The organism is Pseudooceanicola aestuariicola, from assembly GCF_045763785.1.
Taxonomy (GTDB): domain Bacteria; phylum Pseudomonadota; class Alphaproteobacteria; order Rhodobacterales; family Rhodobacteraceae; genus Pseudooceanicola.
This window is the reverse complement of sequence record NZ_JBJGSF010000002.1, coordinates 340,549-395,493: the sequence shown is the minus strand read 5'-3', so window position 1 is coordinate 395,493 and position 54,945 is coordinate 340,549. Positions and strand designations below refer to the sequence as shown.

The window sequence follows — 54,945 nt, the reverse complement described above, 5'->3', positions numbered from 1 at the left end:
AGCGGCGCGTTTTTCTTTGGCCATGTTTCAACAGCACAAACAAAAAGACCGCGACACGGAAGGTCGCGGTCTTTTTGATACCTACGATTGTTTAATCAGCGCTTAGGCAGCAGCCTCGTTGCTGACGGGCAGGCCACGGAAAATCTGGTTGCCGACGCGCACTTCGATGCGGCCGTCTTCCATGGTGCGGACATACGTACCCTGCACAGACACGCAGGATCCAACTGTAATGGTCTTCAGCATTTCACACTCTCTCCCCACGAAAGGTTATGAGGGTAATACATCAATCCCGGTCGTCACGCTACTGCGCGTTGCACAAATATCCGTCAAGTACCTCCAAAAACCCGTTCAAATCTTGGGCATTCTGACAAGATGCGCATCCAAGACCTAGGATCACAGCCAATCGCGAAGGATCGGAATCAGCGGGATATCCGCAGGCGGCATGGGGTAATTCCGCAGTTCGTTCGGACGCGCCCAGGCAAGGGTCTGACCTTCTTTCGGTTGCGGCACGCCTTCCCACTTGCGGCAGGCGAACAACGGCATCAGCAGGTGGAAATCGTCATAGGCGTGCGACGCGAAGGTCAGCGGCGCCAGACAGGAATTCCACGTCTCGATCCCCAGCTCTTCGTGCAACTCGCGGACCAGCGCAGATTCAGGGCTTTCCCCGGCTTCGACCTTGCCGCCGGGAAACTCCCATAGCCCCGCCATGGACTTCCCCTCTGGCCGCTGCGCCAGAAGAACGCGGCCGTCGCGATCAATCAACGCGACGGCAGACACTAGGATGATCTTACTCACGACCGGTAATCAGCGTTAATCGAGATGTAGCCATGGGTCAGGTCACAGGTCCACACGGTCGCCGTGCCACCGCCCAGGCCCAGATCGACACGGATGTCGATGTTTTCGCCCTTCATATGGGCGGCGCCTTGCTCTTCCTTATAGCCCTCTGCGCGCCAGCCCTTGTCGGCCACCAGCACGTCGCCAAACCAGATCGACAGCAGATCACGATCCGCTGCTGCGCCGGATTTACCCACGGCCATGACAACACGACCCCAGTTCGGGTCTTCGCCCGCGATGGCCGTCTTGATCAGCGGCGAATTGGCGATCGACATCGCGTGCACCTTGGCATCTTCGTCCGACTGCGCGCCGGTCACATGGATCTGCACGAACTTGGTCGCGCCTTCGCCGTCCCGCACCACTTGATGCGCCAGATCCAGCATCACGCCATGCAGCGCGTCGATGAACCCGGTGTGCTGCGCCGTGACCTCAACGCCAGAGGCGCCCGTCGCCGCGCACAGCAACGTGTCAGAAGTCGAGGTATCGCTATCCACGGTGATGCAGTTAAAGGTCAGGTCCGCATTGGCGCTGACCATCGCCTGCAGCGCGCTGCGCTCGATCTTGGCATCGGTGAAGATATAGACCAGCATCGTCGCCATATCAGGCGCGATCATGCCCGAACCCTTGGCGATCCCGGCAATCTTGACGGTCTGCCCGTCGATCTGAACCTCGGCGCTGGCGCCTTTGGGATAGGTGTCGGTGGTCATGATCGCCTTGGCCGCAGAGGCGATGCCCCCGGCATCCAGCTTGCCAGACAGTTCGTCCAATTTGGCTGTGATCCGGTCGTGCGGCAGCGGCTCTCCAATCACCCCGGTGGAAGAAGAGAACACCCGGCTCTCCTCAATCCCCAGTGCCTTGGCCGTGGCGGCGGTAATCCGGCTGACCGACTCGCGCCCGTTCTTGCCGGTAAACGCGTTGGAGTTGCCAGAGTTCACGATGATCGCCGCCGCGCCATCGCCATGTCCACCGATCTTGTCCTGACAATCCAGAACCGGGGCAGACCGGGTGGCAGACCGGGTGAACACCCCGGCCACCGACGTGCCCGGCGCAAGGCGCGCCAGCATCACGTCGGTTCGGTTTTGGTACTTCACCCCGGCCTCGGCCGTGGCGAACTCTACCCCGCCGATTTCAGGAAGGTTGGGAAAGGCCGCGGGGGCCAGTGGCGAAAGCGGCGGGGTACCACCCATATGTTCACTCCAAGAGGTCGGTGTTGCTCAGCAGTGCGGGATCAACACCTTCGACCCCGCTCTTGTCGACATTCGCGTTTTCCACCAGCGCGTCAATATGTGCTTTGACGGCCTCTTGTTCGACCTGACCGCGCAGCTCTTCGCGGACCTCGTCCAGCGACGGCGCTTCTTTCATGCGGGTTTCGTCCAGTTTGATCACGTGCCAGCCGAACTGAGTCTGCACCGGGGCGGAAATCGCGCCCACTTCCATGTCTACGACCGCTTCTTCGAACGGGGCGACCATCATGCCTTTGCCGAACCAGCCCAGCTCACCCCCGTTGGGACCGGACGGGCCGGTGGACTTTTCCTTGGCGACGGCTGCGAAATCTGCACCGCCTTCAAGCTCTTCGACGATGGCCTGCGCTTCTTCCTCGGTTTCGACCAGAATGTGCGCGGCCTTGTACTCCATATCCGGCTCTGCATTGCCGTAGGTGTCTTGGTAGGCCTGCTCGATCGCCTCGTCGGTCACGGCGCTGGCCAGAACCTCACCAACGGCTTCGGCAGCCATCAGCGACCGGGTTTCGTTTTCGATCGCCATCTCGACCCGGCGCGGCGTACCTTCGACGCTGTCCTGCAGGGCGGTCTGCTGGATCAGCTGCTCCAGAATGCCTTCGAACAAAACTTCGTTCGGCAGCTGAGAGTACTGCTGCGGCAGCGACTGACGAACAAGGATCATATGACCCAGCGTAATCTCGGTCCCGTTGACGGTGGCGACGACGGTGTCTGCACCCATATCCGCGTGGTTTTCCGCCAGAACGGGCGTTGCGATGGCCATGCTCAGGGCAATGGCGGCGGCTTTTGCAAATCGTTGCGTCATCTTAGTACCTTTGATCTTCCGTGACGGTGCACGGCGTTGACAGTGTAGGGGGCGCCCCTTACATCGCCATATGGCTTAGCGGGCCCCCGCTTGGCACCTGTTCTATGGATGGATGCTGGGGGGTACAACCACACCCGCCAACACATCGACGTCAACAATCGGAACGGATTAATCATGCTGGGAATGGGCACACTTACCAAAAAGGTGTTCGGAACGCCGAACGACCGCAAGGTAAAGGCAACCCGCAAGATCATTCAGCAGATCAACGATCTCGAACCAGAATTCGAAAAGCTGACCGACGAAGGCCTGAAAGAAAAGACCGAGGCATTGGCCGCCCGTGCGATGGGCGGCGAAAGCCTTGACGACCTTCTGCCCGAAGCCTTTGCCAACTGCCGTGAGGCCGCAAAACGCGCCCTTGGCCTGCGCGCCTTCGACGTGCAGCTGATGGGCGGGGTCTTCCTGCATCAGGGCAATATCTCGGAAATGAAGACGGGCGAAGGCAAGACGCTGGTCGCCACCTTCCCCGCCTACCTGAACGCGCTGACCGGCAAGGGCGTGCATGTCGTCACCGTGAACGACTATCTGGCCAAGCGGGACGCTGAATGGATGTCCAAGGTCTTTGGCGCGCTTGGTCTGACGACCGGCGTGATCTACCCGCAGCAGCCTGCGGACGAAAAGAAACAGGCCTACAACTGCGACGTCACCTACGCGACGAACAACGAACTGGGCTTTGATTACCTGCGCGACAACATGAAATCGGACCTGTCCGAGATGTTCCAGCGCGGCCACAACTTCGCCATCGTGGACGAGGTCGACTCGATCCTCATCGACGAAGCGCGGACGCCCCTGATTATCTCGGGCCCTGCGCAGGACCGCAGCGATCTGTATGTCGCCATCGACAAGCTGATCCCCGATCTGACCGATGCGCATTACACCATCGAAGAAAAACAGAAACAGGTGACCTTTACCGACGAAGGTAACGAGTTTCTGGAAGAACAGCTTCTGGCACGCGGCCTGCTGCCCGAGGGTCAGTCGCTCTATGATCCGGAATCGACGACCATCGTTCACCACGTGAACCAAGCGCTGCGCGCCCACAAGATGTTCCAGAAGGACAAGGACTACATCGTCCGCGATGGTGACGTTGTCCTGATCGACGAATTCACCGGCCGCATGATGGCAGGCCGCCGCCTGTCTGAAGGTCTGCATCAGGCGATTGAGGCCAAGGAAGGCGTCGATATTCAGCCTGAAAACGTGACGCTGGCGCAGGTCACCTTCCAGAACTACTTCCGTCTTTATGACAAGCTGTCAGGCATGACCGGCACCGCGACGACCGAGGCCGAAGAATTCATGGAAATCTATGGCCTTGGCGTGGTCGAAGTGCCGACCAACCGCCCCATCGCACGGCAGGACGACGACGACGCCGTCTACCGCACCGCGCAGGAAAAATACGCCGCCATCGTGGAGACGATCAAGGAAGCTCAGGCCAAGGGTCAGCCGACCCTTGTGGGCACCACGTCCATCGAAAAGTCCGAATTCCTGTCCGAACTGCTGAAAAAGGCTGGCATCCCGCACAACGTCCTGAACGCCCGCCAGCACGAGCAAGAAGCGCAGATCGTCGCCGACGCCGGCAAGCTGGGCGCCGTCACCATCGCCACCAACATGGCGGGCCGCGGCACCGACATCAAACTGGGCGGCAACGTCGAGTTTAAGATCATGGAGGCCATCGCCGCCGATCCTGATGCCGACCCCGAGGTCATCCGCGAACGCATCGAACGCGAACACGAAACTGACGAACAGGCGGTCAAGGACGCGGGCGGCCTGTTCGTTCTGGCCACAGAACGTCACGAATCCCGCCGGATCGACAACCAGCTGCGTGGCCGTTCTGGCCGTCAGGGTGATCCGGGCCGCTCGTCCTTCTTCCTGTCGCTCGAAGACGACTTGATGCGCATCTTCGGATCCGAGCGTCTGGACAAGGTGCTGTCGTCGCTTGGCATGAAAGAAGGCGAGGCGATCGTGCACCCTTGGGTGAACAAGTCGCTCGAACGCGCTCAGGCCAAGGTCGAAGGTCGCAACTTCGACATGCGGAAGAACGTGCTGAAGTTCGACGACGTGATGAACGACCAGCGGAAGATCATCTTCAAACAGCGCATGGAGATCATGGAGTCGAAAGACCTGTCCGAGATCGCCGCCGACATGCGTAGCCAGGTGATCGACGATCTGGTCGACACCTATATTCCGCCGAAAACCTATGCGGATCAGTGGGATGGCGAAGGGCTGTATGCTGCCGTCATCGAACAGTTGAACCTTGATCTGCCGATCATCGACTGGGTCGCCGAAGAAGGCGTGGATGACGAAGTCATCGCAGAACGCATCGAAGACGCCGCCGACAAGGCAATGGCAGCCAAGGCCACGGCGTTTGGTCCGGAAAACATGCGCTCGATCGAAAAGCAGGTTCTTTTGCAGACCATCGACAGCAAGTGGCGGGAACATCTGCTGACGCTGGAACATCTGCGCTCCGTCGTGGGTTTCCGTGGCTACGCGCAGCGTGACCCGCTGAACGAATACAAGTCCGAAGCCTTCCAACTGTTCCAATCCATGCTGGACGGTCTGCGCGAAGAGGTCACCAAGACCCTGTCCCGCGTCCGCCCGCTGACCGAAGAAGAACAGCGCGAACAGATGGCCATGATCCAGGCGCAGCTACAGGGGCAGGCCGCGGCAGATGCCGACCAATCCCCCGCCCCCGATCAGCAGGCCGACGGGTCCAGCGCAGCGGCAGACTTTGACGAAAACGATCCCAGCAGCTGGGGCAACCCGGGCCGTAACAGCCCCTGCCCCTGCGGTTCGGGCAAGAAATTCAAACATTGCCACGGCGCGCTGGTCTGATCTGACCGTCTGATCTGCGCGTTGCGAAAATTAGGTAAATTTTAACGCCCGGGACCTCAAATCCCGGGCATTTGCCACAAACTTGCCCCTTTTTCCGGTCATCCTGACGCAAAGGCCAAACTATATGGCCAGGCTTGAGGATCGTCGGAGATTAACCATGATCAACATCAAATCGCTCGGCATTGCAGGCGGCACGATGGTGCTGGCAGCTTCGGCCGGGGTCTATATGCAGATGGGGTCGCAGCCTCAGGACACGATGCAGATGGCCGCAGCGCCGACGCTTAGCACGTCTGTGATCGACGCCTCCTTCGAAGACGTCACCGAATCTGACTCGGCCGATGCCACCGCAGACGCCACCACCGATATGACCGTCGACCTGACCGCCGAGGTCGCCGAGGATACCCCCGTTTCTTTCGATATGGCCGGCCTCCCGGACGAGGCAGAGACGCCCGCCCCCATGGCCGAACCCACCGTTGAAGTGGCCGCCCTGTCGATAACGGCGACCGATATGCCGCCGATAGCCGAAACGACGGCCACGATGACGGACCTGCCCAAAGCCTCCGACATGGACACCGTCCCCCTGCTGGTCGCTGCCAAGGATGACGACATCGACAACCCCGCATCTGCTGACCTGACCGAACCCATGGCCAGCGACGACTGCATCGTCGATCTGATCGGTGAAACCCGAGCCGCGGCGATGATCTCTCTTAACCTGTCGGCGCCGTGCCATTCCAATGCGCGTGTCTCGGTCCAGCATGGCAACCTGACCTTCACGATCGCCACGGATGACGCTGGCCTTGCCCAATTCGAAATGCCCGCCCTGTCTGAAAAATCGCTCGTCATCGCCACGATGGACGACGGCAACGCCGCCGCGGTCGAGGTTGAGGTCGACACCCTGTCCTTCTACGACCGCGCGGTTGTGCAGTGGCAGGGCGACGCTGGCATCGAACTGCACGCCCGTGAATTCGGCGCGGACTACGACAGCGACGGCCACGTCTGGTCTGGCGCGCCGCGCGACGCCTCTGTCGCCGCCCGTGGCATCGGTGGATTTGTCACCACGCTTGGCGATCCAGCGGTCGATAACGCGTCCCTGGCCGAGGTTTATACCTTCCCCACCGGCACCGCGACGGCACAGGGCGATATCGAACTGACGGTCGAAGTGGCCGTGACCGAAGGCAACTGTGGCCGCCCCGTCACCGCCCAGGTCATCGAAGTCTCGGAAGGGATTGTCGAGAAACTGTCGGAACTCGACGTCACCCTGCCCGATTGTGACGCGGTTGGTGATTTTCTTCTGTTGAAAAACCTTGTCGAAGACCTGAAAATCGCCGCCAAGTAATTGACGGCACCCGAGGTCTTACATGACTTTCCTACGTGCGGCGTTCTGCGCCGCACTTATGCTTTTCACTGGCCTCGCCCCGGCGCTGTCACAGGATGTCACGCTTACGTCGAATGACGGCAGCGTCACGATCCGTGGCATGCTGCTGGGCTTTGATGGCGAATTCTACCGTGTCGAAACCGACTTTGGGGAACTGACGCTCGACGGCTCTGGCGTGACCTGCGACGGCCCCGCCTGCCCCAACCTTTCTGCCTTCGTGGCCGAGATGTCGATTTCCGGCGCCGCCACCACCGGCACCGTCCTTCTGCCCGCGCTGATCGAAGCCTTTGCCATGCGATCCGGCCACAGCGTCGACCGCGAAGACATCGGCGGCAACAACGTCGTCTACACCCTGACCGACAAAACCACCGGCTCGGTGGCGGGGCGCTTCACCATCCGTTCTACGAACACCGACGAAGGTTTTGCCGACCTGCTAGCGAATGAGGCCGACCTTGTCATGGCCCTGCGCGAAATCCGTCCGCCAGAACTGCGCCGCGCGATCGAGGCCGGGATGGGCAATCTGCGCGCGGCTGGCCGCAACCGTGTGCTGGCCCTGGACGCGCTGGTGCCCATCGTTGCGCCCGGCAATACGGTCAGCGCGCTGACCCTGCCGCAGCTGGCGGCGATCTATTCCGGCGACATCGACAACTGGAACCAGTTGGGCGGCCCCGACGCACCGATCACGCCCCATCTGCGCGACACCTCTTCGGGCATGGGTCAGGCGGTCGAAGATCGTCTGATGGCCCCCGCCGGCGCAAAGCTTGCCGATACGGCGATCCGCCACGACACCGACCCCGAAATCGTCAGCGCGATCCTGCGCGATCCCTTTGCCATCGGCCTGACCACCGCGTCGGAAACCGGCGATGCCCAGCAGGTCGAACTTAGCGGCGCCTGCGGTTTCACCCTTGGGGCCACGCGCATCAACGCCAAGACCGAAGATTACCCGCTGACCACGCCAGTCTTTCTGTACATGCCCGCGCGTCGGATGCCCAAACTGGTCCGCGAATTCCTTGCCTACACCCGCCAGCCCGCGGCCCAGCTGGTGATCCGCCGTGCCGGTTTCGTCGACCAGATGCCAGAAGAAATCCCGATTTCCGACCAAGGCGCACGCTTTGCCAACGCGATCTCTCAGGCCGGGCCAGAGGTGACGCTGAAAGACCTGCAGGACATGGTCGGCACCCTGACGCCCTTCCGCCGTCTAACGATTTCCTTCCGGTTCGAAGCGGGCTCTACCCTGCTGGACGCGCAGTCCCGGTCGAACGTCGAACAACTGGCCACCGCGCTGGAAAGCGGCATCTATGACGGGAACGAATTGATGTTCGTGGGCTTTTCCGACAGTTCGGGCAATGCCGCGCTGAACCGTGGCCTTGCCCGCGACCGCGCCCGCGCCGTGCGCCGCGCCGTGGAACTGGCCGCCCGCGACGCCCGTAAGGACCGCATCACCCTGACGACCGAAGCTTTTGGTGAAGCCATGCCCATGGCCTGCGACGACAGCGCCTGGGGCCGTCAGGTTAACCGCCGGGTCGAAGTCTGGATCCGCTAACTGGATCCGCTAAGGGGCCAGAATCCACGGCCTAGAACATATCCCGCCCGGACAAATCCCACGACACCTGCTGCACCAGCTTGATGCAACGGTCCACCTTGTCCTCGGTCATGCGGATCGACAGGCCCGACACCGACACCGCCGCGATGGCGTCGCCCCCGGGTCCATGCACCACCGCCGCCACGCAGCGCAGGCCCGGCACGAACTCTTCGTCGTCCATGGCGTAACCCTGCGCCCGGATCGTCGCGATTTCGGCATGTGCCGCCGCGCGGGATGTCAGGCTGTGGCTGGTCGCCGCGTGGAACCCGTATTCATCAATCAGCCGGTCGATATATTCGTCGGGCCATGTCGAAATGATCGCCTTGCCCATGCCGGAACAAAAGATCGGCGCGCTGCCGCCCGGCGGGGAAATGGCGCGCATGATTTCCCGGCTTTCGGCCTGCGCGATGGTGATAACCCGCCCGTTTTCGATGATCCCAAGGTTCGCCGTTTCCCGTGTTGCATCCCGCAACCGCCGCAAGAAGGGCGTCGCAGGCGCCAGCAGGGTCCGCGTCTTGCCCCATGTCGCACCGACAGAATGCGCAGCGCGCCCCACGTGCCACCGCCCGGTCGAGGCATCGACCTGTGCGAATCCCCGCTGTTCCAGCGCAGTCAACAACCGATGCGTCGTAGACGCCGCCAGCCCCGCCGTGCGCGCCAGATCCGACAGGCGGCTGCCCTCGGGGTCCTTGGAAATAAGCTCTAACAGCGTTAGCGCGCGGTCGACGGATTGCACGGCGGTGGTCATGGCCAAGACCTAGCACTTTTCCACGATACGGAAAAGTAATGCGTACGCACGCAACACCCCCCAAACCGGGTGTATGTTAGGGCCAACGAAAGGAATCACCTATGACCGAATACGTTGACCGCGCCGGCCTTCAGGTCGCCGCCTCTATCGCCGACTTGGTAGACGGCCAGATCCTGCCCGATCTTGGCATCTCTGCCGATGACCTCTGGGGCGGCTTCGCCTCTATGCTGGCTGACCTCGCGCCTGAAAACTTGCGCCTGCTAGAGGTCCGCGAGACCCTGCAAAAGCAAATCGACGACTGGCACATAGCCCGCAAAGGCCAGCCCATCGATGGCGCCGAATACCGCGCCTTTCTGGAAGAGATCGGATACCTCGTCCCCGAAGGCCCCGACTTCAAAATCGAAACCGAAAACGTCGATCCCGAGATTGCGACCATCGCAGGCCCGCAGCTTGTGGTTCCGGTGATGAACGCCCGGTTTGCCCTGAACGCTGCCAACGCGCGGTGGGGCTCCCTGTACGATGCGCTCTATGGCACCGACGCGCTGCCCGGCGCACCCGAAGGTAACGGCTATGACCCCAAGCGCGGGGCGCAGGCGGTGGCATGGTCGGCGAATTTCCTTGACCGTTCTGTCCCGCTGGACGGCGCGTCCCACGCGGACGTCACAGCCTATGTCCGCGACGGCGCGACCCTGACGGCCAAAGTCGGCGACGCGACCCACGCCTTTGCCGATCCCAACGCCTTTGTCGGCTATACTGAAGACGGCGATAAGGCGTCTTACATGCTGCGCCACAACGGGCTGCACATCGAACTGGTGATCGACCCCAGCCATCCCGTCGGCAAAGACAGCGCCTCTGGCCTGCGCGACGTGGTGCTGGAATCCGCCATGACCGCCATTCAGGACTGCGAAGACAGCGTCGCCGCCGTCGATGCCGCCGACAAGACCGAGGTCTACGGCAACTGGTTCGGCCTGATGACCGGCAAGCTGACCGAAACTTTCGACAAGGGCGGCAAGCAGATGACCCGCGCCCTGAACCCCGACAAGGTGCTGACCGCCCCTGATGGTGGTGAGCTGACCCTGCCCGGTCGCGCGCTTTTGCTGGTCCGCAACGTTGGCCACCTGATGACCACCGATGCCGTGCTGTTCGAAGGTGAAGAAACCCCCGAAGGGATGCTGGACGCGCTGATCACCGTCGCCGCCGCGATGCACGACCTCAAGAAAACCGACGGCCCCCGCAATTCCCGCGCGGGCAGCGTTTACGTCGTGAAACCCAAGATGCACGGCCCCGAAGAGGTCGCCTTTGCCAACCGCATCTTCACCGCGGTCGAAGGCATCCTAGGCCTGCCCCTGAACACCGTGAAAATCGGTGTGATGGACGAAGAGCGCCGCACCTCTGCCAACCTGCGCGAATGTATGCGCGCGGTGAAGGATCGTCTGGTGTTCATCAACACCGGCTTCCTTGATCGCACGGGTGATGAAATCCACACCTCCATGCAGATGGGTCCGTTCATTCCCAAGGGCGAAATGGCCGGATCGGTCTGGCTGTCGGCTTACGAAAATGGGAACGTCGATGCGGGTCTGGCTTTGGGCCTGCGCGGGCGCGGTCAGATCGGCAAAGGCATGTGGGCCAAGCCCGACAAGATGGCCGAGATGCTGGACGCCAAGACCAACCATCCGATGGCGGGCGCCAACACCGCTTGGGTGCCGTCCCCCACCGCCGCGACCCTGCACGCCACGCATTATCATCAGATCAGCGTGTCCGACCGTCAGGATGAATTGGAGGGGCGCGAGCGTGCATCGCTGGATGACCTGCTGACTCAACCGGTGCTGTCGGGCCGCAACCTGACCGAAGAAGAGGTGCGCCGCGATCTGGACAACAACTGCCAGGGCATCCTTGGCTACGTGGTCCGGTGGGTCGATCAGGGGGTTGGCTGTTCCAAGGTACCCGACATCAACGACGTCGGCCTGATGGAAGACCGCGCCACCCTGCGGATTTCGTCGCAGTACCTTGCCAACTGGCTGCTGCACGGGCTGATCACCGAGGATGAGGTCAACGATGCCCTGATGCGCATGGCCGCCAAGGTGGACGCGCAAAACGCGGGCGATCCAGAGTACCGCTCGCTGGTCGACAACCCCCATGGTCCGGCCTTCCAAACCGCCAAGGATTTGATTTTCAAAGGCGTCGCGCAGCCATCGGGCTATACCGAGCCGTTGCTTCACGCATGGCGCCGCAAAGCGAAAGAGGTGCAGGCATGATTTCGGTACAACGGCTCGACCTGAACGACGCGCGTCTGATGATCGACGCGGCCAAGGCCAAAGCGACAGAGATCGGCGTGCCGATGTGCATCGCCATCACCGACGACGCGGGCAACCTTGTGGCGTTCGAACGGATGGACGGCGGCAAGGTCACGTCCACCACCATCGCCATCGACAAAAGCTACACCGCCAGCGGGGCCAAAAAGGCCACGCATGAATACGGGGACGCCAGCCAGCCGGGGAAACCCGCCTATGGTATCTCGTCGGCCATTGGCGGTCGGCTGATGGTCGTTGGCGGAGGTCTTCCCGTGATGATCGATGGTCAGTGCGTCGGTGGGATCGGCGTCAGTTCTGGCACACCCGCGCAGGACATGGAGGTCGCGCAGGCTGGGCTTGATGCGGTTCTGGCGACTATAGGGTGAAAATGTCGCCTCGCTTGTGGTGCTTGCGAAGGGCAGCGCCGTCCCGAGGGGTGGCGCAAATGCGCCGCCCCATGGGGGCGGGACGGCGCAGCCCGGCATCCCGCCGGGCGGGACATTGATCTGAGGATGTTGGAAACGCACATGCTTACCCTAGACCACATCGTCATCGCCGCCCCCTCTCTTGCCGAAGGGGTCGCCTATGTCCGTGACCTCACAGGGATCGACATGCCCAAAGGGGGCGAACATCCCCAGATGGGCACGCACAATCATCTGGTCCGTCTGGGTGAGGATGAATTCCTAGAAGTGATCGCGGTGAACCCCGACGCGCCAGCCCCCGACCGGCCCCGCTGGTTCGGGCTGGACCACCCGGTCCAGTCACCGCGGCTGGCACATTGGGTGACCCGCTGCACCGACATGGCCACCACGCGCCCCCTGCTGCCCGACTATCACGGTCCAGCCATGCACCTGACCCGTGGCACCCTGTCGTGGTTGCTGACCGTCCCGGACGATGGAACCCTGCCCATGGACGGCGCGGCTCCCAGCCTATTGGAGTGGAAGGCCGATCCCCTGCCCCCCACGCAAATGCCCGGCGCGGATGCCACGCTGACCGCGCTGACCATCACGCATCCGAAGGCCCAACAGATCGCAGACACCCTCGGCCAACACCTGAAAGACCCGCGTATCAGCTTTGAAACCGGCCCCTTGAACCTTACGACGCAGTTAAAAGTCGGCAACCGTAACATCACGCTAAGCTAGACAGGCTGCCCGACCCACCGCATCCTGCCCCAAAGCGGGAGGATACGGATGAGCGAAAAGGAAATTGCAGGCCACCTGCGGTTCGAGGTCGAGTTAATCTCAAACGAAGAAGCGCGCGGCACCATGCCTGTGCAAAGCGGCATCCTGAACCCATTCGGCACCGTCCACGCAGGTGCGCTGATCTGGTTTGGCGACGTCACCGCGACGCGGCTGGCCCTGCAAGGCGTTCAGGTCGCAACAGGTGGGTCCGGCTTTCCCTTGGCGATCAACGTCACAGCGCAATTGCTGTCCAACGTGACCAGCGGCACGCTGACCGCGCGGTCGCGCTTCGTGAAACGGGGGCGCACCATTCAGGTGGTCCGGACCGAGGTGACCTCGGATCAGGGGAAAGTCCTGCTGGACCTGACGACAAGCCATATCACGTCGAAATAGACACTAAAGCAGGGGAATACTGGCATCTGAAGAAGCCATAACCCTGCGCCTGCGGCTGACGAGACAGGGCGGTGCCCGCCTGTGCCGAAGGTCGGACCCTACGCGCGATCAAACCGCCGTATAGCCCGATAGATCCGCCCCCACCCCAAAACAAAAGGGGCGCGACAATCGCCGCGCCCCAGTTGGATTCGAGGGAAAATCTTGGGTTTCTCGTTCAACCCGCCGTTGGCTTAGGCGGTTTCCTTGGCCTCCAGCGCCTTGCCTTCCACCGTCTGACCACCGGCTTTGGTGATCTCGATCCGGCGGGGCTTCAGCGCCTCGGGAACTTCACGCACAAGGTCGATGTGCAGCAGGCCGTCTGCGTGGGTCGCGCCCGTCACCTTGACGTGGTCGGCAAGGTGGAAGCGGCGTTCAAACGCGCGGGTGGCAATCCCGCGATGCAGGTAGCTGCGCTTGTCTTCCTCGGCTTTCTTGGCGGTCACGATCAGCGCGTGTTCCTTGACTTCGATGCCAAGGTCTTCGTCGGTGAACCCGGCAACGGCGATCGTGATGCGATAGCTGTCTTGGTCCAGCTTTTCGATATTGTAGGGCGGGTACGTCGGCTGGGCGACGTCGTTGCTTAGAACGCGGTCCATCATGCTGGCAAGCTGGTCAAAACCAACGGTGGAACGGTACAGCGGTGCAAGATCAAAGTTTCGCATGGTCATCCTCTTAAAGCGATAACGTTGTAAAGCCTTCCCATAGGGACAGGCCGTTCACCGGGGCCCGAAGTGGCGCCCCGATGCCCCAGATCTGGGGATCGCAAAACCGCATTTCAAGAGGGGGTCAAAGCGGGCGACAACACCCGCCGATCATTCACCCAGACGGATGAATTTCGCGCCCGTGCCACTGCGTTCCGACAGAGCGTTGGTCGATTTGCCGATGGTGATCCGATTGGCCCGCGGCGGGCCGGGTTGATCGAACCCACGTCCCCGCGCCAGATCGTCTTTCAACGCAGCGATCAGTTCCAGATCAGTCCCAAGCGACACATCGTTTCCTTCGACTTCGGCCATGGCTGACACGACAGACACGATCTGAGGTTCACCATTCGCGAAACTAAACACCGGCGCGCCAGAGCTGCCGTAATCCACATCGCACGACATGATCAGCACACCCTGCTGACGCGTGATGACGTTGCATAATTCCTGCAGCGAAGGCGCCTCGGCCCGGTTGTGGGCATAGGAAACGACGGCGATCTGATCCCCGCCACGCGGACGCTGTGCGGTGACGAAAGGCACGACGGTGGTGTTCCGGATCGGCTGATACAGTTCCAACAACGCGATGTCGTCGCGGACCCGTTCAGGAGTCGCGGCGGCGTCAAAGGTATAGCTGTCGGGCGTCACGATCCGCCGCACCTGCCGATAGGCCGAGGCACGGCCGTTCCGCCAGCCTGCCAGAAACTCGATCTGGCTGGGGGCAAAGCGTTCGCCACTTTGCTTGTCATAGACACAATGCGCAGCGGTCAGGACCAGATCTTCGGCAATCAGCGCCCCGGTACAAAACCCACGCCCGTCCAGATCAAGCCGCCCGACCGCTTCCCACCCTCGCGAGTCGTCGCCGGTGTTCAGCATCTTCAACCCGGTGTCCTGCGCATGCAAATGGCTGATCAGCGACATGAAAATCGTCAAAGCCATCGCCGCGGCGGGGATCAGTCGGGTGGGGAGGATTCGGTCATACATGGCGCGGCCCATCGGTTGGTTTCAAAAACCTTACCGATGAGGTCGGGCGGGAATGCGGCGCAGATCGTGGCTTAGTTAGGTAACAATGCGGCAGGTTTCGGCCCGCCGGTCGCCCAGTCCATCAGTTCGACCGTGTGAACGACAGGCACGCCAATGCCCGATCCGATCTGCATCATGCAGCCGATATTGCCCGCGGCGATAATGTCGGGCTGGATCGCCTGCAGCGTCTTAATCTTACGGTCCTTCAACTTGCCCGAGATCTCGGGCTGCATCAGGTTGTAGGTCCCGGCTGACCCGCAGCACAGGTGCGGATCGGCGGGGGTGGCGACTTCGAACCCGGCGCGGGTCAGCAAATTCTTAGGCAGGTCCTTGATCTTCTGACCGTGTTGCAGTGAACAGGCGGAATGATAGCCGATGCGCAGGGGTTCGGGGGCTTTGGCCTCCAACTCCAGATCGCCCAGCACCTCGGTGATGTCCTTGGCGATGGCCGACACGCGCGCGGCATCTGCGGCCAGCGGATCGTTGCGGAACATGTGGCCGTAGTCCTTCACCGTCGTGCCGCAGCCAGAGGTGTTGATGACGATGGCATCCAGCCCCTCACCATCCATCTCCGTGGCCCAGGCGCGGATGTTCTTGGCAGCCGAGGAATGGGCCAAGTCTTCCTTGCCCATGTGATGCGTCAGCGATCCACAGCAGCCTTCGCCCTTGGGGATCACGACCTCGACCCCCGCGCGGGTTAGCAGGCGGATGGTGGCATCGTTGATGTCGGTATTCAGCGCCTTTTGCGCACAGCCCGTCATCAGCGCGACACGCTTGATCCGCTGGCCTTGTGCGACGTGGGTCTGGGGCGAGTCGTTTAATGACGGGGTGGGCAGGCGACGGGGCGCCATGCCGATCATGGCCCGCAGGCGTTTGTCGGGCATCAGACGCGCGAAGGGACGAGCCAGTCCAGCGGCGAACAGGGCCAGCCGGAACCGCGTGGGATAAGGAATGATCCGCGCTAGGATCCAACGCAGCGCCCGGTCGTCCCAACGGCGTTTGTAGTGTTCGTTGATATAGGCCCGCGCGTGATCGACCAGATGCATATAGTGCACGCCCGAGGGGCATGTGGTCATGCAAGCCAGACAGGACAGACAGCGGTCGATGTGCTGAACGGTCTTGTCGTCCGGCACCCGTTCGTTTTCCAGCATGTCCTTGATCAAGTAGATGCGGCCCCGGGGGCTATCCAATTCGTCACCCAGAACCTGGTAGGTCGGACAGGTCGCGGTGCAGAACCCGCAATGCACACAGGCGCGCAGGATTTCATTGGCGCGCGCGGTGCCCGGGTCTTCTAGCTGTTGAGGCGTAAATTCCGTCCGCATCAGACCACCATCCGCGCGATGAAAAAGCCCAAAAGCGGCGCCAAGGTGCCAATGCCGCCCGCCACCACAGGCCAGGGATGCGCACCGGCCATGCGGCTGTTCAGCATCTGCGCGATCAGCGCCATCAGCCCGACCCAGCCGATCCACAGCATCATCAGCGCCACGATCACCCGCGTCGGATTTTCCGACGCATCGACAGGCAGCAAACGCAGCATCCCGATCCCGGCAAGACCCAGCAAAACCACCCCGGCTCCCAACAGGGGAAAGAACGACCGATTGGGCATCCGCCGCACCAGCGACACGTAAACCCCGACGCCGACGACCCCGAAAAGAATCGCGAAAATGGTGACGATCATGCCAAGGCTCCCATCATGCCCGTATTGAGGATCCCCTTGGGATCGAATTTTGCCCGCAGCCCGCGCGAAATCGTCTGTAACGCAGGCGATTGCGGGTGGAAAACAGGAACCTGTGCCCGCACATCGGCATTGGCCCGGACCAGCGTCGCATGGCCACCAAGACGCGAAACCGTGTCGCGGATCACGCTGGCCCCCGCATCGCCCGCCATCGGTGTGCGCATCCAGATCAAACCGCCGGACCAGTCGCAGATCATGGCGTGGGTCAACCGCCCCTCTGCCAGCGCCTCATGGATCGCGGGCGCGGAACTGGGCGCGACAGAGATCCGCCAGATCGCATTGTCGGTGCTGGCGTCACGATCGGGACGATTGGGCGCAAAATCCCGAACGTCGCGGATGCGGGTCCAAAGCTCGCGGCTGGCCTCATCCTCAAGAATATCATCGGCACCCAGAAGCGATTTCAACTGCTCGGCCCGATAGGCCACGCTGCCCGCCATCCCTTCGACGCGGATCAGGCGCAGGGACGTGTCTTCGACAACCTCCATCCCCACATAGGCCGCGCCGCTGACGTCAAAGGGCGTGCCCATGGCGCGGCTAAGGTCGGCAATCGCATCGGCCATCTTCTGACCGCGCAGGACCAGCGTCGCCTCGGCCTGTGGGATGGCCTGAACCTTCAGGCTGATTTCCGTCAGAACGCCCAGCGTGCCATAGCTGCCCGCCATCAGTTTCACGAGGTCATAGCCAGTGACGTTCTTCATCACCCGGCCCCCGTTCTTGATCACCTCGCCCGTGCCCGACACGAACCGCACGCCCAGCATGTGATCCCGCGCCGCGCCCACCTGCAACCGACGCGGGCCGCTGACGTTGGCCGCCGCGACTCCGCCGATGGTCGGCTCACCTTCGGTGCCCATCAGGGTGCGGTGGTCCATCGGCTCAAACGCTAGCCTTTGGCCTTTTTCGCCCAGAATAGTGTCGATTTCCCGCAAGGGCGTGCCCGCGCCCACGACAATCGTCAACGCGCCGGGTTCATACAATTTGATACCGTGCAGCCCGGTGGTGTCCAGCGGTTCACCATCCACTGCAAACCCTCGCGTCCCACCACCGTGGATCGACAAGGGCGCATTGGCGGCGCGGATGATCTGGGCCAGTTCGGCCTCATTCGCGGGTCGTGCCATGCGTCAGCCCCGCCGCGCTTCGCTGTTGGCCAGCGGAAAGACCTTGGCCGGGTTCAGCAGCCATTTCGGGTCAAAGACATCCTTTACGGCCATCTGCGCCTCTAGATCCGCGGGATCGTACTGATGGGTCATCAGGTCACGCTTTTCGACGCCGACACCATGTTCGCCCGACAGACAGCCGCCCACGTCGACACAGAGCTTGAGGATCTCGGCCCCCATCGCTTCGCAGGTTTCCAGATCACCGTCCTTGTTCGCATCGAACAGGATCAGAGGGTGCAGGTTGCCGTCGCCCGCATGGAACACGTTGGCGACCTTCAGCCCGTATTCATCCGATATCGCGTTCATCCGGCCCAACACGGTCGGCAATTCGCTGACCGGGATCGTGCCGTCCAGACAGATGTAATCGTTGATCTGCCCCATCGCGCCAAAGGCCGATTTCCGGCCCAGCCAGATGCGCGCGCTTTCATCCGCAGACCGGCTCTCCCGGATCTCGACCGGGTTGTGTTTGGCGGCAATCGCGGTGATCACGCCCAACTGTTCGGCGATTTCGTCGTCGGATCCTTCGACCTCCACGATCAGCAGCGCCTCGCAATCGGGATAGCCCGCGCCTGCGAACGCTTCGGTCGCCTCGATACAGGGGCGGTCCATGAATTCGATGGCGACGGGCAGAACGCCCGCTTCGATAATGTCGCGCACGCAGGCGCCCGCCACTTCGTTCGCATTGAACCCCATCAGCACAGGCCGCGCGCCTTCGGGTTTCGGCAGGATGCGCAGGGTGGCTTCGGTCACGACGCCCAGCTGCCCTTCGGACCCGCAGATCAGGCCCAGCAGGTCCAGCCCGCCGCTATCCAGATAAGGCCCGCCCACCTCGACCACCTCACCATCCATCATCACCATGGTAACGCCCAGCAGGTTGTTGGTGGTCACGCCGTATTTCAGGCAATGCGCCCCGCCCGAGTTCATCGCGATGTTCCCCGCAATCGCACAGGCCAACTGCGACGACGGGTCGGGGGCGTAAAAGAAACCGTCCGCTTCGACCGCGCCGGTGACAGACAGGTTGGTCATGCCGGTCTGCACCCGGATGTAGCGGTCGGGGTAATTCGTTTCCAACACGGCGTTCATGCGGGCCACGCCAAGGATCACGCTGTCTTCGGTTGGCAGCGCGCCCCCGGCAAGCGACGTGCCCGATCCGCGCGGCACCACCGGCACACCGAACTGATGACACAGGCGCAGCACGTCCGACACCTCGGCCGTGGTCGCGGGCAATACCGCCATCATCGGCGGGCAGCGATAGGCCGTCAGCGCGTCACATTCATAGGCGCGGGTTTCCATCGGATCGGTAATCACCGCGTCCGAGGGCAACACCTTGCGCAAAGCAGCCGCAAGCGCGTCTTTCTGCGACAGGATCCGGGCATCGGGAACAGGCATCTGCATGGGCGGCCTCGCCATATTGGGAAGTGCAGAACATCTAGCCCCCTATCACGCCAATTGGCAAGGCAATGCCCCTGCGCTAACACGGGGTTATGACTTGGATGGACCGCCTTCAGCATTTCACGCCCCTCGACCTGGCTGCGGTCGGGCTGATCTATGCGGCGTGGCTGTTCATCGGATGGCGGATCGAAAACCCGCAATCGGAAAAACCGTCCGTTTCGGTCCTGATGAAGGAATACCGCTACGAATGGATGCGCCAGTTGGTGACCCGGTCGCCGCGCATCTTCGACAGCCAGACCCTGTCGACCCTGCGCGAAGGCACGTCCTTTTTCGCTTCGGCCACGATGATCGCCATCGGCGGCGGGCTGGCGGCGATCGGCAATGCAGAACGGCTGATGGGGCTTGCAAACCAGATCACGCTGGAATCCGATCCGGCCTTCGTATGGGAGGTCAAGATTATCGTCATCCTGTTCTTCCTGATGAATGCTTTCCTAAAATTCGTCTGGTCGCATCGGTTGTTCGGCTATTGCGCCGTAATGATGGCCGCCGTGCCCAATGACCCCGCCGACCCGAACGCGCACCCCCGCGCCGAAAAGGCCGCGTCGCTGAACATCACCGCCGCGCGCAGTTTCAACCGCGGGCTGCGGTCGGTCTATTTCGCGATGGGCGCGACCGCTTGGCTGCTGGGGGCGGGCGCCCTGATCGTGGCGACAGGGATTACCTATTTCGTTCTGTGGCGGCGTGAATTCGCGTCGCAATCCCGGTCGGCGCTTTTGGCCGATACCGACAACATGCCGAGATGAGAGGCGGTCAGGCGCACGGCCGCGTGAAGCACGTCAGTGTGATGCGGCTGGGCCTTCTCAACCCCGCGGTCGCAGGTGTAGGGAAAGATATGCGACATGTTCTTCTTATCCTTGCCCTGCTGCTGCCAGCCGCCGTATTGGCAGACGCCCCCCGGATCACTGGGGCCGAGGCCGCGAAATCCGGCATGGGTTGGAAGATCAGCGTGACGCTGCAACACCCCGACGAAGGTTGGGACCATTACGCCGACGCATGGGAGGTCCGCGACATGGCGGGCAACGTGCTGGGCACGCGGGAACTGATGCACCCGCATGGGCATAATGAGCCGTTCACCCGGTCGCTGTCCTCGGTCATGATCCCGGACGGCACGCGCAAGGTAATGATCTACGCCCGGTGCAAGACGCACGGCTGGGGCGAAGATGGCGTTAAGCTGAAGCTACGCCCCTGATCGGCGCGACCAAGGGTGGAAACTGCCCGCCCGAACGCCTAGATCGCTGAGGATCCTGAAGGAGCCTTTCGCCAGATGCGCCAGACCGTCGCCAATTTCCTAGACCGCCCCTCGACCCGCTATGCGATCATGGGGGTGATCCTGTTCAACGCGGTCATCCTTGGGCTGGAAACATCGGCCAGCGTCATGGCCGTGGCGGGCGATCTGATCATCCTGCTCGACACCGCCTGTCTGGTGATCTTCGTCGCGGAACTGGTCGCCAAACTCTACGCCCGCGGTCTTAGGTTTTTCCTGAACGCATGGAATGTCTTTGACTTCGTCGTCGTGGGCATCGCGCTGGTCCCTGCAACGGGCGGCCTGTCGGTCCTGCGGGCGTTGCGCATCCTGCGTCTGCTGCGCGTGGTGTCGGTTGCACCCACCCTGCGGCGCGTGGTCGAAGGCTTCATCTCGGCCCTGCCGGGCATGGCGTCGGTATTTCTGCTAATGGGCGTGATCTTCTACATCGCCGCCGTCATCGCGACCAAGCTGTTCGCCGCGACCTTCCCGCAGTGGTTCGGCACGCTTGGCGCGTCACTTTATTCGCTGTTCCAGATCATGACGTTGGAATCGTGGTCCATGGGCATCGTCCGCCCGGTGATGGAGGTCCACCCCGAGGCATGGATATTCTTTGTGCCCTTCATCCTAGTCACCACCTTCGCCGTGGTGAACCTTGTGGTCGGTCTGATCGTGAATTCGATGCAGGACGCGCATGCGGAGGAGTCGAACGCGGCGACCGATTCCTACCGGGACGAGGTTCTGCAAAAGCTGATCGCCATCGAGAAGCGATTGGACGAGCGCGGGTAGTGCTTCGCACCCAGCGCGGAATCAAGGCCGCAGGCCGCCGCGCATCGCAGGGCCTCCCCCCGGCCCGGCGATATGTTGATGTTTGCGACACGTCCGAACGTCGCGCTACCACGACACGATAAATCGCACCGGCAAACTGTAGGGGTCGCCAGTCCGCGGCCCGTCGATCCTCTGCTCAGCACAATACCCCAACGAAAAAGGCCCCCAAGGATCACTCCCGGCGGCCTTCTCAAAATCTCACCGTCAGATCAGTTGATCAGACCGGCGTGGCGCAGACCGTGGCGGATACGCTCTTTGGTCGGGTCGGTCAGCGTCATCAGCGGCAGACGAACCTCGTCCGAGCACAGGCCCAGTTCCGACATCGCGAACTTGGCGCCGCACAGCCCCGGCTCAATAAAGATGGCTTCGTGCAGGGGCATCAGACGGTCCTGATACTCCAGCGCCAGCTTGTAATCACCATTGGCGCAGGCGGCCTGCATTTCGGCACACAGCTTCGGCGCGGCGTTGGCCGTGACGGAAATACACCCGGTGCCACCCATCGCGTTGAACCCAACGGCGGTCGCATCTTCGCCAGACAACTGGATGAAATCCGCACCGCAGGTCATGCGCTGCGACGCGACGCGATCCAGCTTGGCGGTTGCATCCTTCACACCGACGATGCGGGGCAGCTTGGCCAATTCGCCCATCGTGTCGGGCGTCATGTCGATGACCGACCGCGGCGGGATGTTGTAGATGATGATCGGCAGATTGCAGGCGTCGTGCATCGCGGTGAAATGCGCGATCAGGCCGCGCTGCGTCGGCTTGTTGTAATAGGGCGTCACAACCAGCGCGGCGTCGGCGCCGACCTCTTCGGCGTGCTTGATCAGACGCACGCCTTCCTTGGTGTTGTTCGCACCGGCACCGGCGATCACGGGGATACGGCCAGCGGCGTATTTCACGACCTCTTCCACGACGATTTCATGTTCGCGCAGCGACAGCGTCGGCGACTCACCCGTGGTGCCCACCGGGACCAGCCCGTTCGAGCCCTGATCGACATGCCAGTCGACCAGTTTCTTCAGCGTATCCAGATCCAACTCGCCGTCCTTGAACGGCGTGACCAGGGCAGGGATCGACCCGTGAAACATGACACGCTCCTTTCGTTTGGCGGGTGGCGGAATGCCGTCCCGAGTGCGGTTTTCTGCCCATTAACCTTCGAATCCTTGAGGGTACGGGCCAGAGGTCTACATTTGTGGCGTGTCTATCCGGGTTAAGCCAACGAAATGCAAGTGATACCGTACCGTGCCCTTGTCGCGGGCGTGCTGGCCATCGGAGTGATGTGCTGGACGCCCCTTGGCCCCGCCGCGGCCCAAAGCAATCCCGACAACATGGAAGAGCTGCAGCCGCCTCGTGCGCTGGCCTCGGCCCTGAACGCGGCGCGGGATGGCGATTGGGATCTGGCGCATACACTGGCGGGCCGTGACGGCGCGGTCGCACAGGATTACATAGAATGGACGCGCCTCCGCTCTGGCCGCGGATCGGTCGACGAGGTGCTGACCTTTCTGGATCGCAACGCCCATTGGCCCGGCCTTGATTACCTGCGCAAACAGAATGAAGCCGCGTTCGAGGACGCCACCGATGCCGAGGTCCGCGCGCTTTTTGCAGATGCCCGCCCGGGGACCGGCACCGGCGCGCTGCGACTGGCACGCGCGCTGGAAACAGCGGGTGAAGTCGGAGAGGCCGAAGCCACCATCGTTCTGGCCTGGCGCACGCTTGATCTGACCGCCGAAGAACACGCCGCTTTCATGGATCGCTACGGCGAGTTGCTGAAAGACCACCACGCCGCCCGCCTGTCCGAAGCGATCTGGCAGGACCGCGACAGCGACACGCAGCGGATGCTGGGCGTCGTTTCTGACGACGACGCGAAACTGGCGCGCGCCCGGCTGGCACTACAGGCCCGCGCGGGCAATGTGGACGCGCTGATCGACGATCTGTCCGCCGATCAGTTGAAAGACCCCGGGCTGGCCTATGACCGATTCTTCTGGCGCTACCGCAAAGGTCTGAACGACGGCGCGAAAGAACTGATGCGCAGCCAAAGCGCCATTCCCGGCGGCTTGGGCTACCCCGAGAAATGGGCCAACCTCCGCCGGTCTTATGCCCGAGGAGAGATGCGCAGCGGCGATCCGCAGATCGCCTATGAACTTGCGGCCAACCACCAGCTGACCACCGGCAGCAGCTTTGCCGATCTGGAATGGCTGGCGGGCTACATTGCGCTGACATACCTTGACGATGCCGAACGCGCCCTGATGCATTTTGAGCAATTCGAAGACGGCATCTACACCCCGATTTCGTTGGGCCGCGCAGGCTATTGGCGGGGTCGCGCGCTTGAGGCGTTGGAGCGGCCAGAAGACGCTGAAGCCGCCTATCGTGACGGCGCGGCGCAACAGACGTCTTTCTACGGCCTGCTGGCAGCTGAAAAGATCAACATGCCCTTCGGCGCGTCGCTGGCCGGGATGGAAACCGTGCCTGACTGGTCCGAAACCGCACTGGCCGACAGCGACCTGCGTCAGGCGGTGATCCTGCTTCGTTCGGCCGGGTATGATTACGATGCGGAACGGTTCCTGAAACACATGGCCGAAACGGCCACCGAAACCGAATTGAACGCCCTAGGCCAGATGGTCGAAGAGGCGGGCGATCCCCACCTGCAGGTCATGCTGGGCAAGGCCGCCGCGCAACGCACCATCGTGATCCCGCGCCACTACTACGCCCTGCACCCGATGACCCAGATGGAGCTGCCCGTCAGCATGGAAATGGCGCTGGCCATCGCCCGGAGGGAAAGCGAGTTTGACCCCGGCGTCACCAGCCCCGTCGGCGCGCGTGGTCTGATGCAATTGATGCCCGCCACCGCCCGCGAAATGGCGCGCAAGATCGGCGATGCCGACGATGTCGCCGGGCGTCTGGGCGATTGGGACTATAACGCCAAGCTCGGCTCGGCCTATCTGGCGCAGCTGGTCGACCAATTCTCGGGCAACGTGCTGATGATCTCGGCCGGGTACAACGCAGGCCCGTCGCGGCCGGAACGGTGGGCGCAGCAATTCGGCGACCCGCGTGACGCAGAAACCGACGTGGTCGACTGGATCGAACACATCCCGTTCCGCGAAACCCGCAACTATGTGCAGCGCGTTGCGGAAAGCCTGCCGATCTATCGCGCGCGACTGGGCCAGACGCCCCTGCCCGTGCCCTTCACGACCGAAATCAAGGGCTCAACTGTTGCGGCGTTCCCGCCACAGGGTGAATAGGCCCGCGCTGACGATGATCCCCGCCCCGATCGCGACGTTCAGGCGGATCACCTCGCTAAAGACGATCAGCCCGATGATTGCGGCGAACATCAGCTGGAAATAGGCAAAGGGCTGAACTGCGCTGGCCTCGGCCACCTCATAGCTGCGGATCAGCAGGTAATGCCCCAAGGCCCCGGTCAGGCACAGCGTCCCCATCCAAATCCAAGCGTCAGGCGCCATGGGCGTCCATGTCCAGATCCCAACGACAGTCATCACGATGGCCCCCGTCACGCCCGTCCAGAAAAACGACGTGGCCGAGGTATCTTTGCGCGCCACATAGCGCGTCAGCAGGCCATAAAGCGCGAACATCAACGCAGCGAGCAGCGGCACCAGCGCCTCGATGGCGAAGACGCCAAAGCCCGGTTGCAGCACGATCAGCACGCCGATGAACCCCACCCCGATCGCCGCCCACCGACGCCAGCCGACCTGCTCCCCAAGGATCGGCCCCGACAGCGCGGCGATCAGCAGGGGATAGCAGACGAACACCGCGTGGCTTTCGACCAGCCCCAGCAGATCGAAGGCGGTGACCATCACGCAGATCTCGGCCGCCAGCAGGACGCCACGGAAGATCTGAACGATCGGCTGTTCCGTCCGGGCCGCATTCTTGATCCCGCCCGCCTTGCGCGACGCCAGCACCATGACGAACAGACCGAAAAACCAATAACGGATCATCACCACCATCAGCACCGGGTAATCCGCCACCAGATGTCGCGAAATCGCGTCCTGCGCGGCGAACACGAAGGTCGTCGCAATCATCAGCCAGATGCCCAGCTTGGTGTTCTGTTCAGCCATCTTTGCGCGCCTGTGTCATATGTCGTTTGCGGCCATAACCGGGGATGCGAGTGACAGTAAAGCCTGCAGCTTCCAGCCCCCGCCGCACGTGTCCCGCCGCCGTATAGGTCGCCGCCGTGCCGCCCGGCGCGGTGTGGTCATAGACGGCCTGCATCAGGTCTTCGCCCCAAAGCTCTGGGTTCTTAGCGGGCGAAAAACCGTCCAGAAACCAAGCATCCGCCGCACCGTCCCACACGGGCAAAGTCTGCCGCGCGTCGCCCACGATCATGCGGAACTCAAGGTCCGGCAGCGTTATCTGATCACCGCCCCAATGCGGCGCCAGTTCAGAGACTAAATCAGCCATTTCCGGGAAAACCTGCTGCGCACGGATCATATCGTCAGCGGCCATCGGATAGGCCTCGAACGTGGTGAACCGCAGTGGGCCCGCGACACCCGCCGCGCGCCAAGCCCTCAGCGCGGCCAGCAGGTTCAGCCCGGTCCCGAACCCCAGTTCAGCAATCTGAAACCCCGGCCCGAACCGCGCAGGCAGGTCGTTGCCGGTTAAAAAGACGTGGCAGGTTTCGGCCAGACCGTTTTCAAGGCTGAAATACGGGTCATCGAACTGGGTGGACACGGGCGTCACGCCCTCGCGCCACGTCAGCTCGGGTCTGTCAGGGGCGGTATGGCCGCTCATGCCGGGATCCTTTAGAAGCCGCCCCAGAGACTGTCGTGGGCGGATGCCGCACCATGGATCGGAGGCCATCGGATGACAAGGATCGACGTAACCATTCGCGGGGCCGGAGCCTTTGGTCTGGCCTGTGCGTGGTCCTGCGCCCGGCGCGGTGCGAAAGTGCGGGTCGTGGACCCCTTTGGCGTCGGTGCCGGATCGTCCGGCGGCATCGTCGGCGCGCTTGCCCCGCATGTCCCCGAGAACTGGAATGCCAAGAAGGCGTTCCAGTTGGACAGCCTGTTGATGGCAGCGGACTATTGGCAGGAAATCGAGACTAAATCAGGGCTTTTAAGCGGTTATGCCCGTCTGGGCCGGGTTCAGCCCTTGGCCGACGACCACGCCGTTTCGCTGGCCAAAGGCCGAGAGGTCACCGCCAAAGAGCTATGGCAGGACAATGCCACATGGGCCGTCACCGACACGCCCGGCACCTTCGCCCCCGATAGCCCGACGGGCCTGTTCATCTTCGACACCCTGACCGCCCGCATCCATCCGCGCAAAGCCTGTCTTGCGCTGGTCGAAGCCATTCGCGCGGCGGGCGGTGAAATCGTTGAGGACGCCCCTGACCAAGGCCCCGTCATCCACGCCACAGGCGTCGCGGGGCTGGAGGAGATGTCGGCGCAGGCGGGGCGCATGATCGGCGTCGGCGTCAAAGGTCAGGCGGCTTTGCTGCAGTTCGACGCCCGCGACATGCCGCAGGTCTTTGCCAACACCGTCCACATCGTGCCGCATGCCGACGGCACGGTCGCCATCGGATCGACCAGTGAACGAGAGTACGACGACCCAAGCAGCACCGACGCCGCGCTGGACGACGTGATCGCCGCCGCCATCCAGGCCGTCCCCGCGCTGGCAGATGCGCCCGTGATCGAGCGTTGGGCCGGGGTCCGGCCAAGGTCGCGATCCCGCGCACCTATGCTGGGCGCATGGCCGGGGCGCGGAGGGCACTTCATCGCCAACGGAGGGTTCAAGATCGGCTTTGGCATGGCCCCGAAGGTAGGCGAGGTCATGGCCGATCTGGTGCTGGACGGGCGGGATGAGGTGCCGGAGGATTTTCTGGCAGCAGCGCTGTGGCCTTCTTCTAGCTAGGCGCTACACCGAACAGATGTCCCGCCCGGCGGTTACGCCGGGCAGCGCCGACCCGCCCCATGGGCGGCGCTTTCGCGCCACCCCGGGTCGGTCGCTGCCCTTAGCGCGAAGCACAAATGCTGGGAAGAGTGAAATTTCGCCTAATTAGTCTCTACTTTAGCCAGCCGAACGCCTGCCGCAGAAACTCCCTCGGGTGTTCAGTCACTGGCGTTCCATGCGCCATCACCACCCTTTGCGCAGGCCAGTCCAAAACCTTCTCGACCTGAGCCTTCACCACCGATTTCGGCTTCATCGCCATCCAGAACTTGCGCGGCACCTGTGGCACATCCCCGGTCATCAGGTCGATCCGGGCCACCAACCGACGCCAGCCCTTGAACCACCCTTGTGGCAGGTTCTGCAGAAGGTCCGTAAAGATCACGGTGCCGCTGAGGCGGTGGAAAAACACCACCTCGTCCGCGATGGTGTTGGGGATCACCACCTGATCAACCTCGCCCGCCCAGGCCAGATGCGCAGCGTCGCCCAAATCGGATGCAAACCGCACCTCGGGCCGTTTGGCCGAAAGACCGGGCACGCCATGAACCAGCGCTTGCGGATAAGCGGCGTGCCACTCGGGCAGCGACATGTGGTGCATGATGTTCGGCGCGATCACATGGCGCACCGGGCCCATCGCATCGACCGCCTGACGAAGCCCCTCGGTCAACGCGGTCGGGGACCAAATCAGCAGATCACCGCGGTCCAGCCGGATCACCGCCATTCGGGTGGGGTAATGGAACCCGGCGAACCCATCGACGACGGGGCCTTCGTGGGTCCAGATCTCGGGGCCAAACGCGTGCAGCATGGGTCACCTCTTGTTGCACGTAGTGAACCCCAAAAGAAAAATGCGCGCCACCGGGGACGCGCATTTCCTTAAAGCAATAGCCCAGAAAATCAGGCCGGGTTCTTGGCGAACCGCAGGTAAGGCAGCTTCTTGTCGATCGCGCCGTACTTTTCTTCGGCTGCCGCATCGTCCAGCGACAGCGCGACGATCACGTCCTGACCGGTTTCCCAGTTGGCCGGCGTCGCCAGCGGCTGTTCATAGGTGCGCTGCAGACCGTCCAATGCGCGCAACACCTCGGCAAAGTTACGGCCCACGGACATCGGGTAGGTCATCATCAACTGCACCTTCTTGTTCGGCGCGATGATGAACACGGACCGCACGGTCGCGCTGTCGGCAGGGGTGCGGCCATCGGGCAGGTAGGCATCGGCGGGCAGCATGTCGAGCGCCTTGGCGACCTCAAGACCTTCGTCCGCGATGATCGGGAAGCCAGCGGGCGCGCCAGCGGTCGCCTCGATATCGCCTTTCCATTTCTTGTGCTCTTCCACACCATCAACGGAAATGCCCATCACCTTGGTGCCGCGCTTTTCCCATTCGTCAGCCAACTGTGCCACGGCGCCAAATTCGGTCGTGCAGACAGGGGTAAAGTCCTTGGGGTGCGAGAACAGGATCGCCCAGCTATCGCCCTGCCACTCGTGCAGCGAAAAGGTGCCCTGATCGGTTTCGACGGTCAGGTCGGGAAGGGTGTCGTTGATACGAAGCGCCATGATGTCCTCCATCAAGTGTCGGCATTTGAGAATTACGTTTCCCCACCCTATCTATGAGCCGCACCGCCGCTTTGCACCCCTCGGCTTGCAGTCTTCGGGGGGGAGTGACAGAGTGGCGCAGATTTTGCGGGAAGACAGTCCGCAATGCGGAATAGTCCGCTTGAAACGGGAGAGAGCGATGCTTGAGAAACGCCAATTTTACATCAACGGGGAATGGGTCGATCCGGCGACCCCGAACGATCACAACGTCATTGATCCGTCCACCGAAGAGCCCTGTGCCGTGATCTCTCTGGGGTCCGAAGCCGACGTCGACAAAGCCGTCGCAGCCGCCAAGGCCGCCTTCCCCGCATGGATGGCGCGTGACCCGCAGGAACGGATCGCAATCGTCGAGAAGTTCCTAGAGATCTACGCCAGCCGTCAGGAAGACATGGGCAAAGCCATCTCAATGGAGATGGGCGCGCCGATCGACATGGCGAAATCCCAGCAGTGGGGCGCGGGTTTTGCGCATACCAAGAATTTCATCAAGGCCGCCAAGAACTTCCAGTTCATCCGCCCGCTTGGCGATCACGCCCCGAACGACCGCATCGTCTACGAAGGCTACGGCGTCTGCGCGATGATCACGCCTTGGAACTGGCCGATGAACCAGGTCACGCTGAAGGTGATCGCAGGCCTGATCGCAGGCTGCACCATGATCCTGAAGCCGTCCGAGGAATCCCCGCTGAACGCGATCCTCTTTGCCGAGATGATGCATGAAGCAGGCGTGCCCGCCGGTGTCTTCAACATGATCAACGGCGACGGCATGGGTGTCGGCACCGCGCTGACCGGCCACAAGGACGTCGACATGGTGTCCTTCACCGGGTCCACCCGCGCAGGCATCGCCATCAGCCAGAACGCAGCCGCGACCCTGAAAAAGGTCCACCTCGAACTGGGCGGCAAAGGCGCGAACGTGATCTTCGCCGATGCGGACGACAAGGCGGTCAAACGCGGCGTCATGCATATGATGAACAATTCTGGCCAGTCCTGTAACGCGCCGTCGCGTATGCTGGTGCAGCGCGAGCGTTATGATCAGGCGGTCGAAGAAGCGGCGGCAGCAGCGAATGCCGTCAGCGTCGGGTCGGCCCACGAAGAAGGCCGTCACATCGGCCCCGTCGTGAACGAAACGCAGTACAACAAGATCCAAGACCTGATCCAGAAGGGCATCGACGAAGGTGCCAAGCTGATCGCTGGCGGCACGGGTCGCCCGGATGGCCTGAACCGCGGCTTCTTTGTCAAACCGACGGTCTTTGCCGACGCCAACAACCAGATGACCATCGCGCGCGAGGAAATCTTTGGCCCGGTCCTGACCATGATCCCCTTCGACACCGAAGAGGAAGCGATCGAGATCGCCAACGACACGCCCTATGGCCTGACCAACTACGTCCAGACGCAGGATGCAGACCGTGCCAACCGCATGGCCCTGTCGCTGCGGTCTGGCATGGTGGAAATGAACGGCCAGCCGCGTGGCGCGGGTGCGCCTTTTGGCGGCATGAAAATGTCCGGCACTGGTCGCGAAGGCGGCATCTGGGGTCTGGAAGACTTCATGGAAGTCAAAGCCGTTTCTGGCTGGGACGCCAAAACCGCTTGATCTCAGGCCTTACTGAACCACGAATGGCGCGGGCTGGTTCCGCGCCATTTTTTGTGGGCAGATCAGATCACGCCGCGTCGAACCCCCCGGAGTCGCTGCCCGACACCCAATTAAGGTGAACCACATTTATTTTGGCAGTGACCCAGCGTCATTTCTTTTTGCAAAGCTGCGTTTGCAATATATGAAATTCCCATCGATGTTCGAATCCCCGGGCACCCCTTGGACTGAACCTTATGATCCACTCACCCTCTGGGCTTATCGGCGTCCTTGTGACGATAGCAGTGCTATTGTTCTGCGGACTCAGCCTGTTTCTGGGCTGGGGTGCCGGTGTGGACGCTTTGGTTCGGATGGGGCCCTATGGCAACGCGATTGTCCCGGCGACCAGCCTGTGCCTGATGTTGCTGGGCCTTGCGACCCTGCCCGTGCCAGCCCTTAGCCGCGTGCAAAAGCTGTCGATTGCCGTAGGTCTGGTGGCCATCGCGATTTTTGCCTTTGTTCGGGATGGCAGGATCATCGGGCTGTTCGTCTATACGCCAGGCCCTGAGGATGGCCTGTCTCATGCGACGATCATCGGGTTACTCCTTCTGGCTGTCAGCCCCGCGATCCGTCTGGGCTTCCTGCCTCTGGACAGGGAATGGACATTCCACGTCCCCCTGTTCGGGCTGCTGTTCAGCGTCGTCGCGATCTTCGGCATTAGCTTTGACGCCTATTACTTTGACCAGATCGAGCCTTTCGTGAACCTGTCGCATTATACCGCGCTGGCCATGATCTGCCTGTTTGCGGCGCAATTGATGACCTATGAACCCGCCCCTGACGACCATCACATGTCCGACTGGGTCAGCTGATGGCCGTTTTTCGCCCAGCGAAATAATACCAGTTGCCGCAACGTAGGCTTTTGCCGTCTATGGCCCCGTCTTTCGGAATTTTCGGATGGGTTCCATGTACCGATTCCTGCGCGCTGCCGCGCTTATGTTGCTATGCCTGACGCTCACCGCCTGCGCCGCCACAACGCCCGAGCCTGCGGTGTCGAAAGGCCCCCCGCTGTACCCCGGTGAAACCGCCGAGGTGCGCGCGCTGGTGAACAAATACGCCGCCCATTACGATGTGCCCGCCAGCCTGATCCACCGCGTCATCCAGCGCGAAAGCGATTACCGGGCACATGCCCGCAATGGCCCATATTACGGAATGATGCAGATCCTGCCCGCCACCGCGCGGGGCATCGGGTTTCAGGGACAGGCCAGCGATCTTCTGGACGCCGACACCAACCTGCGGTGGGCGGTGAAATACCTGCGCGGCGCGTGGCTGTTGTCGGACGGCGATGAACCCACGGCCGTGAAATGGTACGCTCGCGGATATTATTACGAAGCACGCGACCGCTGCATGTTGGTGGAAACCGGGCTGTTGGATCGCGAAATCCGCCGCAACTGCGCCTGAAGCAGCGGTCTAAAAGGGCGCCTTGGCTTTGAAGGTCATGCCCTTGCCGCCATCGGGATGCAGCAGGCGCAATTCTTCCGAATGCAGCATCAGCCGCGGATAATCCCGCGCCGCCCCGGTGGCATAGAACGGATCGCCCAAGATCGGATGCCCAAGCGCCAGCATGTGCACCCGTAACTGGTGTGACCGCCCCGTGCGCGGCATCAGGCGCACCCGCGTCTCATCATCCTTGTAACGTTGCACGCGCCAGTCCGTCTGCGCGGGCTTGCCGTTCTCATGGTCCACCATCTGAAGCGGCCGGTTGGGCCAATCGACGATTAACGGCAGGTCCACGGTTCCGGTCTTCGGCTCCAGCTTGCCAGCCACGCGGGCGACATAGGTCTTTTTCGTCCGGCGATGTTCGAACTGTAGCCCCAGATGGCGCTGCGCATGGGGTGTCAGCGCAAAGACCATGATGCCCGACGTATCCCGATCCAGCCGATGCACCAGCAGCGCGGTCGGGAACACCTCTTGCACGCGGGTCAGCAGGCAGTCTGCCAGATGTTCGCCCTTTCCCGGCACGGACAACAGGCCAGAGGGCTTGTCGACCAGCAAAAGCTCGTGATCCTCGTGGATCACCTCCAGCGGTGTATCGGGTGGGGCATAGGTGTCAGTCACGGTGTCTGCGGCAATCCGTCGGCGATGTCATAATAATCGCCCTTATCATCCGTGAAGATGTGTTTTTCCAGCCGAAGTCCTGTCGGCCCATCCAACGCCCCCAAGGCAAAGCTGATCGCGTCCTCTGCGTGGGCGGTCCAGAACAGATAGGACCCGCAGGTCGGACAAAACCCGCGCTTCGCGGTTGGGCTGGCCTCGTGCCATGCGACAGGGCCATCCATAGTCAGTTGGTCTTTTGGCACGTAGGCCGAACTCCAGACATGCCCGGACATCTTGCGGCATTGGCTGCAATGACAGACCGATGCCCCCTGCGCCGTCCCGTTGACCACAAAGGTACAGGCGCCGCACAGGCAGCTTCCGGTCAGGGCCGCGTCGCTCATGTCAGGTCCCCGCTTGCGAAGACCGACGCCAGCATCGCTGCCATCTGGTCCGCGTCCTCTTGGGTAAAGGCGTCCGGCTGATCGCTGTCGATGTCAAAGACCGCGATCACCTCTCCTGCCTTGTCGAACACGGGCAGCACCAGCTCGGACCGGGTCGAGGACGCACAGGCGATATGGCCGGGGAATGCGTCGACATCCGGAACAAGCTGCACCTCTTTTGTCCGCGCCGCCGCGCCACAGACGCCACGGTCGAACGGGATCACAAGGCAGCCGTGCCCGCCTTGGTACGGCCCGATCTTCAAAAGCCCCGGCTCGGTCACGCGGTAGAACCCTGTCCAATCGAACCGATCGTCCGAATGATGCACTTCACAAGCGACCGTCGCCATAAGCGACACGGCGTCGGTCTCGCCCTCAGTCAGGGACGCAATAACAGACCCTGATTCAGCGTAATTCACACTCATTTGGCAAACTGCCCCTTCAGCCATACCGCTGTCTTGGCAATCGCCTCACGCCCTTGCGGGATCACCTTGGTCAGCGACATGAAGGCGTGAACCTGCCCTTCATAGGTCACAAGCTGAACATCAACGCCCGCATCGCTCAGCGCCTGCGCATAGGCCAGCCCGTCGTCCCACAGCGGATCATGCCCTCCAGCGATGATGAACGCCGGGGGCTGTCCCGCCAGATGATCGCTTAGCAAAGGAGAGAACCTTGGGTCCTCACGGTCCTGACCCTCGGGCAGGTAGTGATCCAGAAACCAGTCGATCCGGATCTTGGGCAACAACGGCTGCCGCGCCAATGCCGCTAAGGAGGCCGAGTTCATCCGCCCGTCTACCGCCGGATAGATCAGCATCTGACCCTTCGGCAGCGGCAGCCCACGACTGACCAGATCATGCATCAGCCCGGCGGTCAGATTGCCCCCCGCGCTGTCGCCACCAACGATCAACGATTCCGCCACAACGTTCAGCCCCCCGGCCCCGTCCAGCAGCGCCTGATAGACCGTCAGGACGTCGTCGGGCGCGGCCGGAAACTTGTGTTCTGGCGCCAGCACGTAGTCATAGGAAATCACCCGGATGCCCGCCTGCTTGGCCAGCTTCCCGCACATCGAATGATGGCTGGTCAGGCTGCCCTGCACCCAGCCACCACCATGGAAGAACAGCAGCGTCGGCTGCGCAGCCATGACATCCCCGCCCGCAGGCACATAGACCCTCGCCGCACGATCCCCGGTCAGACCGGGCAGAGTGATGTCGCGGGTGACGACATCATCGGGGCACGGCAGATCGAACTTGACCGCCATCGTGTCCAGCTGTCGGCGGCTTTCCTCCAGCGCGGGCATTGCGTCGATGTCGCGCAGCTGCATCACCAGATCGCCCACCGCCTTGGCCTTTGGGTCGATGACCCGACCGTCCACGACGTCCAGCTTGCCGGAATAAGCCGCCTTGGCCAAAGCCTCTGGCCCCAGCACTTTGGCCAGCCCCCAGATCAACGATAATTTGCCCATGCGGCCCCCGATATAGTCTCTAATTCAGGCGAAAACGCCTTACACCCGCTCGATCGCGATGGCCGTTCCTTCGCCGCCACCGATACAGATCGCGGCGACACCACGCTTCAACCCACGCTTTTCCAGCGCGTTCAGCAGCGTCACCATGATCCGCGCACCGGATGCGCCGATGGGATGGCCCAAGGCGCACGCCCCGCCGTTCACGTTCACCACGTCGCGCGACAGGCCCATTTCCTGCATGAAGGCCATGGGCACGACGGCGAAGGCCTCGTTCACTTCCCACAGATCGACATCATCCTTGGACCAGCCGATGCGATCCAGCAGCTTCTGCGCCGCCGGAACAGGCGCGGTCGGGAACAGCGCCGGGGCCTGAGCATGACTGGCGTGCCCCAGAATGCGGGCGCGCAGGTTCAGACCCTTGGCCGCCTCACCACTCGTCAGGATCAGCGCCGCCGCCCCATCCGAAATCGACGACGAATTCGCCGCCGTCACCGTGCCATCCTTGCGGAACGCGGGCTTGAGCTGCGGAATCTTGTCCGGCCGCGCATTGCCCGGCTGTTCATCCTGATCCACGGTCACATCGCCCTTGCGGGTCGACAGGTTCACCCCGGTGATCTCGCCCTCGAACGCGCCGGACGATTGCGCATCCAAAGCGTTCTGCAACGACTTGAGCGCATATTCATCCTGCGCTTCCCGCGTAAATTGAAACGCCTCGGCACAATCTTCGGCGAAGGTGCCCATCAGACGGCCCTTGTCATAGGCATCCTCCAGCCCATCAAGGAACATATGGTCCTGCACCTGCTGATGCCCGATCCGCGCCCCGCCGCGCATCTTGGGCAGCAGGTACGGCGCATTCGACATTGATTCCATCCCGCCCGCAGCGATCACATCCGCATGGCCCAGTGCCAGCCGGTCAAACGCCATCATCGCGGCTTTCATGCCCGATCCGCACATCTTGTTCAGCGTGGTGGCCGGAACCTCTTCGTCCAGCCCGGCGGCAAAGCCCGCCTGCCGCGCCGGGGCCTGCCCCTGACCGGCGGGCAGCACGCAGCCCATCAGAACTTCGTCCACGGTCGAGGCACCGGCCCCATCCAGCGCCGCCTTGATCGCCGCGCCCCCAAGTGTCGACGCCTCGACCCCGTCGAATGCCCCTTGGAACCCGCCCATGGCGGTGCGCGATGCGCCTGCGATGTACACGTCTTGCATGAAATCCTCCTCTGGTTGGGGAATGCATACCGGATGGTAAGGATTGGCGTCTAGCGTTGCCATCACAACAGCATGCAAACGCCGGGGCAAACCATGGACCTGACTTCTGAAACCACGGGCGACGTGACCATCATCCACGTGCCGGATTCCCGCATCGACGCCGCCGCCGCCATCCGGTTCAAGGATTCCATGCGCGAACATTGTACGCGTGCGGCGGACCGCGTGATCCTGAACCTTGCCCAAGTGGATTTCATCGATTCCAGCGGTCTTGGCGCGATCGTCGCGTCGATGAAACAGCTGCGCGATGGGCAGGCGCTGGAACTGGCCGCACTGAACCCCAATGTCGCCAAGGTGTTTCGCCTGACCCGAATGGATACCGTCTTTACCATCCATGCCTCTGCCGATGCCCCGGGGCAGGCCAATGTCGGTTGAAACAGGCCGCAACCTGTCCCCCACCCCGACCGCGCGGGCCACAGGCCCCGGCGCAGTGATCGACCTGACCGCAGACCCGATGGCCGTGCGCCATGCGCTGGCCCGGCTGATCGGTCAGCTCGACCCCCTCGGGCTGGAGGATGAGGAACTGGGATCCATCGAACTCGTCACGGCAGAGGCGCTGAATAACATCGTCGAACACGCCTACCGCCACGACCCTGACGGCCCCATCAGCCTTAGCTGGAGTTTTGGGGCCACCGGCCTGTTAATCAAGATTGAGGATTCCGGTCAGCCAATCCCCCCGGACAAGCCGCCCCTCGCACCCACCCCATGCGCCCGCGAACACGCAACGCTGGTGCCCGAAGGCGGTTTTGGCTGGTTCCTGATCCAAGGCCTTGCGCGCAACATCGTCTATAGACGGGAACAGGGGCGCAATATCCTGACCTATCGAATGGCGGTGGGGTTGGATCGCTGACGATCACGGTGACGACAGGCTAGCGCGGCTGGCTTAAACGGTTTTCCCAACGCGCGACCGCAACTTTGGCCAAAGCGGCGGGGGGACAGGCTGAACCACAATGGTTTAGCCTATCGCGCAAAGACCGCGATCCCCAGACCGATTCCGATGCGAAAGCCCAAGACCTCAACGGAAAGAGCCCGCGCCAAAGGAAAATTTCCAAGGCACACCGGCCCTCTGTTCGCCGCCTCACACGCACAGCCCCCTTCCAATCGGCGTTAGCCTTAAGAAACGTTAGGGTTAACGCCCAAACCGCATAAAGGTTAACCACATCAATTGTGGCACCGGTCCGGCGGCACTTCGCGGAATGGTCCCGAAATTGTCCCGATTGTTCCCCACACGCGCCTGAAACCAAAGCGATACAGTAAGGGTAGCTGCATGGCTTCCCTCGGCGTCGCGTCAATTCAGCCCCCACCCAGTACGCGGCGCCGAGGTCTACTTCCCCCCAAGCCAAATCTACACCATGATGCCCGGACTTAGTTAACCGGAGGCATCAGACCATGCGCGATTTCCACCTTCCCGGCCGTTCCCCCGTTTGGGCCGAAAACGGCATCTGCGCGACCTCGTCCCCGCTGGCCGCCCAAGTCGCAGTGCAAATGCTGCGCGACGGCGGCAATGCGCTGGACGCAGCGATGGCAGGGGCTTTCGTGCTGGGCATCACCGAACCGCCTATGTGTGGCATTGGCGGCGATTGCTTTGCGCTGGTCTCTCCTGCCGGGTCCGAAAACATCCACGCCTTCAACGGGTCTGGCCGCGCGGTGGCAGGTGCCGACCCGCAAACCCTGCGCGATCGCGGCGAAACCACCGTGCCGCTAACCGACCCGCTGGCCGTGACGGTGCCCGGCGCGGTGGACGGATTTTTCCGGATGAACGCGCTGTGGGGCAAAAAGGGCATGGACGCGATCCTTGCCCCCGCCATCCACTATTTCGAAACCGGCGTGCCCATGACCGCCCGCGTCACCAGCGATTACCGTGGCCTTGCCCCGCGTATGACCGAGACGGGCAAAAAACATTTCCTGCCGTGGGGTGAACCGCCCAAACCCGGCGCGCGTCTGACCCTGCCCGGACAGGCCGAAGTGCTGCGCCGCATGGCCAATGACGGCGCGCAGGCCTTCTATACCGGCGAAGTGGCCGAAGACATCATCGACACGCTTCAGGCCTTGGGCGGCCCGCACGCCTTGGACGATCTCGCCGCCGTCGAAGGCCACGAAACAGACCCTATTTCAGGCGAATATCGCGGAATGGAGCTGTGGGAGCATCCGCCGAACGGCCAAGGCGCGACCGCGATCCTGCTGGCCAACATCCTTGCGCAATTCGACATCGCTTCGATGGATCCGTTCGGCGCACAGCGGATGCATATCGAAGCCGAGGCCACCCGCCTTGCCTATGACGCGCGCAACCGCTTTGTCGCTGACATGGACCACATGACCCGGCTGGACCACATGCTGGACCCATCGACAGGCGCGAAACTGGCCGCGCTGATCGATTCCAAACGCGCCACCGCCCAGATCGGCACCACGGCCGAAGCGGTGCACAAGGACACCGTCTATATCACCGTGGTCGACGGCGACCGCATGGCCGTGTCGCTGATCTATTCGGTCTTTCACGGGTTCGGGTCCAACATCTGCACCGACAAATTCGGCATCATGCTGCAGAACCGCGGCGCAGGCTTCAGCCTGACGCCGGGCCACGAAAACGAAATGGCCCCGGGCAAGCGCCCCCTGCACACGATCATCCCCGGGATGCTTAAGGAAAACGGCAAGGTCATCATGCCCTTTGGCGTGATGGGCGGCGCCTATCAGGCCTGTGGCCACGCGCATTTCATGTCGAACATCCGCGATTTCGGTATGGACCCGCAGGCCGCCATCGATGCCCCGCGCGCCTTCCCGGAAGGGGAAATCCTGACCATCGAAAATGGCTTCAAACCCGAGGTCGTGCAGGAACTGGCTGACATGGGGCACACGATCAAACCGCCGCTGACCGCCATCGGCGGCGCGCAGGCGATCCGTATTCACGACAACGGCTTCCTTGAGGCGGGGTCGGACCCCCGCAAGGACGGTTGCGCGATCGGGTATTAATTCAGCTGGAAATGCAGCGGGTAGGTGCCATCCTGGAACGGCCCGAACAGGTCGGGAATATCAGGGTGGTCCACCGGCACGCCGGAATAATCGGCGACGAGGTTCTGTTCCGACACATATGCCACGTAGTAGCTTTGGTCGTTTTCCGCCAAAAGATGGTAAAACGGCTGTTCGCGTTCGGGGCGGCTGTCCTCGGGAATGGCGTCGTACCATTCCTCGGTGTTGTTGAACTCGGGGTCGACATCAAAGATCACGCCGCGGAACGGATGCTTTTTGTGCCGGACCACCTGTCCCAAATGATATTTGGCGCGAGTCTTTAACATTTCTTGCAGCCCCCTTAAGCCACACCTACCGTGTTCATCCGGTTCCTGTCCAACAAAGTAACCCGAAATTAAGGAAACACTCTGTGAACCTCGCACTTACAGTCCTTGAAATCGTAGCGCCAGTCTTTCTCTTGGCCGCTATCGGCTTTGCCTGGGTGAAGGCCGGATTTGAATATAGGGTAGAGTTCGTAACGCGTCTGGCAATGACCCTGTCGGTCCCCTGCCTGATCTTCGTCGCGCTGATGCGCGCGGATATCGACCCTTCCGCGCTGACGGCGCTTTCTCTCGCGTCGGTTGTATCTTATGGGCTGTTGACGGTTGTCGTCGCCGTGGCGCTTTGGGCATTGAAATACAGCCAGCGCACCTATCAGGCGCCGCTGATCTTCGGCAACACGGGCAACCTTGGCCTGCCCTTGGCCCTGTTCGCCTTCGGGGAAACCGGCCTGTCCTATGCCGTCGTAGTCTTTGCTGTTATGGCGATCTGGTCCTTTACCTACGGCATCTGGATCGTTTCGGGCGGCGGATCGATGACCAAGGCACTAAAGGAACCGCTGGTCTGGGGCACCGTGCTTGGCGGGCTGTTCCTGTGGCAGGGCTGGGAAACACCGACCTTCCTGACAAACACGCTAGAGTTGATCGGCCAGATGGCGATCCCCCTGATGCTGATCACGCTTGGCGTCGCGGTGGCGCGGCTGTCGCCCGGCAATCTTGTTGCGGCGGTCGGGATGTCGATCGTCAAACTGATCCTCTGCATCGGCATCGCATGGGGCGTTGGCCGGGCCTTCAACCTCGACGATGTGGCCTTTGCCGTTCTGGTGCTGCAGATCGCGACGCCGGTTGCCGTGACGTCTTACCTGCTTGCGGAAAAATACGGCGCCGATGCGCAATCCGTCGCCGGTCTGGTCGTCGTGTCCACCCTGTTTTCGGTCGCCGCAATTCCCTTGATTCTAGCTGTTTTGCTGTGACTTTCGCGAATTAGTGAGTTCACGGCGTCAGCGGAATTTGCTAAAATGATCGTCAAAGTGCGTTAGACACGAACAGAGGCGAGAAGGCAGATGAAAAGAACGGTTGGCGCCGTCCTGATCCTATTGATGTTGGCTGCATGTGGCGGCCCCAAGGGATCCCCCCGAAACCTGGATAATGCCTGCATGTTGCTGCAGGAACGCAAACCCTATGCCCGGGCCTTCCGTAAGGTCGAACGCAAGTGGGGTGTGCCGACGCACGTCATGATGGCGATGATCCATCAGGAATCCAAATTCGACGGCAACGCCCGCACGCCGCATCGCTTTGCCCTTGGCGTGATCCCGATGGGCCGCCAGTCCTCGGCCTACGGCTACTCTCAGGCGCTGGACGGCACGTGGGACGAATATCGGGATGAAACCGGCAACCGCCGTGCCCGTCGCAACGATATCAACGACGCGACCGACTTCATGGGCTGGTACATGACCAAGACCCGCGATCGCCTTGGCATCCCGCTGGACGACACCTACAACCAGTACCTCGCCTACCATGATGGGCACACGGGCTACAAACGTGGGACGTGGAAAAGCAAGGGCTGGCTGATCACCGTGGCGGGCAAAGTCTCTGCCCGCGCCGAGGTGTATCGCAGCCAGCTGGCCCGTTGCCGCTACCGCTGATCAGCGGTCGGCAACGTAGCCGTCGTTAAAGTTGAACAGCGACTGGCTTAACTGCATGCCCGAACGCATTTCGCCCAGCACGACGGTCGTGGCCGATCCGCTGTCGTCGTGCACGACCCACTGGCGCAGCTGCGTCGGGTTGGCGGTGAACACCAGCTCGATAAAGCCATATTCAGGGTTCTTCGGGTCCTGCGCCCTGACAATGGTGGACGGCCCGTCTTCGCGGTGTCCGGTGACCATATTGGCCTGACCAAGGTTCACGTTGGGCGCAAGAATAATGTTCAGCGGTGTGCGTTTCAGCGGATATTGTTCAACCGACTGATCGCCTTTTTCGTCGAAAATGCCGACCGCACCGTGATCCGCGATCACGTAGGATTTGTTCGGCGGATCATATTCAAACCGCATCTTGCCCGGCCGCTTCAGGTACAGCGTGCCCGTGGATACGGACCCGTCCCCGGCGATCTGGGTGAACTTGGCCTGCGCCGTCTTGATGCTGTTCAAGTACGACGACAGCTGGTTCAGCGGAATTTTGTCAGCCCATGCGGCAGGCGCGGCAAGGGCAAGGGTCAGGGCCGAAGCGGCCATCAAGCGAAGCGTTTTCATGAGGATAAAATTAGGCCCTGGCGTAGTAACGTACCAGAGCCTAACGCTCACATTGCGCTGAGTGTTCCGTAACACACCGTCAGAACCGGCGACTTGGCGCCTGTTCCGCGGCTGCGTTTACTGTTCCGGAACCAGAATTTCGCGCTTACCCACGTGGTTCGCTGGCGACACAAGGCCCGAGTCTTCCATCTGCTCAACCAGACGCGCGGCTTTGTTGTAGCCGATGCCCAGTTTCCGCTGGATGTAGCTGGTCGAACACTTGCGATCCTTGGCCACGATGGCCACCGCCTGATCGTACAACGCGTCTTCGCCATCGGTGTTGCCGCCCGTGTTCAGACCCAGCACCGCATCGATATCATCCGCCTTCTCGTCATCCGGCCCTTCAACCACACCACCTACGTAGGACGGCGGACCAAAGGCCTTAAGGTGGTTGACGATTTCTTCGACCTCTTCATCCGACACGAAGGGGCCGTGGCAGCGCATGATCTTGGACCCGCCCGCCATATAAAGCATGTCACCCATGCCCAACAGCTGTTCGGCGCCCATCTCACCCAGAATGGTGCGGCTATCGATCTTCGACGTCACCTGGAAAGAAATCCGGGTGGGGAAGTTCGCCTTGATCGTCCCGGTGATCACATCGACCGAAGGACGCTGCGTCGCCATCACAAGGTGAATACCGGACGCCCGCGCCATCTGTGCCAGACGCTGAATGCAGGCTTCGATCTCTTTGCCGGCGACCATCATCAGGTCGGCCATCTCGTCCACGATGACGACGATATAGGGCATCTTCTTGGGCGCGAATTCTTCCGTTTCGAACACCGGATCGCCCGTGTCGTCGTCGAACCCGGTCTGCACTGTGCGAGAGAACATCTCGCCCTTGTCCAGCGCATCCTTCACGCGGGAATTATAGCCGTCGATGTTCCGCACGCCCATTTTGGACATCTTGCGATAACGCTCTTCCATCTCGCCCACGACCCATTTCAGGGCCACAACCGCCTTTTTAGGGTCTGTTACGACCGGCGACAGCAGGTGTGGGATGCCATCATAGACGCTCAGTTCCAGCATCTTGGGATCGATCATCACCAGACGCAGATCATCCGGCGTCAGCTTGTACAGCAGCGACAGGATCATCGTGTTGATCGCCACGGACTTACCCGAGCCCGTCGTCCCCGCGATCAGCAGGTGGGGCATCTTGGCAAGGTTAGCGACAACCGGATCGCCGCCGATGTCCTTACCCAAGGCCAGCGGTAGTTTCTGATTGCCGTCACCATATTCGCGTGTCGACAGGATCTCGCGGAACGACACCATTTCGCGGTTTTCGTTCGGCAGTTCGATCCCGATCACCGACCGGCCCGGAACGGTGGATACACGCGCGGACAGCGCCGACATCGACCGGGCGATATCGTCCGCCAAACCGATCACGCGGGATGCTTTGAGGCCCGGCGCGGGTTCAAGTTCGTACATCGTAACCACAGGGCCGGGGCGCACGCTGACGATTTCGCCTTTGACCCCATAATCGTCCAAGACGTTTTCCAGCATCTTGGCGTTTTCTTCCAAGGCCTCATCGCTCAGCACATGGCGTTCGACGTTGCGCGGATCGGCCAGCAAGGCCAGCGGCGGCAGTTCGTAATCGACCTGCGGCTCTTCGAACTGCAGACTTGGCTGCGCTTCCAGCTTGGCACGGGTCGAGGGCACGATGGCCTTGCGCGGCTGGTGCTGCACGACACTGGCGCGCTGTTCCGGCACGGGGCGCGGGATCGGCTGCGCGGCAGGCTGGGCGACCTGAGGCGCGACATGCGCCTGTGGCTCTGGCGCGGCGTAGGTCTGCGGCTGCGGATCGTACTCCTCGGCCGGGTAATATTGCGCCTCGTCATAACCGGCGTTTTCGAAACCGGGGTCCTCAGATGTCTGGGCTTCGAACATCTGTGCCTCGGCCTCGCTGTCGTCAAAGACGTCTTCGACCAGCGGGGCGGGCTCTGCCACGGGGCGGGCGGCGGTCAGCGGCGGCTCCATCGGCATACGCGGGGCGGTCGCGGTCAGGGGCGGCTCATGACGCGGCGCGGCTTCCATGACCAGTGGGCGCGGACCATGGCCACGGCCACGGGTCAGCGGTTTGTCTTCGGGAACCGGCGGCTCCATCTGCACGGGCGGTGCGGTGCGCGACCGGACGATCTCTGCGATGCGGGCCTTGATCCGCTCATCCCCCGGCGCAGGACGATCGTCGGCCACCATCACGGGTTCGATCAGCTCGGGCTCCGGCATCGGATCGGGCTCGGGCCGACGCACCAGCGACGGGATCCGCCCCATCAACCCGGCACGCGGCTGGGCGGTCAGCGTCGGTTCCGGCGCGGCCCAATCGTCTTCTTCGCCAAAGCTTTCGGGCTGCACCTGCGTGGGATGGGCCCGGGCGTACGCCTCGGCCTCGGCCCGCGCGACGCGGCGGCGTTCACTGCGGTTTTTCTGATAGGCCTGCAACTGCGTGGCCCCTTGCAACGCGCCCACGGCCCCCTTGCCCAGCACACGCATGGCAAAGGCATAGACCATGATGACACCCACCAGCAGATAGGCCCCGATCCGGCGCAATTCGATCGCGTTGAACCCGGTGACAAACAGGCCCAGACCGATCACGGGCGCCATCAGCAACAGCGACACCATCTTCAGCGCAAAGCTGGGACCAACAGGCGCAATCCCAAGCGTCGCGCCCAGCACGGTGTCACCGAACAAGCCGCCCATGCCAAAGCGATGCGACCAATCCTGATCGGGCACGAGGGTCGAGGCATAGACAGCCAGCAAAGCAATCCAGATCGGCGCAAAGATCAGACGCCCAATCGCGCGTTCTTCGCCCCGGTGCAGGGCCAGACGCAGACCCCATGCCAGAATAACGACGGCCACGCCCCAGCTGCCGGAGCCGATGACCATATACATCGGCGCCGCGATGGACGCGCCAAAGCGACCCAGCCAGTTCTGCACCGGCGCATCATGCGCGGACAGCCACGACGGATCGTCAGGCGTGTAGGAATAGATCAGCATCGACGCCAGAACGCCCACAAGGATCAGAACCAGCCCTGCCAGTTCCTTGCCGCGTCGTTCAATCGACGCCTGCATTTCACTGTCAAACAAGGGATCGCCACCGCGCGTCTGGAAAGCCATAGCCTATGTCCTCACTGATACAGATGGTTTCGCAAGATCGTCAGCGCCTGCGCCATCTTGTCTTTTGGGGTCACCATGGCGACCCGAATATATTGCTTGCCGGGGTTCGTGCCCTGCACGTCGCGGCTTAGGTATGCGCCGGGCAGAACCCGGACGCCCGTGGCGGTCCACAGATCCAGCGCCGCCGCTTCGCCATCTTCGACCGGCAGCCACAGGAAGAACCCGCCTTCAGGCCCTTGATAGCCCGGAACTTCGGCGAAAATTTGATCCGCGATCGCGAACTTTTTCTGATACAGCCTGCGGTTCTCGATGACGTGCTCTTCGTCCGCCCAGGCGCGTTCGGCGACCTTCTGCAACGGCAGCGGAAGCGGCGCACCCGAATAGGCGCGGTGCTGGCGCAGGCGCTTGATTGCCTCGGGCCCCGCCGCGGTAAAACCAGACCGCAAGCCCGGCAGGTTCGACCGTTTCGACAGCGATTGGAAGATCACCACACGCTCTGGGTTCACGCCCATATCGCGCGCCACCTCCAACACCCCAACGGGCGGGGTGGAGCGGTAGATCTCCGAATAGCATTCGTCACTAAACACCAGAAAATCGTGCTTTTCGGCCAGCCCCAACAGCACTTCCCAATAGGCGCGGTCGGCGACGGATCCCTGCGGGTTGGCGGGCGAACAGATATAGGCGGCGGTGGTCCGGTCCAGCACATCCTTGGGCAAGGACGCGTAATCGGGAAGGAAGCCGTTATCGGCGGTTGCGGGCACGAAAACAGGCTCTGCCGCGACCGAAAGCGCGCCGATCATGTAGACCTGGTAGAAGGGGTTCGGGATCAGGATACAGGGCTTTTTGCCTGATTTAGTCTCTGGCAACAGCGCCATCGCGGCATTGTAAAGCCCTTCGCGCGACCCGTTCAGCGCCATGATCCGATCCGGCGCCACATCGACGGAATACCGCCGCGCGATCCAGTCGGAAATGTTCTGCAACAGCTCTGGCGTGCCGTCGTTGGGGGGATAGCTGGCAAAGCCCGCCACATTGGCGGCCAGCACTTCGGGAACCCACTCCGGAAACGGATGTTTGGGTTCGCCAATCGTCATGTTGACGACTTCTCCACCGGGCGCATGACTATCCAATAGCGCACGAAGGCGCGGGAACGCATAAGCCGGAAGGTTCGAAAACCGCTCGGGAAACATCTAGCACTGCCTCAAGGTCGGGGTCATTAACGCCCCGTTTCCAATGAGTTTAGCTAAATGTGGGTGTCCCGTCCAGCCCGATCACCATCCGCAGGGGCGTTGTGGCTTTTCCGTCAACCCAGCTTTAAAGCCGCCTCAACCGCCGCCCCGATACGCAGCAATGCCTCTTCGCCCATAGGTTTACCCAGCAGCATGATACCGCAAGCAGGCGCGCCCGTCGGAAGGGTCAGCGCAGACAGCCCCAGCACGTTGCCAACCCGCGTATTGCGCAGCGCCAGCAGGTTTTCGGTGACGTAATAATCGTGATCCGACAACATCCGTTCGCGATCCGGCGGCAGGATCGGCGCGGTCGGCGCGATGACTGTGTCAAACCCGGCGACCCGTGCGTTCCACGCCTTGCGCGACGTGTGCAGAACCTCCCACGCCGCGACGAAATCCGGCGCGCTCATGTCAGCGCCAGACCGGAAACGGCCAAGGATTTCGGCGAACATCTTATCGGGCGCGGCTTCGATCACGTCTTTCCAGATGCCATAGGCTTCGGGCGCATAGACCCCGGATTGCGCCAGCGCATCGATAACCTCTGGCGCCTCCACGGGTTCGACCACCGCGCCTGCGGCGACCAGCCGATCAATCGCCGCCTCATAGGCCGCGCGGGGTTCGTCCCGGATGTCGTCCAGCACCGCACTTTGCAGCGCCCCGATCCGCAGGCATTTGACGGAAACCTCAGCCAGATCAACAGGTTTCGACCCTTCCAGCACGCTTAGCAACAGCGCCGCATCCTCAACCGTGCGGCACAACGGCCCGACCGTATCGAAGGACGGGCACAGCGGCACCGCCCCGTCCAGCGACAGCCGACCCGAGGTCGTTTTGAGCCCCACCAGATCATTCCACGCCGCCGGGATCCGCACCGATCCGCCGGTGTCCGACCCAATCGCCGCCGCCGCCAGACCAAAGGCCACCGAGGCCGCAGCCCCCGAGGATGATCCCCCCGGCACCCAGTCCGGGTTATGCACGTTGGGCGGGGTTTCGGTCACCGGGTTCAGCCCGATCCCGGAAAACGCCAGTTCCGACAGATGCGTCTTGCCCAGACAGACCAAGCCAAAGGCGCTGGCGGTGGCCAACACCTCGGCGTCCCGGTCGGGCACGCGGCCTTTTAACAGGGCCGATCCCGCTTCGGTCGCAACGCCAGCGGTGTCGAACAGGTCCTTCCACGACACCGGCACGCCATCCAACGCCGATTTCCGCGTCCCCGCCTTGGCCCGCTCCGATGCGGCGGCCGCTTCGGCGCGCGCGCGGTCAGGCGTCAGGCGGGCATAGATGCGGTCGCGGTATTCATGGGTGTCGATGGCGGCCAGAAACACCTCGGTCAGATCAACCGGATCAATCTCGCCCGCGCCGATCTTGCGGCCCAAATCCGCCGCGCTCATCCACCGCCAGTCATCCATGATCCACCCTCCGGAAATTCTGACGCGACGGTAGCGGCAGTGCAGCGCATGGACAATCCCGCTCGCAACGCCATATTCGGCCACATGAAACACGACAGCGATATCCTGATCGTCGGCGGCGGTCTGAACGGCCCAGCAACCGCGCTGGCCCTAGCGAACGCAGGCCTTAGCGTCACCGTCATCGACACCCTGCCCGCCGCCACGCGGCAGGATCAGGATTTCGACGGGCGGTCCTACGCCTTGGCGCTGGCCTCTGTCCGCCTGCTGCGCCGCATCGGCGTCTGGGACAAAGTCGCTGACCAAAGCCAGCCCATGTTGGAAATCAAGGTGACGGATGGCCGGGCGGGCGAAGCGCCGTCGCCTTTCCTGATGCACTTTGACCATGCCGAGATCGAAGAAGGCCCCATGGGCCACATGATCGAAGACCGCTACCTGCGCCGCGCGCTGATGGACACGGTCGAGGCGCACGAAAAAATCACCCTGCTGAATGGCGAAACCGTCACCGCGCAGCAGGCCGATCATCTGGGCATCACCGTCACTCTGGCCTCGGGCAAGACATTGAGCGGACGCCTGCTGATCGGTTGCGACGGTCGCCGCTCGGGCACCGCGGAACGCGCCGGGATCAAGCGCACCGGATGGGATTATGGCCAGACCGCACTGGTCTGCGCGATCCAGCATGAGCTGCCGCACAACGGCGTCGCGCATCAGTTCTTTTTGCCCCCCGGCCCGCTGGCGATCCTGCCCCTTCCCGGCAACCGCAGTTCCATTGTCTGGAGCGAGACCGCCGACCAAGCCGCCGCCTTTCAGGCGCTTAGCGACGAAAACTACCTTCAGGTCCTGCGCCCCCGCTTCGGCGACTTCTTGGGCGAGATTTCCCTTGCAGGCAAACGCTTTACCTACCCTCTTGGCCTCACCATCGCGAACAGCTTTATCGCGGATCGCATGGCTCTGGTCGGGGATGCGGCCCACGGGATGCACCCCATCGCGGGCCAAGGCCTGAACGCCGGTCTGCGCGATATCGGAGCCCTTGCACAGGTCGTGACAGAGGCACACCAGCGCGGCGAAGACATCGCCTCGACCCTCGTGCTGCGGCGGTATCAGGAATGGCGGCGCTTCGACACCGCATCGCTTGCTATGGCGACGGACCTGTCGAACAAGCTCTTTTCGACCGACAACCCGCTGCTGCGCGCCGCGCGCGACATCGGTATGGGCGCGATCAACGCCATGCCCCGCTTGCGCCGCACCTTTATTCGCGAAGCCGCAGGCCTGACAGGCGATCTGCCCGATCTGATGAAATGATTAGTCCAGCTTCCGCGCTTCATCCTGAAGCATGATCGGAATGCCGTTGCGGATCGGAAACGCCAGCCCAGCCCTTTTGCTGACCAATTCCTGACGCTCGGCATCATAGGACAGGGTCGTCTGGGTCAACGGGCAGATCAGCGCCTCTAACATCCGGCGGTCGAACAGCGGGGCCTGCGGTTCGGCACTTTCTTCACTCATTGCAACATCCCGTTTTCATCCCCGCCACGCAGGGCATATTCCAGCAGCGTGATCAGGGTTTCGCGTCGGGTGGCCAGCGATGGCGCCTCTAGCAGCGCCTGTTTGTCCTCTGGCTCGAACGCCAGCATCATCGACAGCGAATTGATCAGCAATTCATCCTCTGCCTTTTCAAGCGACTCCCACTCCGTGTCCAGCGATTTGGCGCGGAAATATTGGCCCAGCAGGGACAGGAACCGGCCGCGATCGAAATCGCTGTCGCATTCTTCTTCTCGGGTCAGGTCACGATCGAACCCCGACCAATCCACCGCGGCGCGGCGGTAGGGTACAAAGCCCGTCACCTCCTCGCGCACGCGGAACCGCGACACGCCAGCCAAGGTGATCATGTACCGGCCATCTTCGGTTTCGGAAAATTGCGTCACCCGCCCCGCGCAGCCGATCTTTTGCAGCGGTGGACCATCCCCCGCCGACTTGGCCGAGGGGTTGGGGTCGGGCTGCACCATGCCGATCAACCGATGGGGTGTTTTCAACGCGTCTTCCAGCATCGCCAGATAGCGCGGTTCGAACAGGTGAAGGGGCAATCTGGCCCGCGGCAAAAGCAGCGCACCCGAAAGCGGAAAGACGGGAATGACGTCAGGAAGTTCGGACCGTTTGAGCATACGTCCCAATTAGTCCGCCGCCCCCATCAGGCAAATATCATCGAGCTTAATTTACGACGACCCGCCAATGCGATCGGATCCTTGGCGTCCAGCGCCTCGAAAATCGTGAAAAGCTGGGCCTTTGCGGCACCGTCATTCCATTCGCGATCGCGGCGGAACAGATCCAAAAGCTGGGTCACAGCACCTTCGGTATCGCCCGATGCCTGCAGCGCCATCGCCAGATCGAACCGTGCCTGATGATTGGTCTCATCCGCGTCGACGGCGGCCTGCAACTCGGCCACCGGACCGGCATTCTCCGCCTGACGCGCCAGCTGGATTTGCGCATGCGCCGCTTCCAGCTCGGGCGTCTTGGAAATCTCGACCGGGGCGCCGTTCAACGTTGCTTCGGCCTGATCGGTCTGACCCATCGCCAGATAGGATCGGACCAGCCCGCCATAGGCGCCCGCATGATGCGGATCTTCCTGCAGGATGGCCGCAAACGTCTCGGCCGCATCCTCTGCTGCACCGGCGTCCAGCATCTCTTCTGCCGCCGCGACAGCATCGTCCAAGCCGTTCGACGTGTCGCCGCCCCCGGCCTCGATCGCCTTCTTGATAAAGGCGTCAATCTCGGACGGCGGCACAGCACCTTGGAACATATCGACCGGGCGGCCCTGAACAAAGGCCACGACCGTCGGAATGGACTGCAACGGCAGACCCTGCTGGGCCAGCGCCTGCGCCAGCCGCTGGTTCTGGTCCACGTCGATCTTGGCCATCTTCACCGCGCCTTTAGCTGCGGTCACGGCCTTTTCCAACTGCGGGCCCAGCGTCTTGCACGGCCCACACCAGGTTGCCCAGAAATCAACGATCACCGGCACCTGCATGGACGCGTCGATGACGTCCTGCATAAAGTTCTCTTCGGTGACGTCCTTGATCAGATCGCCTGCGGGGGCTGCGTCTTGCTGTCCGCCTAGTTCAATCATCTTGGGTTCCTCGGTCATATCAATGTGCGTATATCGCGTCGCTGGCATATATGGACCTTATCACCCAGTATTCCAAGGCGGTGCCTTAGATGAGACTTGTGAAAACGATGGAGCGGATGATGGGCCTGACCGACCAGACCTGGGACCGTCACGCCAACCCGCTTAGCGTCTATTCCCGATATTCCGTCCTGCCTCTGTTTATTCTGGCGGTCTGGAGCCGCGTCTGGATCGGTTGGTGGTCTCTGCTACCACTGGGGCTGGTGGTGATCTGGGCGCGGATCAATCCGCATCTGTTCCCACCGCCCGCGACAACGCGGAGCTGAGCGGCGCGGGCGGTGCTGGGGGAACGGGTGTGGCTGAACCGGAAATCAGTCTCTATTCCAGCGGAAGATGCCCGTTGGGCCGCGGGCCTATCAGTGCTTAACGGACTGGGTCTGATCCCTTTGGCTTACGGGCTTTGGGTGCTGGACGCGGGCTGGACCATGGCGGGTACGGCGATGATCATGATCGGAAAGTCATGGTTTCTGGACCGGATGACCCGTCTATACGACCGGATGGCAGAGCACCCGGAATACGCGGGATGGCGGCGGTGAAGCCTAAAACCTAGACCACCGCTTCGCGCGCCGCCCCAAGCTTCATCTTTCCAAAAATACTCAATCCCGACCCAGTCACAAATCAAACGTCGCCAAGACAGGCGCATGATCCGACGGCTGCTCATACCCGCGCACATGCCTCAGGATCCGTGACCCATGCGCGGCGTTCGAGATATCAGGCGTCGCCCAGATATGATCCAGCCGCCGCCCCTTGTCCGCCGCATCCCAGTCGGGCGAACGATAGGACCACCATGAATAAAGGTTCCCGTCGGGAATATCCTGCCGGGTGATATCGACCCAAGCGCCCGCATCCTGCGTCTGTGCCAGATGCTCGACTTCAACCGGAGTATGGCTGACCACCTTCAACAGCTTCTTGTGATCCCAGACGTCATCTTCACGCGGGGCGATGTTCAGATCGCCGACCAGAATGGCCTTCTCGGGCTTATCGCCGTGAAACCAATCCCGCATTTCGGTCAGGTAATCCAGCTTCTGGCCGAACTTCTCGTTGATCTCACGATCCGGCTTGTCGCCGCCCGCAGGCACATAGAAATTGTGGATCGTCACACCGTTTTCCAGCCGCCCCGCGATATGCCGCGCATGGCCCAGTGACGCGAAATCCTGATCGCCCGCATCCTCGATCGGCAGCTTCGACAGGATCGCCACACCATTATAGCCCTTCTGCCCCCGCGCCACCATGTGGGTATAGCCCAGCTCTGCGAACTGCTCGCGCGGGATCTTGTCGACGGGCGATTTGCACTCCTGCAGGCACAGGACATCCGGCCCCTCTTCCTGCAGGAACCGCACGACCAGAGGCTCTCTCAGCCGAACCGAATTGATGTTCCACGTGGCAAGGGTAAAGGGCATGGCAACCTCCGGGATAAACTGGGCTCAGGCCTATCACGCGGTGCCCCGGGTGACACCCGGAAATCAGAAAATCCGCGGCGATTAACGGGCCAGCAAGAACCCTGTCGTAAGGAGAGGGTATGACGGACCCGCGACTCCCCCTTGCATGGTGTTGTGCCATTGGCCTTGCGCTGATGGGACCCCTGTTGCCGTTGCTGACGATGCCACCGGCGGATGGGGATCTGGTGCTGGTCCTGTCGCCGCCCTGGGCCGATGCGATGTCGATCATCGATCAGGCGGGCGGGCGGCCAGTAGGGCCGGAAACCTCATGGATCGGGGCCTTTGCCCAGGTTGATCAGATGACTCAGGTGGCAGGCTTTGCCGACCGGTTGAAACAGGCGGGCGCTTGGGCCGCTTTTGACGGCACGGCCATCGCGGCCCTGTGTGGATGGGAAAGTAGTTAAACAGATGACGCAGCTTAAGAATTTCGAACAGGTCCAGCAGCTTGCCGCTTCGCGCATCGCCACAGCGACCCTTCTGGCCACTCCGATCGCGCCGCTTGCGGCCTGGATGGCGGGCAATGCGCCCCTGCCCATCCTGATCTTTGCCGCACTGGCGGCAGGTATGGGGTATTTCGGGGCGCAATCCGGCGGCGGATCCGGCCGCATCCTGACCGCACTTGGCCTTCTGGGGCAGGCGATGGCGCTGACGGCGGCCTTTTCCGGCCACCCCTGGCAGGTCGACACCCATATGCTGTTCTTCGCCCTGCTGGCGGTGACCATGGTCATGGCGGATGCGGGCGTGATCCTGATCGGCGCGGGCGTTATCGCGCTGCACCACGGGGTTCTGTCGCTTTTGATGCCGGGCATGATCTACCCGTCGACCGACCTGATGGCGAACCTTGAACGCACCGCCCTGCACGGGTTGATCGTGGTGATCGAAGCTGTGGTTCTTTACGTCGCCATCCAGCAGCGTATCGCGATGGATGCCGATGTAGCCCAGGCCCACGACGCCGCCCGTCAGGCAGAAGAGGCCGACCGCGAAAACCGCGCCGCCACGCTGGCCGCACAGCGCGCCATCGTCGACACCCTCCGCAATGCTATCGCACAGCTGGCGGATCGTGACCTGACCACACAGATCACGGCTGACCTTGGCGCCGATAACGACCAGCTGCGACAGGATTTCAACACCGCCGTGCAGGAACTGCGCCGCACCGTCGAAATCGTTGTCACCAATGCCGAACTGGTCTCCACCGATGCGGGCGCCATCTCTGCCGCGGCGAACGATCTCGCCTCTCGGACCGAACGACAGGCCGCCGGACTGGAAGAAGCGGTCGCTGCCATTCAGGAAATCTCTGCCTCTGTCCGGTCTTCTGCCGATGCGGCCCGACTGGCCAACCGCGTCGTCGACAGCGCCCGCAATCAGGCCAAGGATTCGGGTGAGGTCGTGAAGCGCGCCACCGATGCCATGTCGGCCATCGAAACCTCGTCCCACGCGATTTCCCGGATCACCGAGGTGATCGATGAAATCGCCTTCCAGACCAACCTGCTGGCCCTGAACGCCGGGGTCGAAGCCGCGCGCGCCGGTGAAAATGGCCGCGGTTTCTCTGTCGTGGCGACCGAGGTGCGCGCACTGGCGGCCCGCTCCTCCAACTCTGCTCGCGAAATCAAGGAACTGATCGCGCAATCCAACGAACAGGTCGAAACCGGCGTCAAACTGGTTCGCGCGGCGGGCGACGCCCTGTCACGCATCACCGGCTCCGTGTCCGAGGTGTCGAATCACGTCGCCTCTATCGCGGGCTCTGCCGAAGAACAGGCCGGCACGATTTCGGCCATCGAAGGCACGATGCAGGAATTGGACAGCGTCACCCAGCAAAACGCCGCAATGTTCGAAGAAACCTCAGCCGCCAGCGTCGCCCTCACTCAAGAGGCGCAATCGCTCAACGACGCGGTATCGCGGTTCAAGCTTGGAAATGACCGGCCCCGCAGCGTGGCGGCACATGCGCCGATGCTGCAGGTCGTGAACGGGCCCGCCCGACAGGCGGCCCCGGACGAATGGCGCGAATTCTGACACGCCGCAGCGAATGGCGCGCGGTTATTCAGCCGCGCGCTTTGGCAGAACCCAATCTGGTCGCGGGAAATGGCACGTGTAGCCATTTGGCACCCGCTCCAGATAATCTTGATGCTCCGGTTCCGCGTCCCAGAAGTCGCCCACCGGCTCCAACTCCGTGACGACGCGACCCGGCCAGATACCACTGGCGTTGACGTCCGCAATGGTGTCCTCGGCCACCGCCTTCTGCGCCTCATCGACGTAGTAGATCGCCGACCGATACGACAGGCCGATGTCATTCCCCTGCCGGTTCAGCGTGGTCGGATCATGGATCTGAAAGAAGAACTCTAGGATCTGCCGATAGGACACCCGCTCCGGATCAAAGAAAATCTCGATCCCCTCCGCATGGGTCCCGTGGTTGCGATAGGTGGCATTGGGCACATCGCCGCCGGTATACCCGACACGCGTGCGCAGAACCCCCGGCATCCGCCGGATCAGATCCTGCATCCCCCAGAAACAGCCCCCTGCCAGAACAGCGCGTTCTTCAGCCATTACACATCCTCCACTTGATCCAGATATTTGCCGTAGCCTTCGGCCTCCATCTCGTCCTTCGGTACGAACCGAAGCGAGGCCGAGTTGATGCAATACCGCAGCCCGCCCCGATCCATGGGCCCATCCGGAAACACATGCCCCAGATGGCTATCCCCATGCTTTGACCGCACCTCTGTCCGGATCATCCCCAAAGAGGTGTCGCGCAACTCTTCCACATGCGCAGGCTCGATCGGCTTGGTAAAGCTCGGCCAGCCACAGCCCGACTCGTATTTGTCGGCCGAGGCGAACAGCGGCTCTCCGGACACGATGTCCACAAAGATGCCTGCACGCTTCTCATTCAGCAGTTCTCCGGTGCCCGGACGTTCGGTCCCATTCTCCTGCGTGACGCGGTATTGCTCGGGTGTCAGCCGCGCGATCGCGTCCGGATCGCGGTGGTATTCAGCCATAAATCTCTCCGTCATTGCTTAGGACAGAATATGTGCACGATTGCACAACCTTCAAATCATCTTTGTTTTATTGACCGTTTCGACCGTTCACGCCCCGCTCAAATCCAGTTTACCGCTGAAACCATAGCACACTGAAAAACCGTAATTAATTCATTCACCAAGGCCGCAGCGAGCGGTCTTGGAAATCGAAACCGAAAGGATACACAAATGACTACCTTTAAGAAAATCACCGCCACCGCA

Annotated in this window: 56 protein-coding genes and 1 pseudogene (1 of these 57 only partly in view); 25 read left to right on the top strand and 32 right to left on the bottom strand. The window is 62.2% G+C overall.

Features of this window, described 5'->3' with window-relative positions; genetic code table 11:
- Window positions 1-102: 102 nt before the first annotated feature.
- The 4 genes from ACI3GR_RS09810 to ACI3GR_RS09795 all read right to left on the bottom strand — a co-directional run bounded on the left by ACI3GR_RS09810 (window position 103) and on the right by ACI3GR_RS09795 (window position 2,877).
- Window positions 103-243: a hypothetical protein gene (locus ACI3GR_RS09810; RefSeq protein WP_407494084.1), complete on the bottom strand. Its 141-nt coding sequence runs from the start codon at window positions 241-243 to the stop codon at window positions 103-105.
- Window positions 244-393: 150 nt separating this feature from the next.
- Complete coding sequence (gene mutT, locus ACI3GR_RS09805) at window positions 394-795, bottom strand: 8-oxo-dGTP diphosphatase MutT (protein WP_407494082.1); 402 nt, start codon at window positions 793-795, stop codon at window positions 394-396.
- Entirely contained in the window at window positions 792-2,021 is a 1,230-nt protein-coding gene (gene argJ / locus ACI3GR_RS09800) for a bifunctional glutamate N-acetyltransferase/amino-acid acetyltransferase ArgJ (RefSeq protein WP_407494080.1), read from the bottom strand. The genes mutT and argJ overlap by 4 nt, the downstream gene beginning before the upstream one ends.
- 4 nt (window positions 2,022-2,025) lie before the next feature.
- Entirely contained in the window at window positions 2,026-2,877 is an 852-nt protein-coding gene (locus ACI3GR_RS09795) for a peptidylprolyl isomerase (protein ID WP_407494079.1), read from the bottom strand.
- 174 nt (window positions 2,878-3,051) lie between these two features.
- On the opposite strand from ACI3GR_RS09795, the gene secA reads away from it, so the two are divergent.
- From secA to ACI3GR_RS09780, 3 genes are all read left to right on the top strand, one after another.
- Window positions 3,052-5,760, top strand: coding sequence for a preprotein translocase subunit SecA (secA, locus tag ACI3GR_RS09790; protein ID WP_407494077.1), 2,709 nt, complete (start codon window positions 3,052-3,054; stop codon window positions 5,758-5,760).
- A 157-nt stretch (window positions 5,761-5,917) separates the two neighbouring features.
- Entirely contained in the window at window positions 5,918-7,096 is a 1,179-nt protein-coding gene (locus tag ACI3GR_RS09785) for a translocase (RefSeq protein WP_407494075.1), read from the top strand.
- A gap of 22 nt (window positions 7,097-7,118) precedes the next feature.
- Window positions 7,119-8,678 carry a substrate-binding domain-containing protein gene (locus ACI3GR_RS09780; protein ID WP_407494074.1) on the top strand — a complete coding sequence of 520 codons (1,560 nt, stop codon included), beginning with the start codon at window positions 7,119-7,121 and terminating at the stop codon, window positions 8,676-8,678.
- 31 nt (window positions 8,679-8,709) lie between these two features.
- Here the strand turns inward: ACI3GR_RS09780 and ACI3GR_RS09775 are convergent, their stop codons facing one another.
- Window positions 8,710-9,465 (bottom strand): IclR family transcriptional regulator, encoded by a 756-nt coding sequence (locus ACI3GR_RS09775; protein WP_407494073.1) that lies wholly within the window; start codon window positions 9,463-9,465, stop codon window positions 8,710-8,712.
- A 101-nt stretch (window positions 9,466-9,566) separates the two neighbouring features.
- Here ACI3GR_RS09775 and ACI3GR_RS09770 point away from each other — a divergent pair, with 101 nt between their 5' ends.
- The 4 genes from ACI3GR_RS09770 (at window position 9,567) to ACI3GR_RS09755 (ending at window position 13,330) form a co-directional block, all read left to right on the top strand.
- Entirely contained in the window at window positions 9,567-11,720 is a 2,154-nt protein-coding gene (locus ACI3GR_RS09770) for a malate synthase G (RefSeq protein ID WP_407494071.1), read from the top strand.
- Complete coding sequence (locus ACI3GR_RS09765; protein ID WP_407494069.1) at window positions 11,717-12,142, top strand: GlcG/HbpS family heme-binding protein; 426 nt, start codon at window positions 11,717-11,719, stop codon at window positions 12,140-12,142. Before ACI3GR_RS09770 ends, ACI3GR_RS09765 begins: the two co-directional genes overlap by 4 nt.
- 141 nt (window positions 12,143-12,283) lie before the next feature.
- Window positions 12,284-12,898, top strand: a complete 615-nt coding sequence (locus ACI3GR_RS09760) for a VOC family protein (RefSeq protein WP_407494067.1) — start codon at window positions 12,284-12,286, stop codon at window positions 12,896-12,898.
- A gap of 48 nt (window positions 12,899-12,946) precedes the next feature.
- On the top strand, window positions 12,947-13,330 hold the full coding sequence (locus ACI3GR_RS09755; protein ID WP_407494064.1) for a PaaI family thioesterase: 384 nt from the start codon (window positions 12,947-12,949) through the stop codon (window positions 13,328-13,330).
- Between the two features lie 230 nt (window positions 13,331-13,560).
- Here the strand turns inward: ACI3GR_RS09755 and ACI3GR_RS09750 are convergent, their stop codons facing one another.
- From ACI3GR_RS09750 to ACI3GR_RS09725, 6 genes are all read right to left on the bottom strand, one after another.
- Entirely contained in the window at window positions 13,561-14,031 is a 471-nt protein-coding gene (locus tag ACI3GR_RS09750; protein ID WP_407494063.1) for an Hsp20 family protein, read from the bottom strand.
- A gap of 150 nt (window positions 14,032-14,181) precedes the next feature.
- Complete coding sequence (locus ACI3GR_RS09745) at window positions 14,182-15,003, bottom strand: trypsin-like serine peptidase (RefSeq protein WP_407494893.1); 822 nt, start codon at window positions 15,001-15,003, stop codon at window positions 14,182-14,184.
- Window positions 15,004-15,119: 116 nt separating this feature from the next.
- Window positions 15,120-16,409, bottom strand: a complete 1,290-nt coding sequence (gene glcF, locus ACI3GR_RS09740; protein ID WP_407494061.1) for a glycolate oxidase subunit GlcF — start codon at window positions 16,407-16,409, stop codon at window positions 15,120-15,122.
- A complete protein-coding gene (locus ACI3GR_RS09735) occupies window positions 16,409-16,765 on the bottom strand; it encodes a hypothetical protein (RefSeq protein ID WP_407494059.1) in 357 nt (118 codons plus the stop codon). The genes glcF and ACI3GR_RS09735 overlap by 1 nt, the downstream gene beginning before the upstream one ends.
- Complete coding sequence (gene glcE, locus ACI3GR_RS09730; RefSeq protein WP_407494057.1) at window positions 16,762-17,937, bottom strand: glycolate oxidase subunit GlcE; 1,176 nt, start codon at window positions 17,935-17,937, stop codon at window positions 16,762-16,764. Before glcE ends, ACI3GR_RS09735 begins: the two co-directional genes overlap by 4 nt.
- Before the next feature lie 3 nt (window positions 17,938-17,940).
- A complete protein-coding gene (locus ACI3GR_RS09725) occupies window positions 17,941-19,371 on the bottom strand; it encodes an FAD-linked oxidase C-terminal domain-containing protein (RefSeq protein ID WP_407494055.1) in 1,431 nt (476 codons plus the stop codon).
- Window positions 19,372-19,460: 89 nt separating this feature from the next.
- Here ACI3GR_RS09725 and ACI3GR_RS09720 point away from each other — a divergent pair, with 89 nt between their 5' ends.
- From ACI3GR_RS09720 to ACI3GR_RS09710, 3 genes are all read left to right on the top strand, one after another.
- Window positions 19,461-20,171 (top strand): DUF599 domain-containing protein, encoded by a 711-nt coding sequence (locus ACI3GR_RS09720; RefSeq protein ID WP_407494053.1) that lies wholly within the window; start codon window positions 19,461-19,463, stop codon window positions 20,169-20,171.
- Window positions 20,172-20,260: 89 nt separating this feature from the next.
- Entirely contained in the window at window positions 20,261-20,617 is a 357-nt protein-coding gene (locus ACI3GR_RS09715; protein WP_407494051.1) for a hypothetical protein, read from the top strand.
- Window positions 20,618-20,692: 75 nt separating this feature from the next.
- A complete protein-coding gene (locus ACI3GR_RS09710) occupies window positions 20,693-21,460 on the top strand; it encodes an ion transporter (protein WP_407494049.1) in 768 nt (255 codons plus the stop codon).
- A 248-nt stretch (window positions 21,461-21,708) separates the two neighbouring features.
- Here the strand turns inward: ACI3GR_RS09710 and dapA are convergent, their stop codons facing one another.
- On the bottom strand, window positions 21,709-22,584 hold the full coding sequence (gene dapA / locus ACI3GR_RS09705) for a 4-hydroxy-tetrahydrodipicolinate synthase (protein ID WP_407494048.1): 876 nt from the start codon (window positions 22,582-22,584) through the stop codon (window positions 21,709-21,711).
- A gap of 135 nt (window positions 22,585-22,719) precedes the next feature.
- On the opposite strand from dapA, the gene ACI3GR_RS09700 reads away from it, so the two are divergent.
- Window positions 22,720-24,735: a lytic transglycosylase domain-containing protein gene (locus tag ACI3GR_RS09700; RefSeq protein WP_407494046.1), complete on the top strand. Its 2,016-nt coding sequence runs from the start codon at window positions 22,720-22,722 to the stop codon at window positions 24,733-24,735.
- Here ACI3GR_RS09700 and ACI3GR_RS09695 read toward each other — a convergent pair.
- Both ACI3GR_RS09695 and mnmC2 read right to left on the bottom strand, forming a co-directional pair.
- On the bottom strand, window positions 24,700-25,566 hold the full coding sequence (locus tag ACI3GR_RS09695; protein WP_407494045.1) for a DMT family transporter: 867 nt from the start codon (window positions 25,564-25,566) through the stop codon (window positions 24,700-24,702). The genes ACI3GR_RS09700 and ACI3GR_RS09695 overlap by 36 nt on opposite strands.
- The gene (gene mnmC2 / locus ACI3GR_RS09690) at window positions 25,559-26,239 is read right to left on the bottom strand and encodes a tRNA (5-methylaminomethyl-2-thiouridine)(34)-methyltransferase MnmC2 (protein WP_407494044.1); all 681 of its coding nucleotides are present in this window, start codon (window positions 26,237-26,239) and stop codon (window positions 25,559-25,561) included. The genes ACI3GR_RS09695 and mnmC2 overlap by 8 nt, the downstream gene beginning before the upstream one ends.
- 72 nt (window positions 26,240-26,311) lie before the next feature.
- Between mnmC2 and ACI3GR_RS09685 the strand changes: the two genes are divergently transcribed.
- Window positions 26,312-27,358 carry an NAD(P)/FAD-dependent oxidoreductase gene (locus ACI3GR_RS09685; protein WP_407494043.1) on the top strand — a complete coding sequence of 349 codons (1,047 nt, stop codon included), beginning with the start codon at window positions 26,312-26,314 and terminating at the stop codon, window positions 27,356-27,358.
- 151 nt (window positions 27,359-27,509) lie between these two features.
- Here the strand turns inward: ACI3GR_RS09685 and ACI3GR_RS09680 are convergent, their stop codons facing one another.
- Window positions 27,510-28,196: a DUF4336 domain-containing protein gene (locus ACI3GR_RS09680; RefSeq protein WP_407494042.1), complete on the bottom strand. Its 687-nt coding sequence runs from the start codon at window positions 28,194-28,196 to the stop codon at window positions 27,510-27,512.
- An 89-nt stretch (window positions 28,197-28,285) separates the two neighbouring features.
- Window positions 28,286-28,939, bottom strand: a complete 654-nt coding sequence (locus ACI3GR_RS09675) for a peroxiredoxin (RefSeq protein WP_407494041.1) — start codon at window positions 28,937-28,939, stop codon at window positions 28,286-28,288.
- A gap of 178 nt (window positions 28,940-29,117) precedes the next feature.
- Here ACI3GR_RS09675 and ACI3GR_RS09670 point away from each other — a divergent pair, with 178 nt between their 5' ends.
- From ACI3GR_RS09670 to ACI3GR_RS09660, 3 genes are all read left to right on the top strand, one after another.
- On the top strand, window positions 29,118-30,563 hold the full coding sequence (locus ACI3GR_RS09670; protein ID WP_407494040.1) for an aldehyde dehydrogenase family protein: 1,446 nt from the start codon (window positions 29,118-29,120) through the stop codon (window positions 30,561-30,563).
- 233 nt (window positions 30,564-30,796) lie between these two features.
- Window positions 30,797-31,408, top strand: coding sequence for a hypothetical protein (locus ACI3GR_RS09665; protein WP_407494039.1), 612 nt, complete (start codon window positions 30,797-30,799; stop codon window positions 31,406-31,408).
- A gap of 94 nt (window positions 31,409-31,502) precedes the next feature.
- On the top strand, window positions 31,503-31,997 hold the full coding sequence (locus ACI3GR_RS09660) for a transglycosylase SLT domain-containing protein (protein ID WP_407494037.1): 495 nt from the start codon (window positions 31,503-31,505) through the stop codon (window positions 31,995-31,997).
- Window positions 31,998-32,006: 9 nt separating this feature from the next.
- Here ACI3GR_RS09660 and ACI3GR_RS09655 read toward each other — a convergent pair whose 3' ends face one another.
- From ACI3GR_RS09655 to ACI3GR_RS09635, 5 genes are read right to left on the bottom strand one after another with little or no spacing between them, the layout of a single operon-like run.
- Window positions 32,007-32,654 carry an RluA family pseudouridine synthase gene (locus tag ACI3GR_RS09655; RefSeq protein ID WP_407494036.1) on the bottom strand — a complete coding sequence of 216 codons (648 nt, stop codon included), beginning with the start codon at window positions 32,652-32,654 and terminating at the stop codon, window positions 32,007-32,009.
- A complete protein-coding gene (locus ACI3GR_RS09650; protein ID WP_407494034.1) occupies window positions 32,651-33,034 on the bottom strand; it encodes a GFA family protein in 384 nt (127 codons plus the stop codon). Before ACI3GR_RS09650 ends, ACI3GR_RS09655 begins: the two co-directional genes overlap by 4 nt.
- Window positions 33,031-33,495, bottom strand: a complete 465-nt coding sequence (locus tag ACI3GR_RS09645) for a GAF domain-containing protein (protein WP_407494033.1) — start codon at window positions 33,493-33,495, stop codon at window positions 33,031-33,033. The genes ACI3GR_RS09650 and ACI3GR_RS09645 overlap by 4 nt, the downstream gene beginning before the upstream one ends.
- Window positions 33,492-34,532: an alpha/beta hydrolase gene (locus tag ACI3GR_RS09640; protein ID WP_407494032.1), complete on the bottom strand. Its 1,041-nt coding sequence runs from the start codon at window positions 34,530-34,532 to the stop codon at window positions 33,492-33,494. Before ACI3GR_RS09640 ends, ACI3GR_RS09645 begins: the two co-directional genes overlap by 4 nt.
- A 39-nt stretch (window positions 34,533-34,571) precedes the next feature.
- Window positions 34,572-35,738, bottom strand: coding sequence for a thiolase family protein (locus ACI3GR_RS09635; RefSeq protein WP_407494031.1), 1,167 nt, complete (start codon window positions 35,736-35,738; stop codon window positions 34,572-34,574).
- Between the two features lie 93 nt (window positions 35,739-35,831).
- On the opposite strand from ACI3GR_RS09635, the gene ACI3GR_RS09630 reads away from it, so the two are divergent.
- From ACI3GR_RS09630 to ACI3GR_RS09620, 3 genes are all read left to right on the top strand, one after another.
- On the top strand, window positions 35,832-36,170 hold the full coding sequence (locus tag ACI3GR_RS09630) for an STAS domain-containing protein (RefSeq protein ID WP_407494030.1): 339 nt from the start codon (window positions 35,832-35,834) through the stop codon (window positions 36,168-36,170).
- Window positions 36,160-36,645: an ATP-binding protein gene (locus ACI3GR_RS09625; protein ID WP_407494029.1), complete on the top strand. Its 486-nt coding sequence runs from the start codon at window positions 36,160-36,162 to the stop codon at window positions 36,643-36,645. The genes ACI3GR_RS09630 and ACI3GR_RS09625 overlap by 11 nt, the downstream gene beginning before the upstream one ends.
- A gap of 539 nt (window positions 36,646-37,184) precedes the next feature.
- On the top strand, window positions 37,185-38,762 hold the full coding sequence (locus ACI3GR_RS09620; RefSeq protein WP_407494027.1) for a gamma-glutamyltransferase family protein: 1,578 nt from the start codon (window positions 37,185-37,187) through the stop codon (window positions 38,760-38,762).
- Here the strand turns inward: ACI3GR_RS09620 and hspQ are convergent.
- Window positions 38,759-39,085 carry a heat shock protein HspQ gene (gene hspQ / locus ACI3GR_RS09615; protein WP_407494026.1) on the bottom strand — a complete coding sequence of 109 codons (327 nt, stop codon included), beginning with the start codon at window positions 39,083-39,085 and terminating at the stop codon, window positions 38,759-38,761. The two genes, ACI3GR_RS09620 and hspQ, sit on opposite strands and share 4 nt — an antisense overlap.
- A gap of 83 nt (window positions 39,086-39,168) precedes the next feature.
- Between hspQ and ACI3GR_RS09610 the strand changes: the two genes are divergently transcribed.
- Window positions 39,169-40,050, top strand: a complete 882-nt coding sequence (locus ACI3GR_RS09610; protein ID WP_407494025.1) for an AEC family transporter — start codon at window positions 39,169-39,171, stop codon at window positions 40,048-40,050.
- A 90-nt stretch (window positions 40,051-40,140) separates the two neighbouring features.
- Complete coding sequence (locus ACI3GR_RS09605; protein ID WP_407494024.1) at window positions 40,141-40,722, top strand: transglycosylase SLT domain-containing protein; 582 nt, start codon at window positions 40,141-40,143, stop codon at window positions 40,720-40,722.
- Here ACI3GR_RS09605 and ACI3GR_RS09600 read toward each other — a convergent pair whose 3' ends face one another.
- The 4 genes from ACI3GR_RS09600 to ACI3GR_RS09585 all read right to left on the bottom strand — a co-directional run bounded on the left by ACI3GR_RS09600 (window position 40,723) and on the right by ACI3GR_RS09585 (window position 47,107).
- Window positions 40,723-41,325: a LolA family protein gene (locus ACI3GR_RS09600; protein WP_407494023.1), complete on the bottom strand. Its 603-nt coding sequence runs from the start codon at window positions 41,323-41,325 to the stop codon at window positions 40,723-40,725.
- Window positions 41,326-41,442: 117 nt separating this feature from the next.
- A complete protein-coding gene (locus ACI3GR_RS09595; protein WP_407494022.1) occupies window positions 41,443-44,475 on the bottom strand; it encodes a DNA translocase FtsK in 3,033 nt (1,010 codons plus the stop codon).
- A gap of 11 nt (window positions 44,476-44,486) precedes the next feature.
- Window positions 44,487-45,662: an aminotransferase class I/II-fold pyridoxal phosphate-dependent enzyme gene (locus tag ACI3GR_RS09590; protein ID WP_407494021.1), complete on the bottom strand. Its 1,176-nt coding sequence runs from the start codon at window positions 45,660-45,662 to the stop codon at window positions 44,487-44,489.
- A gap of 113 nt (window positions 45,663-45,775) precedes the next feature.
- The gene (locus ACI3GR_RS09585; protein ID WP_407494020.1) at window positions 45,776-47,107 is read right to left on the bottom strand and encodes an amidase; all 1,332 of its coding nucleotides are present in this window, start codon (window positions 47,105-47,107) and stop codon (window positions 45,776-45,778) included.
- An 84-nt stretch (window positions 47,108-47,191) separates the two neighbouring features.
- Here ACI3GR_RS09585 and ACI3GR_RS09580 point away from each other — a divergent pair, with 84 nt between their 5' ends.
- Window positions 47,192-48,406: an FAD-dependent monooxygenase gene (locus ACI3GR_RS09580; protein ID WP_407494892.1), complete on the top strand. Its 1,215-nt coding sequence runs from the start codon at window positions 47,192-47,194 to the stop codon at window positions 48,404-48,406.
- On the opposite strand, the gene ACI3GR_RS09575 is transcribed toward ACI3GR_RS09580, so the two are convergent.
- From ACI3GR_RS09575 to ACI3GR_RS09565, 3 genes are read right to left on the bottom strand one after another with little or no spacing between them, the layout of a single operon-like run.
- Window positions 48,407-48,607, bottom strand: a complete 201-nt coding sequence (locus ACI3GR_RS09575; protein WP_407494019.1) for a Trm112 family protein — start codon at window positions 48,605-48,607, stop codon at window positions 48,407-48,409.
- Window positions 48,604-49,263 carry an LON peptidase substrate-binding domain-containing protein gene (locus ACI3GR_RS09570; RefSeq protein ID WP_407494891.1) on the bottom strand — a complete coding sequence of 220 codons (660 nt, stop codon included), beginning with the start codon at window positions 49,261-49,263 and terminating at the stop codon, window positions 48,604-48,606. The genes ACI3GR_RS09575 and ACI3GR_RS09570 overlap by 4 nt, the downstream gene beginning before the upstream one ends.
- Before the next feature lie 26 nt (window positions 49,264-49,289).
- On the bottom strand, window positions 49,290-50,222 hold the full coding sequence (locus ACI3GR_RS09565; RefSeq protein ID WP_407494018.1) for a tetratricopeptide repeat protein: 933 nt from the start codon (window positions 50,220-50,222) through the stop codon (window positions 49,290-49,292).
- A gap of 89 nt (window positions 50,223-50,311) precedes the next feature.
- Between ACI3GR_RS09565 and ACI3GR_RS09560 the strand changes: the two are divergent.
- Window positions 50,312-50,815: pseudogene (locus ACI3GR_RS09560) on the top strand (DUF6653 family protein).
- A 75-nt stretch (window positions 50,816-50,890) separates the two neighbouring features.
- On the opposite strand, the gene ACI3GR_RS09555 reads toward ACI3GR_RS09560, so the two are convergent.
- Entirely contained in the window at window positions 50,891-51,679 is a 789-nt protein-coding gene (locus tag ACI3GR_RS09555; RefSeq protein ID WP_407494017.1) for an exodeoxyribonuclease III, read from the bottom strand.
- Window positions 51,680-51,798: 119 nt separating this feature from the next.
- On the opposite strand from ACI3GR_RS09555, the gene ACI3GR_RS09550 reads away from it, so the two are divergent.
- A complete protein-coding gene (locus tag ACI3GR_RS09550) occupies window positions 51,799-52,122 on the top strand; it encodes a hypothetical protein (RefSeq protein ID WP_407494016.1) in 324 nt (107 codons plus the stop codon).
- Between the two features lie 4 nt (window positions 52,123-52,126).
- Window positions 52,127-53,728 carry a methyl-accepting chemotaxis protein gene (locus ACI3GR_RS09545; protein ID WP_407494015.1) on the top strand — a complete coding sequence of 534 codons (1,602 nt, stop codon included), beginning with the start codon at window positions 52,127-52,129 and terminating at the stop codon, window positions 53,726-53,728.
- A 24-nt stretch (window positions 53,729-53,752) separates the two neighbouring features.
- On the opposite strand, the gene msrA is transcribed toward ACI3GR_RS09545, so the two are convergent.
- Both msrA and msrB read right to left on the bottom strand, forming a co-directional pair.
- Complete coding sequence (msrA, locus tag ACI3GR_RS09540) at window positions 53,753-54,259, bottom strand: peptide-methionine (S)-S-oxide reductase MsrA (protein WP_407494013.1); 507 nt, start codon at window positions 54,257-54,259, stop codon at window positions 53,753-53,755.
- The gene (gene msrB / locus ACI3GR_RS09535) at window positions 54,259-54,705 is read right to left on the bottom strand and encodes a peptide-methionine (R)-S-oxide reductase MsrB (protein WP_407494012.1); all 447 of its coding nucleotides are present in this window, start codon (window positions 54,703-54,705) and stop codon (window positions 54,259-54,261) included. Before msrB ends, msrA begins: the two co-directional genes overlap by 1 nt.
- Before the next feature lie 207 nt (window positions 54,706-54,912).
- Between msrB and ACI3GR_RS09530 the strand changes: the two genes are divergently transcribed.
- Window positions 54,913-54,945, top strand: partial view of a hypothetical protein gene (locus ACI3GR_RS09530; RefSeq protein ID WP_407494011.1) — the start only. It continues 264 nt past the right edge of the window; only the first 33 of its 297 coding nucleotides appear in the window; its start codon is at window positions 54,913-54,915; its stop codon lies off the right edge, out of view.

Bases quoted from the DNA above. Each gene is read 5' to 3' on its own strand.
- ACI3GR_RS09810 (WP_407494084.1), bottom strand. From the start codon at position 243: ATGCTGAAGACCATTACAGTTGGATCCTGCGTGTCTGTGCAGGGTACG.
- argJ (WP_407494080.1), bottom strand. From the start codon at position 2,021: ATGGGTGGTACCCCGCCGCTTTCGCCACTGGCCCCCGCGGCCTTTCCC.
- ACI3GR_RS09795 (WP_407494079.1), bottom strand. From the start codon at position 2,877: ATGACGCAACGATTTGCAAAAGCCGCCGCCATTGCCCTGAGCATGGCC.
- secA (WP_407494077.1), top strand. From the start codon at position 3,052: ATGCTGGGAATGGGCACACTTACCAAAAAGGTGTTCGGAACGCCGAAC.
- ACI3GR_RS09785 (WP_407494075.1), top strand. From the start codon at position 5,918: ATGATCAACATCAAATCGCTCGGCATTGCAGGCGGCACGATGGTGCTG.
- ACI3GR_RS09780 (WP_407494074.1), top strand. From the start codon at position 7,119: ATGACTTTCCTACGTGCGGCGTTCTGCGCCGCACTTATGCTTTTCACT.
- ACI3GR_RS09775 (WP_407494073.1), bottom strand. From the start codon at position 9,465: ATGACCACCGCCGTGCAATCCGTCGACCGCGCGCTAACGCTGTTAGAG.
- ACI3GR_RS09770 (WP_407494071.1), top strand. From the start codon at position 9,567: ATGACCGAATACGTTGACCGCGCCGGCCTTCAGGTCGCCGCCTCTATC.
- ACI3GR_RS09765 (WP_407494069.1), top strand. From the start codon at position 11,717: ATGATTTCGGTACAACGGCTCGACCTGAACGACGCGCGTCTGATGATC.
- ACI3GR_RS09760 (WP_407494067.1), top strand. From the start codon at position 12,284: ATGCTTACCCTAGACCACATCGTCATCGCCGCCCCCTCTCTTGCCGAA.
- ACI3GR_RS09755 (WP_407494064.1), top strand. From the start codon at position 12,947: ATGAGCGAAAAGGAAATTGCAGGCCACCTGCGGTTCGAGGTCGAGTTA.
- ACI3GR_RS09750 (WP_407494063.1), bottom strand. From the start codon at position 14,031: ATGCGAAACTTTGATCTTGCACCGCTGTACCGTTCCACCGTTGGTTTT.
- ACI3GR_RS09745 (WP_407494893.1), bottom strand. From the start codon at position 15,003: ATGGCTTTGACGATTTTCATGTCGCTGATCAGCCATTTGCATGCGCAG.
- glcF (WP_407494061.1), bottom strand. From the start codon at position 16,409: ATGCGGACGGAATTTACGCCTCAACAGCTAGAAGACCCGGGCACCGCG.
- ACI3GR_RS09735 (WP_407494059.1), bottom strand. From the start codon at position 16,765: ATGATCGTCACCATTTTCGCGATTCTTTTCGGGGTCGTCGGCGTCGGG.
- glcE (WP_407494057.1), bottom strand. From the start codon at position 17,937: ATGGCACGACCCGCGAATGAGGCCGAACTGGCCCAGATCATCCGCGCC.
- ACI3GR_RS09725 (WP_407494055.1), bottom strand. From the start codon at position 19,371: ATGCAGATGCCTGTTCCCGATGCCCGGATCCTGTCGCAGAAAGACGCG.
- ACI3GR_RS09720 (WP_407494053.1), top strand. From the start codon at position 19,461: ATGACTTGGATGGACCGCCTTCAGCATTTCACGCCCCTCGACCTGGCT.
- ACI3GR_RS09715 (WP_407494051.1), top strand. From the start codon at position 20,261: ATGCGACATGTTCTTCTTATCCTTGCCCTGCTGCTGCCAGCCGCCGTA.
- ACI3GR_RS09710 (WP_407494049.1), top strand. From the start codon at position 20,693: ATGCGCCAGACCGTCGCCAATTTCCTAGACCGCCCCTCGACCCGCTAT.
- dapA (WP_407494048.1), bottom strand. From the start codon at position 22,584: ATGTTTCACGGGTCGATCCCTGCCCTGGTCACGCCGTTCAAGGACGGC.
- ACI3GR_RS09700 (WP_407494046.1), top strand. From the start codon at position 22,720: ATGCAAGTGATACCGTACCGTGCCCTTGTCGCGGGCGTGCTGGCCATC.
- ACI3GR_RS09695 (WP_407494045.1), bottom strand. From the start codon at position 25,566: ATGGCTGAACAGAACACCAAGCTGGGCATCTGGCTGATGATTGCGACG.
- mnmC2 (WP_407494044.1), bottom strand. From the start codon at position 26,239: ATGAGCGGCCATACCGCCCCTGACAGACCCGAGCTGACGTGGCGCGAG.
- ACI3GR_RS09685 (WP_407494043.1), top strand. From the start codon at position 26,312: ATGACAAGGATCGACGTAACCATTCGCGGGGCCGGAGCCTTTGGTCTG.
- ACI3GR_RS09680 (WP_407494042.1), bottom strand. From the start codon at position 28,196: ATGCTGCACGCGTTTGGCCCCGAGATCTGGACCCACGAAGGCCCCGTC.
- ACI3GR_RS09675 (WP_407494041.1), bottom strand. From the start codon at position 28,939: ATGGCGCTTCGTATCAACGACACCCTTCCCGACCTGACCGTCGAAACC.
- ACI3GR_RS09670 (WP_407494040.1), top strand. From the start codon at position 29,118: ATGCTTGAGAAACGCCAATTTTACATCAACGGGGAATGGGTCGATCCG.
- ACI3GR_RS09665 (WP_407494039.1), top strand. From the start codon at position 30,797: ATGATCCACTCACCCTCTGGGCTTATCGGCGTCCTTGTGACGATAGCA.
- ACI3GR_RS09660 (WP_407494037.1), top strand. From the start codon at position 31,503: ATGTACCGATTCCTGCGCGCTGCCGCGCTTATGTTGCTATGCCTGACG.
- ACI3GR_RS09650 (WP_407494034.1), bottom strand. From the start codon at position 33,034: ATGAGCGACGCGGCCCTGACCGGAAGCTGCCTGTGCGGCGCCTGTACC.
- ACI3GR_RS09645 (WP_407494033.1), bottom strand. From the start codon at position 33,495: ATGAGTGTGAATTACGCTGAATCAGGGTCTGTTATTGCGTCCCTGACT.
- ACI3GR_RS09640 (WP_407494032.1), bottom strand. From the start codon at position 34,532: ATGGGCAAATTATCGTTGATCTGGGGGCTGGCCAAAGTGCTGGGGCCA.
- ACI3GR_RS09635 (WP_407494031.1), bottom strand. From the start codon at position 35,738: ATGCAAGACGTGTACATCGCAGGCGCATCGCGCACCGCCATGGGCGGG.
- ACI3GR_RS09630 (WP_407494030.1), top strand. From the start codon at position 35,832: ATGGACCTGACTTCTGAAACCACGGGCGACGTGACCATCATCCACGTG.
- ACI3GR_RS09625 (WP_407494029.1), top strand. From the start codon at position 36,160: ATGTCGGTTGAAACAGGCCGCAACCTGTCCCCCACCCCGACCGCGCGG.
- ACI3GR_RS09620 (WP_407494027.1), top strand. From the start codon at position 37,185: ATGCGCGATTTCCACCTTCCCGGCCGTTCCCCCGTTTGGGCCGAAAAC.
- hspQ (WP_407494026.1), bottom strand. From the start codon at position 39,085: ATGTTAAAGACTCGCGCCAAATATCATTTGGGACAGGTGGTCCGGCAC.
- ACI3GR_RS09605 (WP_407494024.1), top strand. From the start codon at position 40,141: ATGAAAAGAACGGTTGGCGCCGTCCTGATCCTATTGATGTTGGCTGCA.
- ACI3GR_RS09600 (WP_407494023.1), bottom strand. From the start codon at position 41,325: ATGAAAACGCTTCGCTTGATGGCCGCTTCGGCCCTGACCCTTGCCCTT.
- ACI3GR_RS09595 (WP_407494022.1), bottom strand. From the start codon at position 44,475: ATGGCTTTCCAGACGCGCGGTGGCGATCCCTTGTTTGACAGTGAAATG.
- ACI3GR_RS09590 (WP_407494021.1), bottom strand. From the start codon at position 45,662: ATGTTTCCCGAGCGGTTTTCGAACCTTCCGGCTTATGCGTTCCCGCGC.
- ACI3GR_RS09585 (WP_407494020.1), bottom strand. From the start codon at position 47,107: ATGGATGACTGGCGGTGGATGAGCGCGGCGGATTTGGGCCGCAAGATC.
- ACI3GR_RS09580 (WP_407494892.1), top strand. From the start codon at position 47,192: ATGAAACACGACAGCGATATCCTGATCGTCGGCGGCGGTCTGAACGGC.
- ACI3GR_RS09575 (WP_407494019.1), bottom strand. From the start codon at position 48,607: ATGAGTGAAGAAAGTGCCGAACCGCAGGCCCCGCTGTTCGACCGCCGG.
- ACI3GR_RS09570 (WP_407494891.1), bottom strand. From the start codon at position 49,263: ATGCTCAAACGGTCCGAACTTCCTGACGTCATTCCCGTCTTTCCGCTT.
- ACI3GR_RS09565 (WP_407494018.1), bottom strand. From the start codon at position 50,222: ATGATTGAACTAGGCGGACAGCAAGACGCAGCCCCCGCAGGCGATCTG.
- ACI3GR_RS09555 (WP_407494017.1), bottom strand. From the start codon at position 51,679: ATGCCCTTTACCCTTGCCACGTGGAACATCAATTCGGTTCGGCTGAGA.
- ACI3GR_RS09550 (WP_407494016.1), top strand. From the start codon at position 51,799: ATGACGGACCCGCGACTCCCCCTTGCATGGTGTTGTGCCATTGGCCTT.
- ACI3GR_RS09545 (WP_407494015.1), top strand. From the start codon at position 52,127: ATGACGCAGCTTAAGAATTTCGAACAGGTCCAGCAGCTTGCCGCTTCG.
- msrA (WP_407494013.1), bottom strand. From the start codon at position 54,259: ATGGCTGAAGAACGCGCTGTTCTGGCAGGGGGCTGTTTCTGGGGGATG.
- msrB (WP_407494012.1), bottom strand. From the start codon at position 54,705: ATGGCTGAATACCACCGCGATCCGGACGCGATCGCGCGGCTGACACCC.